This window comes from Stenotrophomonas maltophilia group sp. SKK55 (assembly GCF_057179845.1).
Genome location: NZ_JBXUHP010000002.1, coordinates 22991 through 79864, shown reverse-complemented (window position 1 = coordinate 79864; position 56874 = coordinate 22991). Strand labels below are relative to the sequence as shown.

The following is a 56874-nucleotide window of genomic DNA, read 5'->3' as shown; positions in this document are numbered from 1 at the left end:
TCGTAGGCCATGGCGCCGAAAGCTATCAGGTACGCGAAAAATTTTCTGGCGCGTGAGCCTTACGGTACATTAACAAATGGAATGAGAATCAGATCTGTTTTTTACTGTCATTGATTCAGTGGTTTACGCCTGATCGTGAGCCTTCTGGTACGCTTGATGTGAAGGACAGCCCAAACTTTAGCGGGGGCGAAGTGCGCAAAAGCCCAGCGGATTCGGTCATCGCGGACTCGAGATTTTCGCTTTCGCTACCAACTTGGGGGTCCGCTTGACCCTGCAGTCGATAGCACGCGGTCTATGGCTACCGAAGCGCGCTGGCAGTGAGTTGGCATGAGCAGATCGGAGACGACGCGCCTGCTACTGCGCATCCTTCGGCGAATCGTATCGGCTGGAACGACGTGTGCGTGCGGCGCTTCCACATTAGTTTCTGACGGCGCAGATAGGGGTGCCGTAGAAGGCCTGCAGCACCTCCACTGAGAGCGGCCTCTCGATTGCCGTCTCCGGCGTCTCCAAGACGAACCCTATGGAAGACCTACTTGAGGCTTGTTCGCATGGTGGTCCGTATCTGTTCCATTTTTGGAAGAGAACCATCCGTACATGTGTGCTCTTGCGAAGCGCCATCGAGACGACGCTGTCATTGAAGCTAGCCTTCGGTCCTGCGGGCCGGGTTGAATGCACTCTCCAGTTGCATGATGCGATCAGTCAGGCGTGCAGTTGCGATCTGCAACCCGTCGTCGTCCGCCGAGTACGGAGAGCCAAACAACGGTATCTCAACCCATAGGCTCTCTTGGCCGTCATGCACGTATGGGCCGTGGTCATCCAGCAGAAGGGCGTCGCCCAAGTGGGGGGAGACATAGGAGAGATCCTTTGTCTTTCCAGACCAATGGATGTAGCGAAGTCCGGAAAACCATACCGGTACACTGCCTTCCGTAGCCAGCAGTCCCGCAATGCTTCGGGCGAGTGCTTCGGGAACCGTGGTGAACAGCACAAGTTCCTCGAACTGAGATCGGACATCCTCAAGGAACCTATATAGGCCTGGGCGAGGGATCTGACTGACTGCGTTCGAGATGAGCGTACCTTCGAGGTCCAACGCCAGGATGGTTGGCTTCATAAGGAGTTCCTGTTGGGATCTTTCGACCCAGAGTAATCGTGTCGTTAGGTGACTGCCTACTGCGTAGAGCGAATTATGCTGGTTCGGTTTACGCATCCTGGAGCATTCCGCGACCACTCACTTCCGCTGGATTGCTTCTGAGACTTCTATAGCCCAACGAGAGGTGTGGATAATCCGGGCCTCCTGTAGCTGCTCTTGGAGGATCTGGCGCTTGGTGAGCTGAGACACCTCCTCCCATTCGTTCCTGAAGATGTAGGTGGCGTTGCCTGTCTCCGGGCTCTCGAACACGTACCGACTCTTTCGCGTGAACCCGAAGACGATGTACTCACTGAAACCGCCTAGTCCTACTGCCATAAAGTCTGGCTCGTGACGAGTGATGGTCCGGATGCGCTGTCTAGCGGCTGCGCGATCGCTTTCGGTAAGCTGCTCCAGATAGTTATCCAGCACCTGCATCGCTCGATCGAACGGGAACTTCCCAGGAGGAAGAATGCGCCAGTTGACCTTCTCGACCCTGACTGGCACCGCAAGGTTCGGGTCAACGATTTCAAAGTGTGGGAAGCATTCCAGGTAGAGGTTGAGGAGATTTGCAATGCTCTCTTCTGGCTCCGTCCGATCAATGATCCTCGTAGCCATTGCGATACCACCGTCTGTCTCCACGGCGGTGAGGAATTCACCAGGTGGTGCAATGTGTTCCCGGGGATAGGTTTCGTAAGATCTCGTCTGAGTGCCGTGGTGGGTTTGCCCGTGCCAGTCCTTCCACGACGTGTTGATCGATCGAGACTTGGTGATCATCGGAAGGTCCTTTCTGACGATCTCTTTGCCCCGGGCATTGAAGAACGTCGCGGGTCCTTCGGCGCTTGGCACAATGGAAGCACCCGCTAGCGGAACGCCGTCAAATCCCAGCATCGCCGCCTGGTCCTCTGTGAGTGGGCTGCTAAGGAGACGAAATTGTGGCAATCGCTCAATCGTACTTCGGTAGACTGATAAACCTCTCACTTGCTTGGGCATACGCTAGTCCTTGTCATGAGGAAGCGGGATAACCAAATACGTTTAGAGAGCCGTCTGAGCTTACTACGCAGGAAGGGCTAGTTCAGTTTCGGGGAGATGGTATCAGCACTCGGGAGCCTGTTACTCCTTGTCCCTGTAAGCACCGCTCCGACTGGATCCTTCGCTCGTAACTGCTGCTACCACGCTTTCCGTCTGGTTAGAAAAGTTGACCTTGTGGCGACTTCTCCTGGGGAGGTTGAAACAGATGAGTGGCTAGTGCAGGCAGCCTTGTGAAACCGAGCTCACGATACTTTTTTTCAAATCGCTTACGGATCAAGTCCGCCACCGGTCCAGTTCCGGACATTCTGGTGCCGAAGCTGGCGTCGTACTCCTTCCCGCCATGCATCTGTCGCATCAAGCTAAGCACGTGCGCGGCCCGATCAGGGTAGTGCAGCTCGAGCCATTCTCTCCAGATCTCTTTGATCTCGTTAGGTAACCGGAGAAGCACGTAGCCAGCGGCCCGGGCACCGTGTTCGTGAGCGGCCTGAAGGATAGCTTCTAGGTCATGGTCCGTGATCATGGGTATGACAGGCGCGATCAGAACCCCAACCGGGACCCCTGCATCGTGCAGCTGATTCATTGCTCGCAGCCTGGCGTGGGGAGCGGCAGCTCGCGGTTCCAGCTTTGCCGATAGCTTCCTGTCGAGCGTAGTGACCGAGAAGTAGACCGTAACCAACCTGTCCTTGGCCATCGACGCCAGCAGTTCGATGTCCTTGGTGATCAGCGCGCTCTTGGTGACGAAGCTCACCGGATGCTTGGCATCAGCAAGCACCTCAAGGCATTGGCGTGTAATTTGGTAGTTCCTTTCAATCGGCTGATAGCCGTCTGTGTTTATTCCCAGAGCAATTGGGGCGCACTTGTAGTTCGACTTGCTAATTTCCGCTCTGAGCCGCTCCGGGGCATTCGTCTTTGCAAATAGGCGCGTCTCGAAGTCCAAGCCCGGTGAAAGGCTCAAGTAGGAATGGGAGGGGCGGGCAAAGCAGTAAACGCACCCATGCTCGCAGCCGCGGTACGGATTTACCGACGCGCTGAAGCCAACGTCGGGGGATGTGTTGCGGCTGATCACCGTTCGCGCTCGCTCTTCCTGTACCTGAGTTCTCAACTGCGGCGCGTCTTCCATCTCCTGGTAGACCGATTCCCAGCCATCGTCGATTCCCACTGTTGCAGTGGTATCGAAACGGCTCGCGACACGCGATGCTGCCCCTCTACCTTTGAGGGGAACTTGGGCCTTTCGAGCATCCTGTTCCATGGCAACAACTTGGGAAGATTAGGTTGTTAGTATTATTGCTAACCACAACCACCGCAACACCCTGGAATTCAGCTAGCTGTAGGCCATTGGGTAATCTGGCGAGAAAGTTTTACCCAAACTTATCCACAACTTCGGCTTGTGCAGTCTTTGTCAGCTACGTTGGCCGTGGAGCGCTTTGGCTTCGGCCAAGAAGGTTTGCATCAATGCACGCGATCGACGTGTTGCTGCAGGCAGTTGAATACCCAACTGCGCGCAGAGCGAAGTCGCGTACGCCATCTGTGCACCCGTGGGTGGCTTGATGTCCCAATCTGTGAGTTGCGGGATGAGCTTTGACAGCTCTTCTGCCAAGCGGCATTCGAAGCCCCTGGCTTGCCCTTCCTCCTCCTGCATCCGACGCACCTGCATTGCAACTTGCTCCCTGCCCATGGGCGAGAAGGGAACCTCAAGCGTGAACTCCAGTTCCGGACATACGAGGTAAAAGTTCATGAGATGGGCAATTAGTACTTATAAGTAGACTACCTTTAGAGGCGTAGTCTTTAAAGTACCGGGACCACAAGCTGCTTCGTATGGTCGAGCATACGAATCAAGCGAAACTTGCAGATGTGATCCGCGCGCATCGTATTGCTCTGGGTGTCAGCCAGGAAGTCTTTGCTGACCACATCGAAATGCACCGCGCCTACTACAGCAAGATCGAACGTGGCGAAAAGAACGTCACTCTCGCTACCTTGGAGCGCGTGGCTGATGGTCTGGGCACGTCGATGTCAGCCTTGCTACGCGCCGCAGGTCTCTAACTTTCTTCGCAGCTAAAAAGCGAGGGCCAGCTCGTCCGAGAGGGGCGAGCTCGCCGTTGCTGCGCGCGCTCCTGCCAAGCCGATGTGTTTACTGATACTCCGCTAAACTATTGATCTATATCCATTTGTCTGGTGAACAATCAGGGGGTATTGATACCATGCTCACAACCGCGATACGGATTCACCGACTGGCTGAAGCCGACGTCTGGCGAAGTGTTGCGGGTGATGATGCTGCGCGCGGTCTCGGCGCGCACCTCGGTGCGCAGGCGCGGCGCGAGGAACTCCTCGCTCTCATCGACCGCCCAGCCGTCGTCCACCGCCTCGCTGACGGCGCTTTCGAAGCGCCCAGCAAGGTGGGACGTGGAACCTCGGCCCTTGATCGCAATACCCATTGCGGCAGCGTACGCCGGGGCTGTCTCAATGGCTGCGACGGCCGTCTGAAGGGTTCAGGGCAAGTCTGAGCCGAGCGTGGGCTCGGCTCTACAGTGGATACGGGTACCTTGTAGAGCCGAGCCCATGCTCGGCTGCATCCATCGGTCAGAGCAGGGCCAGATAGCCCCGCACGGTAGCATCCAGCCCGTCATACAGTGCCTCGCCGATCAGCGCGTGGCCAATCGACACCTCCAGCACGTCCGGCACCTGGGCCAGGAAGTCGCGGAGGTTGTCCTGTGACAGGTCATGGCCGGCATTCACTCCCAGCCCCACTGCCTGCGCCCGCCGCGCCGCAGTGGCGAACAGTTCGAGCATTGCCGCAGCGTCGCCCGCCGCATGCGCCTCTGCGTAGGGGCCGGTGTACAGCTCGATGCGGTCGGCACCGACCTCGGCGGCCTGCTCCAGCAACGGGTTGCCCGCATCAACGAACAGGCTGACCCGGCAGCCCATCGCCTTCAGTTCGGCAATCAACGGGCGCAAGCGCTCGGCGTCGCGTTCGAAGTCGAAACCGTGGTCGGAGGTGATCTGGCCATCGCCGTCGGGCACCAGGGTGGCCTGCGCCGGACGGGTCTGTTCGCACAGCGGCAGCAGCCCCGGGTACCCCTCGCGCGGCGGCGCAAATGGATTGCCCTCGATGTTGAATTCCACGCCACGTGCGCGGGTCAGTATGGACAGCGCAAGCACGTCCTCGGCGGTGATGTGGCGGCGGTCCGGCCGCGGATGCACGGTGATGCCATGCGCGCCGGCATCCAGGCAGGCCTGGGCGGCGCGCACCACGTCCGGTTCGGCACCGCCGCGCGAATTGCGCAGGACGGCGATCTTGTTGACGTTGACGCTGAGCTGGGTCATGGAACGGAACTACTTGGAATGAGGGGACGGATCGCTGCCGTTGGCGTCATCGTTGCGGCGCGCCTGGGCCTGCTCGCGCAGGCGGCGCAGTTCCTCGGCATCGATCAGGGTGGCCGGGTCGCGCTGCAGGTCGCCGAAACGGGCCACGTAACGACCGCGTACCCAGGCCAGCAGGAAGGCGAGCGCAGCCAGCAGGCACAGGGTCATCAACCCCGCGCTTGGGGTCTTCAGCGCGAAGGCAAAGCAGCCCAGCGCCAGCAGCAGGTACAACCAGTACATAGTCGGGCTCCCCGGATGATCGCCGCAGTGTAGCGCTGCGTCAGAGCAGCGGCGAGGCCAGCCGGGCGAAGGCCTCGGGCAGGCGGTGCAGCCACAGCGAGCGCCCGGCCTGGTCATGCACCCGCGTGGCGCGATCGAATTCACCCTGCAGCAGCTCGGCCAGGGCCGCCACGCGGTCCCGGTCGCTGATCATCATCGACAGCTCGAAGTTCAGGCGGAAGCTGCGGTGGTCGAAGTTGGCACTGCCGACAATGCAGACGTCGTCGTCGGCGATGAACGCCTTGGTGTGCAGCATGCGCGGGCCGTACTCGTAGATCTTCACGCCGGCATGCAACAGCTCGTCGAAGTACGAGCGCGCGGCCTGGGTGACGAACCACGAATCGCTCATTTTCGGTACCAGCAGGCGCACGTCCAGGCCGCCCAGCGCGGCCGAAGTCAGCGCCATCCGCGCCGCTTCACCCGGCACGAAATAGGGCGTCACCAGCCACACCCGCTCGTGCGCTTCCTGGATGGCGGCGACGTGCAGCCGGTGGATCGTCTCCCAGCCCGAATCCGGGCCGGACACCAGTACCTGCGCGTTGATCGCGCCATCCCCGCGCAGCGGCATATCGGCCGGCCACAAGCGGGCGATATCCATCCGCGAGGGTTCCTGGCCACTGGCGTAGAGCCAGTCCTCGGCGAACACCAGCTGCAGACTGCGCACCACATGACCGCGGATGCGCATGTGCAGGTCGCGATAGGCGTCGGGCCTGCGGCTTTCGTCTTCCTCGTCGGTGATGTTGATCCCGCCAGTGAAGGCCAGGCGGCCATCGACAATCACCAGCTTGCGGTGCGTGCGCAGGTTCAGCCACGGGCGCTTGAACGGTTTCAGCAGCTGCCGTGGGTGGAACCAGATCGCTTCACCGCCGGCCTCGAGCAGGGGCTGCAGGAAACGGCGGGGCAGGGCGGATGAGCCCACCGCATCCAGCAGCAGGCGCACCTGCACACCGGCACGTGCGCGCTCGACCAGGGCATCGCGCAGGGCGGTGCCTGCGTGATCCGGATTGAAGATGTAGTACTCCAGATGGATGTGATCGTGCGCCTGTGCAACGGCTTCCAGCAAGGCCGCGTAGGTCGCCGCACCGTCCACCAGCCAGGTCACTTCGGTGGCACTGCTTGGGGCCAGTCCGGTCGTGGCCTGGGCCACCTTGGCCAGTTCGGTGCAGTCCGAATCGGGCGGGCAGACATCGCTGTAGTGCTCCATGCCCGAGCGTGCACGGCCACGACGCAGCCGTTGCCGTTTCACCTTCTGCGGGCCCAGCAGGTAGTAGATGAAGAGCCCGAGATAGGGGAGCAGTGCCAGCGAAAGGATCCAGCTCAGCGTGGCCACCGGCTCGCGCTTCTGCAGCATGATCCAGCCCGCCAGCGCGAACAGGTACAGCAGGTAGGCCACCGCCAGGATCGTGCCGAGGTGGGCGATACCGTCGAGCCAATGGCGCAGGGAATCGAAGAGGGCAAGCATGCGCCGATCATAGCGGGCGCGTGCTCCCTGATGGGGTCAGATCCCTTTTCCTGCCAAATAAGGTTCTGACCCCGACTGCATCCCACAAAAAAAAAACGCCCCTGTCTCCAGGGGCGTCTGCAGTCGCGTCATGACTGTTGTGTTGCGGTGTCGCGTTTACTGCTGCACAAAACCGATCTTCTTCATCTGAGCGTTCTTCGCGGCGGCCAGAACCTTGGCCATCACGTCGTACTCGGAATCCGGGCTGGCGTCGATGCGCAGTTCCGGCTGGTTGGTCGGGTCACGCTGGACCTCCTGCTCCATCCGCTGCTGCAGCTCGCTGGTATTGATCGGGCTGTTGTTCCACGAGACCTGGTTGCTGGCGTCGATCTTCAGTTCGATCGGCGGCGGCGGTTCGACCAGCTGCGGCGGTGGGTTGAGCACGCGCTGCGGCAGGTCCACGGCGATCGGGTACGTCATGATCGGCGCGGTCACGATGAAGATGATCAGCAGAACCAGCATCACGTCCACGAGGGGCGTGACGTTGATGTCTGCCATGGGGCCCTTGCCACCACCACTACTGAATGCCATGGCTTATTGCCCCTTTTCTTTGGTCGCAACGAAGCCGACGTCCAGCATGCCCTGTTCCTGCGCGACCTTGGTCAGGTCGTTGATGACGCGCATCTTGGTGGTGCGGTCACCACGCAGGTTCAGCGGCGGCTGCGGGGTCTGCTGTGCGGCGGTCGCCAAGCGGGACTCGAGAGTCTGCTTGTTGATTTCTTCGTCGTTCCAGTAGATCGAGCCGTCTTCCTTGACTGCCAGCGTGATCGGGTTGGGACGCTTTTCAGCATCTTCCGGCTTCTGGATCAGGTTGGCTTCCGGCAGATCCACCTTGACCTTGTGGGACATCAGGGGCGCCGTGATGATGAAGATGATCAGCAGCACCAGCATCACGTCCACGAGGGGCGTAACGTTGATGTCGGCCATGGGGCCGCCGCTGTTACCACTACTGAAAGCCATAACGGGCTCCGTCTAGATCTTGGTGACTACTTACTTCGTCGCTGGGTGACGCGCGCCGCAATCAGCGGACGCGCGAACCGGTGGCGAAGAAGTCGTGCAGGTCGTGCGCGAAGGTATCGAACTTGCTGATGGTCGCGCTGTTGATCTTGCTGAAGAAGTTGAAGGCGAACACGGCCGGGATTGCGACGAACAGACCGATCGCGGTCATGATCAGCGCTTCACCCACCGGGCCGGCAACGGCGTCGATCGAAGCGGAGCCGGTGGCACCGATCTTGATCAGCGCGCCGTAGATGCCCCACACGGTACCCAGCAGACCGACGAACGGAGCGGTCGCGCCGACGGTAGCCAGCAGGGTCATGCCCGACTGCAGCTTGTTGCTTTCGCGGGTGACGGCCTGACGCAGAGCGCGGTCGACGAACTCCGAACGGCTCAGGTTCTCACCGACGCCGCCGGTAGCACCGCCTTCAGCGCGCTGGTGGTGGGCAGCTGCCTGGGCAGCGTCCAGGGCGATCTTCGAGAACGGCTCCGAAGCCGGCTGCTCTTCCATCGCACGGATGGCGTCCTGCGCGTTCGGGGTGTCCCAGAACAGGCTGACGACGCGATCAGCGGCGCTCTTCAGGCGGGTGGCACGGAAGATGTTGATGACGGTCCAGTACCAGGACATGGCCGACATGGCGATCAGGGTCAGCAGCACGACCCAGGAAACCGCGAAATCACCCGGCTTGGTGGTCATTTCGTGGATCAGGTGCTCGAAGCCCATCTGCGACAGGGCGTTGGACGGATTGCCCCCGGCAGCAGCGGCGATGAAAATTTCCTGCAGCATGACGCTTACCTTTGTTGTGTGTGGTGATAAAGGGTGTAGCTAAGCTAAACAATCGAACCGGGAGCGGGGGTGGCCAGGCGGCCACCCGGGCGCATCAGTTCAGCGCAAAGTTGACCGGGACGCGAACGCGACCTGCCGTCTTCTTACCGCCTGCTTCAGCGGCGTTGAAGCGCCACTTGCGAGCCGCTTCCATCGCAGCACGGTCCAGGTCGCGGTTACGGCTGGACTTTTCCACCGTGACATTGGTGACGTTGCCGCTGGCATCGACATCAATGATCAGGATCACTTCGCCCTGGATACCTGCGCGGAAGGCTGCCGGCGGGTAGCGCGGCGGATTCATGGCCTTCGACGAGATGTCCACGCTGGCCTCGATCGAGGTCGGCGGTGCCGGCGGCGCCGGAGGCGACGGCGGGGTGACGATATCGTTCGGGCGCGGCTCCGGCACGTCGACAACCGGCGCCTGCGGCGGCGGCGGTACGGGCGACGGCTTCGGCGGCGACAGATTCTTCACCGGCGGTGGCGGAGTATCCTGCGGCGGCGGCGGCGGCGGCGGCGGTGGGGGCGGCGGCGGCGCGTCGACGATGGTCACCATGACGTTGCGCTCCTTCTCCGCGACGGCCTTGGGAGCCACGGCGGGAATCAGGAGCATCATGAAGGCGGCCAGATGCAGGGCAATTACAAACGCGATGCCGACGATGCGAGGCCAGCTCAGCCCCTTGTCATCGGGTTGTTCGTACCGGTGAACGACTAGTTGTTCCGTCATGCGCCAAGAGCTCAATAGTGGGGCCGGAATCCCGGGGGCGGGATCCCTGATCAGCGGTGCATGACACCGCAGGAACCTCCAAGCTTATACCAATCCTGAGCGCCTGCGCATCAACTGAGCAGGCATTCAGGCGTTATTCCTACTTACTTCAGGTTGATGATTTTTTTGGCATCAGCCTGGTTCTTCACGCCCTTCGCCAGCGCCTGCTGGGCGGCCTGCTTGGCCTCGGGGACGCGACCTTCGGCATGCAGGACGCGTGCCAGGTTCAGGTAGGTCTCACCGTCCTTGGAGAGCGGGGCGGCCTTCTGCCACGCATCGATCGCCTGCGGCACCTGGTCGGAGTAGTAGTAGGACTGGGCCAGCGCCAGGTAGACCTGGTAATCCGGCTTCAGGATGCCCTTCTGCAACCCTTCGTTGATGACCGCGATGACGTCCTTTTCCTTGTTCTCGGTGTTGGCATAGATCGAGTACAGCTGCTTGTACTCGCGCTCTTCGGTGAGCTGGCCGCTGCTGCGCAGCTTGTCCATCACCGCGGCGGCCTTCGGCATCTGGTCAGCCTGCATGTACATGTTGGCCAGATTCAGCTGGGCCTTCTTGTCCGACGGGTTCTTGGCCGCCAGCGCTTCTGCGGCCTGCACGGCCTCACCGGTCTGGCCGGCTTCGGAAAGGGCCGCCATCAGCAGCTGGTTCCAGTTGTCCTTCGGCTCGGCAGCGCCCGCGATGGCCTGCTTCAGCACCGGGATCGCTTCCTGGTAGCGCTCCAGCTGGTACAGCGCCTGGCCCTTGGCAATCAGCTCTTCCGGCTTGGTCGACTTGCTCTCGGCGAAGTACTTGTCCAGGGTGGCCAGGCCTTCGGCAGTCTGGTCTTCCTGCAGCTGCAGCTGGCCCAGCATCAGCATCGACTGGAAGTGGCCGTTGTTGTCCAGGCCGTTGAACTGGATGACCTGCTTCAGGTAGGCGATGGCGGCCGGGGTGTCGTCGGTCTGGTAGGCGGCCTGCGAGGCCAGCTGCGCGGCCAGCGACTTGTCGTACTCGTTGGAGGCGCTGTCAGCCAGGATCGCGTCAGCCTGCGTGCGCGTCTCCGGGAACTTTTCCTTGTTGTAGCTGTCGATCATTTTCTGCAGCTTGCTGCCCATCTTGGCCGAGGCCTTGACGGTCGGCTCCTGGCGGGTCGCATTCGGGTACAGCGGTTCGGCCTTGGCCTGCTTGCTGCTGCCGCCGCGGCTGCCACGGTCGGAGGAACGCGAGGACTGCGCGAAGGCATCGGTGACCACGGCGCCGGTCAGGGCGGTCGCGACGAGGACGGAAAGCACAGCTTTGTGGTTACGGAAAATCATCGTTCACCTCGATCGAACCGCCGGATAGCGGCAAAGTCGGACTGTCAGAAAAATCTGAGCCGCCAAACGTATCAGAAACAGATGGCGTGAGAAATCGTTTTATGTGCTGCAATACAGCATAGAACTGCGCACTCATCCGCACTTTGGCCGCAGCCCGGCCGCCTGCGCCTGCTGATAGACCGGCGCCAGGCCCGGTGCGTCACGTCGCAGCTCCTGGATCCGGTTGGCCGGATCGGGGTGGGTGGACAGCCATTGCGGGCTTCGACCGCCGCTGGCGGCCATCATGTTCTGCCACAGATCCACGGCCTGGGCCGGGTTGAATCCGGCCTGGGCCATCAGTCGCTGGCCGATCACGTCGGCCTCGCTTTCCTGGGTGCGTGAACCGGGCAGCAGGAAGGCGGTCTGCGCGCCCATGCCACCAAGCTGGTTGACGGTGCTGGCAGCGCCTTCGCCGTAGGCCGCGCCGGCCAGCGCACCGAGCACGGCCAGGCCGGTCTGCGCGCCCATCTGCCGGGTAATGCGCTCCTCGTGGTGGCGGGCGATGACGTGGCCGATTTCATGGCCGATTACGGCAGCCAGCTGATCCTGGTTCCTGGCAACGGTGAAGATGCCAGTGTTCACGCCGACCTTGCCGCCGGGCAGGGCGAAGGCGTTGGGCTCCTTGTCGACGAACACCGCCGTCTCCCACCGTACGCCACGGTATTGAGGCGGCAACTGCGCGACCAGGGCATTGACCACGCACTGCACGTAGCCGTTCTGGCGGCCATCGGTGCTGATCTTCTCTTTCTGCATGGTCTCGGCAAACGCCTGCGCACCGAGCTGGTCAAGCTGCGCCTGCGACACGCCGCCCACCATCTGCCGTCGTCCGGTTGGCGAGGTGGTGGTCGCACAGGCACTGACCACGGTGGTGATGACTAGAGCCAGCAGCAGTTGTTTCATGGGTCCGCCCCCGTGTTCATGTGCGCAGTGTGTAGCGTACCTGCTTAATCTTTCGTCAAGCGGGCACGGCGTTACGTTGACCCCAGGAACACCATTGCGGCGAGCGCGACCGCGTTGTTCAGCGCATGCGCGGCGATCGCCGCCCACAGGGTGCCGGTGCGGCGGTACAGCCAGCAGAAGGCGGCGCCCATGCCACCGTACACCAGCCACAGCTGCGCCATGCCCAGCAGCGAGTTCTTGCTGACACCGGGCACTTCGTGGACCAGGGCGAACGCCAGGCTGCTGAGGATCAGGCCCAGCCAGGGGCGGCCGGCCTGCCACAGGCGCCCGAACAGGACGCGGCGGAACAGCAGCTCTTCGTAGGCGGGGGCGAGGACGACCGCAAACAGCACCAGGAACAGCGGGAAGCGAGCGATTGCGCTCTGCATCAGTTCCACGTTGGTGGGCACCGGCTCGATGCCGAACTGCTTGGAAAGGAAGGCGATGCCGTTGCTGCCGAGCACGATCAGCGTGGCCACCAGCAGGGTCCAGCCCCAGGTGGACGGCCGCAGCAACGCCTGTCGCGACGCCATGCGTTCGCCGGCGTTTGCCGGGCGTCGCCAGAAGTACAGCAGCAGCGCGGCGCCACCGGTGGCGATCAGGGCCATCAGGATCTGCGCCAGGGTACCGGGCTGGCCCACTGCCGCGCCGACGGCGTCAGGTGTCAGTCCACCGCCATTGGCCTCGGCGTTGGCGCGGCTGACCACGATTGCACGGTAGAAGCCCCAGAACAGGCCGGTGACCATGCTCAGGCCGACCAGGGTAACGGCGGCGATGCCCAGGTCGATGAAGAAGCCTGCCAACGGTGCCACGGCGCGCGGTGGGGCAGACACCGGCGGAACCGGGGGCGGGGCGGCGGAGACCGGGGTGGATGCGGACATCAGGTACCTGTGTTCAAGGGACGAAGGCCGGTGCAGCTCCCCGCGCACCGGCCAGGTCCCGATTGTGTCAGATATCCAGGTTGGCGACCTTCAGCGCATTGTCTTCGATGAAGTCGCGACGCGGCTCGACGACATCGCCCATCAGGGTGCTGAAGATCTGGTCGGCAGCGACCGCATCCTCGATGCGCACCTGCAGCAGGCGACGGGTTTCCGGGTTCACCGTGGTATCCCACAACTGCTCCGGATTCATTTCACCCAGACCCTTGAATCGCTGGATCTGGCGGCCGCGCTTGGCCTCCTCGAGCAGCCAGTTCTGCGCCTTCGCGAAGCTGTCGACTTCGATCGACTTGGCGCCGCGGGAAATCGTTGCACCTTCGCGCACCAGGCCGTGCAGCAGCTTGGAGGCCTGGTGGATCGCACGCAGTTCGCCACTCTCGAACGCCGACATCGGCAGCACCTGGATGTGCTCCTCGCCCATGTGGCGACGGGTCACCAGCACGGCGGCCGGGCGCTCGTCGTTGGCTTCCTGCAGTTCCAGGCTGAAACGCGGGCTGCCCAGGCTGCCCTGGTTGAGGCGCTTGGCCAGCGCATCCAAGCCTTCGCCTTCGCCGGCATTGCGCAGGCTGTCCATGTCCATCGGCACGAAATCGACCAGCGCTTCGAGCAGGTTGCGGTCATAACGGTGCGCGTTGCGTTCGATGGAATCGAGCGCGGCGGCGTAGGCCAGCAGCAGCTTCTCCAGCGCCAGGCCTTCGATGCCGGGCTCGCCGGTGGCCGGCACCAGTGAAGCGTTTTCCACTGCGCTGCTGGCCAGGTAGCTGTCCAGCGCCGGGTCATCCTTTAAGTACAGCTCCTGCTTGCCCTGCTTGATCTTGTACAGCGGCGGCAGGCCGATGTAGACGTAACCGCGCTCGATCAGCTCCGGCATCTGACGGTAGAAGAACGTCAGCAGCAGGGTGCGGATGTGGGCGCCGTCGACGTCGGCGTCGGTCATGATGATGATCTTGTGGTAGCGCAGCTTGTCCGGGTTGTACTCGTCGCGGCCGATGCCGGTACCCAGTGCGGTGATCAGCGTACCGACCTGGTCGGAGGACAGCATGCGGTCGAAGCGCGCGCGTTCCACGTTGAGAATCTTGCCGCGCAGCGGCAGCACCGCCTGGTTCTTGCGGTTGCGGCCCTGCTTGGCCGAGCCACCTGCCGAGTCACCCTCGACGATGAACAGTTCGGACAGCGCCGGGTCCTTTTCCTGGCAGTCGGCCAGCTTGCCCGGCAGGCCGGCGATGTCCAGCGCGCCCTTGCGGCGGGTCAGGTCGCGGGCCTTGCGCGCAGCTTCACGCGCACGCGCGGCATCGACGATCTTGCCGGCGATCGCCTTGGCTTCGTTCGGGTTTTCCTGCAGGAACTCTTCCAGGCGCGCACCGAAGGCGTTTTCCACCGCCGGACGCACGTCGGAGCTGACCAGCTTCTCCTTGGTCTGGCTGGAGAAGCTCGGGTCCGGCACCTTCACCGACAGCACCGCGATCATGCCTTCGCGCATGTCGTCGCCGGTCAGGTTGATCTTGGCCTGCTTGGCGATGCCGTTCTGCTCGATGTAGTTGTTGAGCACGCGGGTCAACGCACCGCGGAAACCGGCGAGGTGAGTACCGCCGTCCTTCTGCGGGATGTTGTTGGTGAAGCAGTACATCGTCTCCTGGTAGGAGTCGGTCCACTGCAGCGCCACCTCCACGACGATGCCGTTGTGCTCGCCGGTGACGGAGATGACATTCGGGTGCAGCGGGGTCTTCAGCTGGGCCAGATGCTCCACGAAGCTGCGGATGCCGCCTTCGTAGTGGAAGTCATCGCGACGGCCGTCGCCGCGCTCGTCGGCAAGGACGATCTTGACGCCGGAGTTCAGGAACGACAACTCGCGCAGACGGCGGGCCAGGATGTCGTAGTGGAATTCCACGTTGTCGTGGAAGGCGACGGTGGACGGCCAGAAGCGCACGGTGGTGCCACGCTTGGTGGTGGCTTCCAGCTTGGCGAGCGGGGTCACGGCCGCGCCGTTGCTGAATTCCTGCTGGTAGTGGGAGCCGTTCTGGAACACGTCCACCAGCAGCTTCTGCGACAGCGCGTTGACCACGCTGACGCCGACGCCGTGCAGGCCGCCGGAAACCTTGTAGCTGTTGTCGTCGAACTTGCCGCCTGCGTGCAGGACGGTCATGACGACTTCGGCGGCGGACACTTCGCGACCGAGCTTGGCGCTCATCTGCTCGTGCTTGCCGGTCGGGATGCCGCGACCGTTGTCGGACACCGAGACCGAACCGTCAGCGTGGATCGTCACCGCGACATGGTCGGCGTGGCCGGCCAGCGCTTCGTCGATCGAGTTGTCGACAACCTCGAACACCATGTGGTGCAGACCGGTGCCGTCATGCACGTCACCGATGTACATGCCGGGTCGCTTGCGGACAGCCTCCAGGCCTTCCAGGGCGGTAATGCTGTTGGCGTCGTAATTGCCGTTGTTTGCCGGGGTGTTCTGTTCGTCGCTCATTGCGCTTGCCGTAGGCTCCGCAGGTCGGACACCGCTTGGGGCGATGTGCCGAGAATGAAAGGATTCCAACCCGAATTATACCAGCCGGGGTCGAGTGGCCCTGATGTGCCCACTATGGCACAGCCACGATCTGTGCATGTTCCACGTGGAACCGGGCGATCTGGGTCAGGCCCTGCAGGGCCGCCGGAGGTTCAGTAGCGGTGACGAAGATCTGCGCCGGGCCGGTGAGCAGGCGCTCCAATACCCGCGCCTGGTGGGTACGATCCAGTTCGGAGGCCAGATCGTCCAGTGCGATCACCGGCCATTCGCCGCGCTGTTCTGCATAGTCCTCAGCCTGCGCCAGCAGGCACGCCAATGCGGTGAGCTTGGCCTGACCGCGTGACAGTGCATCGCGACCAGGAATGCTGTGGAAATCCACGCTCCAGTCCGCCCGGTGCGGCCCAACCGAGGTGTAGCCGGCCTGGCGGTCACGATCCCGGGCCAGAAGCAGAGCATCTGCCAGGGGAAGCTCATGCCGACGCCAGCCCGGACTGAGTTGCAGTGCCTGGATGCCGAGTTGCGGCGCCAAACTGGCAGCCAGCGCCACGGCACGCTGCTGCAGCCGCTCAAGGTAGTGCTGACGCCGGCTGGTAAGGGGCTCTCCGGCCTCAGCCAACTCGTGATCCCAGGTGTCCAGCATCCGCGACGGGCCGCCCTGCTTGAGCAGGGCATTGCGCTGCTTCAGCGCCCTTGAATAGCGGCGCCACAAGGACAGGAAATCAGGTTCCACGTGGAACAAGCCCCAATCCAGGAAGCGACGGCGGGGCTCGCCACCACCGCTGACCAGCGCATGGCTGCCGGGCTCGAACGTCACTACCGCCAGCGCTGCGCAGAGGTTGCCGAGCTGAGCCACATCTTCACCGTCCAATCGTCCCTTCCAGTCCTGGCCACTGTGGCGCAGGCCGGCCTTTCGGCGATGCGGCGCGTGGTCGGCGCGCTGCTCGTCCCATTCCACGAAGATCTCCAGCGCCTCCTGGCCCTGGCGTACCAGTCCATCGCGGACCCGGCCGCGGAAGCTGCGGCCATAGGCCATCAGATGCAGGGCCTCCAGCACGCTCGTCTTGCCGGCACCATTGTCGCCAGTGAGCAGGTTCAGCCCCGGCTGGGGCAAGAGATCCACCGCACTGAAGCGACGCAGTTGGTGCAAGGCGAGGCGGCGGATAAGCATGGGGCGCGAACGACCATCCGCTCGAGGCGGCAGAGGGGCAGGGAATCCATCAGCTTACTGCATCGGTCAAGCCGGACGTGCTGCACCCGCATCGATGCGGAGCAGAAGCTCCCGCGCACCAACTGATCGCGGGTTCCACGTGGCGCCGGTTCACCGGCATGCCCGTTTCCAGCTCCGGACGCAGCTGAAATTCCTTCAATTCTGCACAGGGTTGCGGGGCGTGGCCCGCCAGAATTCAAGGATTTCAGGACCACTGCCGCAGGTGTTTGCTGAACGCTTGCCCGGCCAGGTGAGCGGGCGGGGGCCCGGGTTCCTCCAAATCTGCGATCCGATGCCATGGGAGGTTCCACAGATTTCAAAGAATCCGGCCCATTCGTTTCACGCTGTCCACAGCGGGACTGTATGACTTATACACAAGGTATGGGCAATCTGTGGATAAAAAAGCCCTTTTGCTTGGGTCTGGAAACTATCCACAGGTTCCCCCCCAGCCTGAGGCGCCTCTATACAGGGGGTTTCACCCACATAAATTCCTTTTAAATCATGTAGATAACACATTTCTCCACGAAATCTGGCTCTACCATCACCACCATGCTTTAGATTTATACCCAGATTTAGAAGCTAGGCTTGGCTCGATCTGCCCCGAATGGATCCTGTGGACAGAGAGGATTTCAGAAACAGCGAGCACCGTCGCCGCAGCGTGGATGCGCTTCGGCATCCGACCAGGCCAGGTCCATAGCAACTGCGTTGAGACTCCAGGTACCGGCCCCCCCGATCAAACTTGATTCGGAAGCAGTCCCTGGCATCGACTCAAAGTCCCGTCGGTAGTTGGGAAGCAAAGCGCACGCAACCGGGTGCATCAAGGAAGATGCGTTCCGTCCGAAATACACGCTGGAAAGGGTCGGCCCGATGATCCACGTGGAACGTGCAAAAAAAAACGCCCGGGAGCTTCCCGGGCGTCGTTATGTTCCACGTGGAACCGGGCTGATGTCAGAGACGCAGCGGCATGACCACGTGGCGCGACTTCTCGCTGCTGGACTCACGCACCAGCGCCGAGGAGTTGGAGTCGCGCAGCTGGATGATGACTTCCTCATCGCGCAGGGCGGAGAGGGCATCCAGCAAGTAGTTCACGTTGAAGCCGATGGCGAGATCGCTGACCGTGGTATCGGCTTCGATCTCTTCCTGGGCTTCCTCCTGCTCCGGGTTGTGCGCGCTGATCTTCAGGTTGCCCGGCGACACTTCCACGCGGATGCCGCGGTACTTCTCGTTGGACAGGATCGCAGCGCGCTGCAGCGAGGCGCGCAGCGCTTCACGATCAACCTTCACCTCACGGTCGGCACCGATCGGAATCACCGCTTCGTAATCCGGGAAACGGCCGTCGATCAGCTTGGAGGTAAAGGTGACATCGTCGCGCTTGACGCGGACGTGGCTGCGGCCGACTTCCAGCTCGATCTCGCGATCACCGCTTTCCAGCAGGCGCTGCAGTTCGGTCACGCCCTTGCGCGGCACGATGATCTGGCGCTTGGAACCGCTCGGCTTGGCCAGGTCGGTTTCACACAGCGCCAGACGGTGGCCGTCGGTGGCAACGGTACGCAGGGCGTCGCCGCGCAGATCGAACAGCAGGCCATTGAGGTAATAGCGCACGTCCTGCTGCGCCATCGCGAACGCGGTGCGCTCGATGAGCTCCTTCAGGGTCGCTTCGCCGATGGCCACGCGCTCAGTGGCTTCCACTTCGTCAACCGACGGGAAGTCATTGGAGGGCAGGGTTGCCAGGGTGAAGCGGCTACGACCGGCCTGCACGGTGATCTTGTCTCCGGTCTGCGACACGGTGATCCGGCTGCCATCGGGCAGGGCGCGGATGATCTCGAACAGCTTGCGGGCGGGGATGGTGGTTTCGCCGTCCTGGGCATCTTCAACCGCGATCCGCGACACCATCTCCACTTCCAGGTCGGTACCGGTCAGCGACAGCTGGCCGTTCTGCACCTGGACCAGGAAATTGGCCAGAACCGGAAGGGTCTGGCGGCGTTCGACCACGTTGACGACCTGTGCCAACGGCTTGAGAAAGGCTTCGCGCTGCAGTGTGAAACGCATGTGGTTCCGTGCCCCTATGCTTTAAAAAATGTGGAATAAATCAAAAGCTTGGTGGTGCTGGTAGAGACAGAATCGCTGGAAAACAATGCTAAGTCTTTGTAAATAAAGGAGTTTCAGGCATCGAAACCCTCTGTATTACCGACCCCCAAGGGGTGGGGAAAGCTGTGGATAAATTCGACGGGATTTCAGACGCCATTTTTATCCACAACGTGTCCCGCGCTTGCTACCGGATTCTGCACCGTTTTGTGCGATGACGCCTCATCGGCATCCGTGCATCATTCGCTCAGCTTCCGGATCAGCTTGTCCCAGTCTTCGCGGAGCTTGCCGTCGGTTTCCATCAGGGTCCGGATCTGGCGGCAGGCATGCAGCACCGTGGTGTGATCGCGACCGGCAAAGGCGTCGCCGATCTCGGGCAGGCTGTGCTCGGTCAGTTCCTTGGTCAGGGCCATGGCGACCTGGCGGGGGCGAGCGAGCGAGCGGGTCCGACGCTTCGACAGCAGATCCTTGATCTGCAGGCCGTAGTAGTCGGCAACGGTTTTCTGGATGTTGGGAATGCTGATCGCCTGCTGCTGGGCGCGCAGCAGGTCGCGCAGGGTTTCCTGAGCGAATTCGGTGGTGATCGCGCGGCCGGTGAAGTTGGCGCGGGCGGTCAGGGTATTGAGCGCGCCCTCGAGGTCGCGCACGTTGGAGCGCATCTTCTTGGCGATCAGGAACGCAACATCATCGGGAATCTCGGCACCGCGTTCGCGCGCCTTGGCCAGCACGATCGCGGCGCGGGTCTCGAAGTCCGGCGGTTCGATCGCGACCGACAGGCCCCAGGCAAGCCGCGACTTCAGGCGCGCTTCCAGGCCTTCGACCTCCCGCGGATAGCGGTCACAGGTCAGGATGATCTGCTGCTTGCCATCGAACAACGCGTTGAAGGTGTGGAAGAACTCTTCCTGCGTGCGGTCCTTGCCGGCGAAGAACTGGATGTCATCGATCAACAGCGCGTCCACCTGCTGGAACTGGCGCTTGAACTGATCCATGGTCTTTTCCTGCAGGGCCCGGATCATGGCGCTGAAGAACTGTTCCGAACGCAGGTACAGCACCTTCGCGACTGGATTGGCCTGGCGCATCGCGTTGCCGGCGGCGAACATCAGGTGGGTCTTGCCCAGGCCGGTGCCTCCGTACAGCAGCAGCGGGTTGTGGGCCCGGTCGCCCGGCTTCTGCGCTGCCTGGAAGGCAGCGGCCAGGCCCAGCTGGTTACTGCGCCCTTCGACGAAGTTGGCGAAGGTGTAGTGATTGTCCAGATTGCCGGCAAACGGCACCTGCGGTTCGCTGGACACAGGCGCCGACGACGTGGAAACCGGCGCGTTCTGCGCCTCCACGGGGCGCGGGCGCGAGCCGATTTCAAGAAAAACGTCGCTGAAACCGGCGAAGTGAGCCAGCAGTTCGCGGATCCGGGCCAGGTACAACTCGCGGACCTGGTCGACGATGAAGGCATTCGGTGCATACAGCACCAGGCTGTCCACGCGCAGATCGGCCTGCAGCGGCTTCAACCAGGTATGAACGTCTTCCGGCGGGAACTCCGCTTCGAGGCGCTCGAGACTACGGGACCAGGCATCCATCAGCAATAATCGTCCGGTGGCCGGGGCATGGACGCGACAAGGCGCCCAAACACAGGCCGGAAAGGGGGGAAATGGATGGCTCAGACTACCACCGAGCGCCCGCCTTCGGAATGCTTGTCCCCTACTTATTCACAAAAACATCCACAGCAATTGCACAGCCCGGTGAATTCGCGTAGTCCCCAGGGGTTGACGTGAGGGGGGAGACCTCTCTAGAATTTCCGGTTCTTTCCGTCCCATTCATACGAGAGGCCCCCAATGGCCACGAAGCGCACCTACCAGCCCAGCAACCTCAAGCGTAAGCGCGACCACGGCTTCCGTGCCCGTATGAAGACCGCTGACGGCCGCAAGATCCTGTCGCGTCGCCGCGCCAAGGGCCGCAAAGTCCTGAGCGCCTGATTGCCATGCCGCACCCTGCGGCAGACGCAATCCCTTCGACAGTGAATACTGCAGACCCGCGCAAGCGATTCCCTCGCTCTGCGCGGGTTCGCACGCGTGCCGAATACTCAACGGTCTTCAACGGCGCCCGCCGTGTGTCCGATCCGCTGATGACCCTGCACTGGCTGCCGGCTGACCGGCCGGCCAGGCTGGGTCTGGCGGTTTCCCGCAAGGTCGATCCGAACGCCGTTGGGCGTAACCGGATCAAGCGCGTCCTGCGCGACATCCTGCGTCAGACACGTACCGATATCCAGCCAGGCGACTTCGTCGTCGTGGCCCGTAGTGCTGCGCGTTCCGCCAGCAACGACGAGATCCGCCAGGCCTTCCTGCGCCTGCTGCGTCGCCTGCGTGCATTGCCCGCGCCGGGCGTGGACGGCACAATGCCGCCGCCTGATGGCATCGCAACTCCTTCTTTGACCGAGCCGGCATCGCGTCCCGGCCCCGCCGAGCCTGTCCGCTGATGAACCAGACCCGCGTATTCCTCATTTTTGCCTGGCTGATGGTGGCCGTGCTGCTGTGGATGGAGTGGAGCCGTGAAAAGGCTGCTCCGACCCCGGCACCGACTACCACGTCCGCCCCGGCTGCCGCACAGAGTGTTCCGGGCGCTGCCTCGGGCGGCATTCCCAGTGCACAGGTCCCGGGCGCCCCGGGCCAGGCCGCTGTGCAGGCGCAGGCCAGTGCCACCCCGGCCAGCCAGCGCGTGACCGTCACCACCGACGTGCTGCGCCTGGTGCTTGATGGTGGCCGCGTGCTCGACGCCGAGCTGCTGCAGTTCCCGCAGACCAAGGACGAAGGCAGCCCGCCGGTTCGCCTGCTGACCGAAGACCCCGCGCATCCGTACAGCGCGATCAGTGGCTGGGCCAGCGAAGACAAGAACACCCCGGTTCCCGGCGCCGACGGCTTCAAGCTGGTCGGTGACACCAAGGACTTCGTGCTGGCCAAGGGCCAGAACGAGCTGCAGATCCCGTTCGTGTGGACGGCCGACAACGGCGTGACCATCAAGCGCACCCTGACCGTCTCGCGCAACGAGTATGCCGTGCGCTTCAAGGACGAAGTCAGCAATACCGGCGCCGCGCCGTGGAACGGCTACGTCTACCGCACCCTGGACCGCACCCCGACCATCCTGTCGCGGAGCATGACCAACCCGGACTCCTTCAGCTTCAACGGTGCCACCTGGTACGACAACGACAAGAAGTACCAGCGTCGTGCGTTCAAGGACTACCTGGAAGACGGCACGCTCAACCAGAACATCACCGGCGGCTGGCTGGCGATGCTGCAGCACCACTTCTTCACCGCCTGGATCCCGCAGAAGGACCAGACCGCACACTACGTGCTGTCGCAGGTGGCCGGTCGTGACCTGATCGAAGCGCGTGGCCCGGCCTTCACCGTGGCGCCGGGCCAGTCCACCAGCACCGAAGCCCGCCTGTGGGTCGGCCCGAAGCTGGTCAACCTGATTGCCAAGGAAGACGTGCCGGGCCTGGACCGCGTGGTCGACTACAGCCGCTTCTCGATGATGGCGGTGATCGGCCAGGGCCTGTTCTGGGTGCTGAACCAGGTGCACAAGCTGGTCGGCAACTGGGGCTGGGCGATCGTCGGCCTGGTGGTGCTGCTGAAGCTGGTGCTGTACCCGCTGTCGGCGACCCAGTACAAGAGCGGTGCCAAGATGCGTCGCTTCCAGCCGCGCATCGCGCAGCTGAAGGAACGCTATGGCGACGACCGCCAGAAGTTCCAGACCGCGATGATGGAGCTGTACAAGAAGGAAAAGATCAATCCGATGGGCGGCTGCCTGCCGATCCTCATCCAGATGCCGATCTTCTTCGCCCTGTACTGGGTGCTGGTGGAATCGGTCGAACTGCGCCAAGCGCCCTGGTTCGGCTGGATCCAGGACCTCACTGCACGCGACCCGTACTTCATCCTGCCGGTGATCAACGTGGCGGTGATGTGGTTCACCCAGAAGCTGACCCCGGCACCGGGCATGGACCCGATGCAGCAGAAGATGATGCAGTTCATGCCGCTGGTGTTCGGCGTCATGATGGCCTTCATGCCGTCCGGCCTGGTCCTGTACTGGGTGGTCAACGGCGGCCTGGGCCTGCTGCAGCAGTGGTGGATGACCAAGCGCCATGGCGGCGAGCCGGTCCCGGCCACCACCGCTCCGGCTCCGGTCAAGAAGAAGTAATCGGCAGAGCCGGCCACTGGCCGGCCGACCCCAGCAGAAGCCCGCCGCAAGGCGGGCTTTTCGCATGCGGCGTTAGAATCGCCTGCACACCGTTCCTCCCATCTTCGAGTCCGCCATGCGTGCGTCGTCGTTCCGCCTGTTCCTGCCCTCGCTGCTGTTGACCCTGGCCGTAGCGGGCTGTGGCGACAAGGACGCGAAGGTGCCGGCGAGCACGGTCACCCAGCCCAGCGCGCAGGCCGCCGCCGCTGCCGATCCGGCCGCCGCGCCGTTGCTGGCCGCGCTGCAGAAGCAACTCGATGGCTACCGCCGGATCATCGTGCTGCTGGCCGACGAGGAGCAGCAGTCGACCGCCGACCGCGGCACCTCCACGCGTGTGGGCCAACAGCTGTTCCACGATGGCCTGGAACAGCGCACGACCATCGCCGCGCAGTTCGACACCCTGCTGCGCGATTCCAGCCCGCAGCGCTTTGCCACCCTCGGCACGGTGCTGGACTACATCGAGTCTGCGCCGGAACTGTTCGACGCCGATCGCCTGGCCTTCCGTGAAGTGCTGCGTGACCTGCATGAGCGGGTCGGCACCGATTCCTCGCTGCCGGCGGTGAAGCTGCACCAGCGCATCGGTGAGGATCTGGAAGCGCTCGATGAGATCGAGCGCAACTACAACCAGGAACTGACCCGCATCTTCAGCCGCTTCGAGCGCACCCGCGCCATCGAACTGAAGCGCGAGAAGTGGGACGACTACATCGCCCACCTGCACAAGGACTACAGCCGTGAAGCGATCCTGCGCGACTACGGGGTGATCGAGCCGTATCCGATGTCGATGAAGGACAGCGACCGTGAGATCTTCGGCCGCGACCTGCCGGCCAAGACGGTGGTGCTGACCTTCGACGATGGCCCGCACAAGGCCTACACCGATGAAGTGGTGGCCATCCTCAAGCGCTACGACGTGCCGGGCGTGTTCTTCGAGGTGGGCCGCAACCTGGGCAAGGTCGAGGCCGATGGCAAGGTCAGCCTCGGCCCGATGGCGAAGATCAGCCGCAACCTGATGGAAGAAGGCTATGCGGTCGGCAACCACAGCCTGACCCACGCCCAGCTGTCGCGCACCACCGGCGACGCCCTGCGCCAGCAGGTGCTGGACACCGACACGCTGCTGAAGGATGTCGACAGCAAGCGCGCGCCGCTGTTCCGCTTCCCGTATGGTGCGCGCAATGCCGAAGGCCTGCAGCTTCTCAACGAGGCCGGGCTGAAGTCGATCATGTGGAACATCGACTCGATGGACTGGGCCGACCCGGTGCCAGAGTCGATCGTGCAGCGCGTGCTGGACCAGGTGAACAAGGAACAGCGCGGCATCATCCTGTTCCACGATATCCACGATCGTGCAGTGAAGGCACTGCCGCAGATCCTCGACCGGCTGATCGCCGATGGCTACCAGTTCGCCGGCTGGAACGGCCGCGACTTCACTGTCGCCCGTGCGCGCAAGGGCGATACCGGTGCCGCGACCGTCACCACCGGCTACGAGAAGTCGTGGGCGATCGTGGTCGGCATCGACAACTACGCCAAATGGCCGAAGCTGGAATACGCCAGCCATGATGCGCAGGCGGTGGCCGATACCCTCACCGGGCAGTTCGGCTTCCCGTCCTCGCAGGTGATCGTGCTGAAGAACGAGCAGGCCACGCGCAACAACATCCTGGCCGCTTTCCACGACCGCCTGGCCGACGACCGCACCGGCAAGAACGACCGCGTGTTCGTGTTCTTCGCCGGCCACGGCGCGACCCGCCAGCTCGCCTCCGGGCGCGACCTCGGCTACATCATCCCGGTCGATTCGGATCCGAAGGAATTCGCCACCGACGCGATCGCGATGACCGACATCCAGAACATCGCCGAAAGCATGCAGGCCAAGCATGTGATGTTCGTGATGGATGCCTGCTACAGCGGCCTCGGCCTGACCCGTGGCGGCCCGTCGTCGTCGTCGTTCCTGCGCGAGAACGCGCGTCGCAGCGCGCGGCAGATGCTGACCGCCGGCGGTGCCGACCAGCAGGTGGCCGATGCCGGCCCGAACGGCCATTCGGTGTTTACCTGGGTGTTGCTGCAGGCGTTGGCCGGCAAGGGCGACCTCAACGGCGACGGCCTGATCACCGGTACCGAGCTGGCCGCCTACGTGGCGCCGGCGGTCTCGGCGGTCTCGCACCAGACCCCGGCCTTCGGCAGCCTGCCCGGTTCGCAGGGCGGCGAGTTCGTGTTCCAGGTGCCGGACAGCCAGGAATTCCTCAACGCCGATACGCGCCAGCTGACTGCCGATGCGATCGCGCTGAACAACAAGGTGGATGCCGCCAGCGAGGCCAAGGGTGCCCAGGCACCGGTGACCGTGGCTGACCTGCAGGGCGGCAAGGCCAAGCTGGTGGTGCCCACCGCCGGTCCGGCTTCAGACCGCCAGCGCGCACAGCAGGCCAATGACCGCGGCCTGCAGTTGTATCGCGAGAAACAGTACGACGAGGCGGCTGCGCAGTTCACCGAGGCACTGAAGCTGCGCCCGGACTTCGCCCAGGCCGCCAACAACCTCGGCTTCGTCTACTACCGTCAGCAGCGCTACGCCGAAGCCGCACGCTGGCTGGAGAACACGCTGAAGATCGATCCGTCGCGTGCGGTGGCCTATCTCAACCTGGGCGATGCCTACTTCAACGCAGGCGACAAGGCGAAGGCGAAGCAGGCCTACACCACCTACCTGGCGCTGCAGCCGCAGGGCAGTGGTGCCGCGCAGGCACGCGCGCAGCTGGAGAAACTCTGAACCATGAACGACGCGATCCGCACCGACACCATCGTGGCCATCGCCAGCGCTCCGGGCGCTGGCGGTGTCGGCCTGCTGCGCCTGTCCGGTCCGCGCGCAGCGGCCATCGCCAACGCGTTGGGTGTGCCTGAACTGCGACCGCGCCATGCGCACTATGCGCGCCTGCGCGACGCCGATGGCGACGTCATCGACGATGGCATCGTGCTGTGGTTCCCGGCACCGAACAGCTTCACCGGCGAAGAGGTGGTGGAACTGCAGGGCCACGGCAGTCCGGTCCTGCTGCAGCAACTGGTCGCGCGCTGCATCGCGCTCGGTGCGCGCCAGGCGCGGCCGGGCGAGTTCAGCGAACGCGCGTTCCTCAACGGCAAGCTCGACCTGGCCCAGGCCGAAGCCATCGCCGACCTGATCGCGGCCGGCGACAATCGCGCCGCGCGCGCCGCGCGACGTTCGCTGGATGGTGTGTTCTCGCGGCGCATCGACGCCGTGGTCGAGCAACTGGTGCTGCTGCGCATCCACGTGGAAGCGGCCATCGACTTCGCCGACGAACCGCTGGATACCCTTGGTGGCGAGCAGGTGCGGCGTGGGCTGGAACAGGCGCGCAGTGATCTGGCCCTGCTGCGCCGCGACGCCGAACGCGGCCGTCGCCTGCGCGACGGCCTGCATGCGGTGCTGATCGGTCCGCCGAACGCGGGCAAGAGTTCATTGCTGAACGCGCTGGCCGGCAGCGAGCGCGCCATCGTCACCGACATCGCCGGCACCACCCGCGACACGCTGCGCGAGACCATCCGCCTGGACGGCCTGGAGCTGACCCTGGTCGACACTGCTGGCCTGCGCGACGGCGGCGACGCCATCGAACGCGAAGGCATGCGCCGCGCGCACGTGGAAATCGAGCGCACCGACCTGGCGCTGATCGTGCTGGATGCGCGCGATCCGGCTGCCGGGCAGGCGGCGCTGGGTGATGCCGTGGCAGCGGTGCCGCACAAGGTCTATATCCACAACAAGTCGGACCTGCTGGCGGCGCTGCCGACGCTGGATGATCCGGGCCGCGTCTTCGTTTCGGCTGCGACCGGCGCCGGGCTCGAAAATCTGCACGCGCGTTTGCGCTCGATTGCTTCGGCCGGGGCAGGGGAGCAGGTGGACGGTGAGTTCTCCGCGCGCACGCGCCATGTGCATGCCATCGAGCGAGCGCAGGAACACGCGCAGCGCGCCGATGGCGAGCTGGCGAATGAGCACCTGGAACTGGCCGCCGAGGAATTGCGGCTGGCCCATGACGCACTGGGCGAGATCACCGGGCAGATGAGTGCCGATGATCTGCTGGGAAGGATCTTCTCCAGTTTCTGCATCGGCAAGTAACTGTAGAGCCGAGCCCGTGCTCGGCTGTTCTACCGGTCAGCCGAGCATGGGCTCGGCTCTACAGGTGCAGGCTTCCCCCACCTGTCACATTGCCGCCGCATACTGACGGCCATCACATACCGCTTGGGGAAGTCGCAGTGAAGTCGTGGGGTTGTGCGTTGCTGTTGTCGCTGGCCGTGGCACCATCGGTGGCCATGAGTGCTGAATCCTCCACCCCGGCCGCACCCAAGGTGTCGGTCTACGGCCACCGCGGGGCAAGCGCACTGCTGCCCGAGCACACCCTGGCGGCCTATGCGCAGGCGATCGCCGATGGCGCCGACTACATCGAACCGGACCTGGTGATGACCAGGGACGGGGTGATGGTGGCCCGCCACGAGAACGAGATCAGTGGCACCACCGACGTCGCCTCGCATCCGGAGTTCGCCAGCCGCCGCACGAGCAAGGTGATCGACGGTCAGAAGGTCGACGGCTGGTTCACCGAAGACTTCACCCTGGCCGAGCTGAAGACCCTGTACGCGCGTGAGCGCCTGCCGGAGCTGCGCAGTACTGCCTACGACGGCCAGTTCCGCATCGCCAGCCTGGACGAGATCCTGGCCTTCCTGGTGCAGCAGGCCGGGCGTGCCAACCGCGGCATCGGCCTGGTGCCGGAGATCAAGCACCCGACCTACTTCCAGTCCATCGGCCTGCCGATGGAGGACAAGTTGCTGGCTGCGCTGCGTGGCAACGCGTACACCAATGTCGGGCCGGTCACCATCCAGTCGTTCGAGACCGCCAACCTGCGCTACCTGCGCGGCAGGATCGGCCAGGGCAGCAACATCCGGCTGCTGCAGCTGCTGTGGAAGGGCGATACCCAGCCGGCCGACATCGTCAAGGCCGGCGGCGCGCTGACCTATGCGCAGATGATGACCCCGGCCGGCCTGAAGGACATTGCCGGCTACGCCGATGGTATCGGCCCCGAGCTGCGTTCGATCATTCCACTGGATGCCAAGGGGGCGCTGGGCACGCCGACCTCGCTGGTACGTGATGCGCACGCCGCTGGCCTGATGGTGATTCCGTACACCTTCCGCCCGGAAAACCACTTCCAGCCCAGCAACCTGCGCAAGGGTGCCGACAGCGCGCGCAATGCCGAGGGATCGATTGCCGAGATGCGGGCTTACCTGGCGACGGGCATCGATGCGTTCTTCACCGATGACCCGGCGCTCGGCCGGCAGGCGGTGGATGGGATGGGCGCGGCGGGGAACTGATTCTCCTGGTAGTGCCGGCCGCTGGCCGGCAACGCAAGGACTGCCAACGAAGGTTCATGAGATTGCCGGCCAGCGGCCGGCACTACCCTCACCTCAACCGCGCGGTTCGTCCGGGCGGCGGAACGGGATCACCACGTAGTCCTGGCCCTCGCGCGGCTGCCACAGTACCGGAACGCGCTGCGGTGACGGCGGCTCCAGTTCGTCGTCGGACAGCGGCTCCACCTCATCCTCTTCATCTTCCCAGCTGTAGCGCGGGCGCGGTGGCAGTGGGTCGGCGTTGCGGAACAGCAGCGCGGCGATGATGCCGGCGAAGGCGCCGCCCATGTGCGACTGCCAGGACACACCATCGGCGTGCGGCAGGATGGTCATCAGCATGCCGCCGTAGAACAGCATGCCGATCAGACCGGTGGCGATTGCCGCACGGTCGCGGCGCAGCAGGCCGAGGCTGGCCAGCAGGAACATCAGGCCGTGGGTCACGCCACTGGCGCCCAGGTGCACGCTGCCGGGATTGCCCAGCATCCACGCGCCGAGGCCCGAACCCAGCCACAGCAGGGGCAGCGCGCGTACGGTGGCCTTCGGATACACGCTGCCGGCGAGGGTGCCGAGGATCAGGATCGCGATGCTGTTGGCGGCGATGTGCTCGACCGAGGCATGCAGCATCGGGCCGCCGATCAGGCCGATCAGGCCCTTGGCTTCCAGCGGTGCGACCGCCCACGGTCGCCAGTCGAACGTGCCCTGCAGGGCGAACACGGCCACCAGCACCAGCACGGCGGCAAGGCTGACATTGAACGCCCGCAGGATGCGCGAGCGATCATTGCGGGGGGCCGGCACGTCGCCGGCGGGCAGGGGCGCGTTGTTGTCCATACCTCAGCAATGGCGGTGACTGGCGCGAAACCAAGGCCACCGTAACGGGAGAGTGGAGGCGGCCGGCGGGACAATCCCACCGGCCGCGCCGTTCAACGGGTCAGGCTCAGGCCTGGCCTTCGCCTTCCTTCGGCGGGTACTTCAGGCTCAGCACCACGGTGGCGGCGATGATCACCGCCACCACGCCCAGCGAGACCGGGGTCGGGATCTTGAACAGGTCGATGATCATCATCTTGATGCCGATGAAGCCCAACACCAGTGCCAGGCCGTACGGCAGCAGGTGGAAGCGGTCGGCCATGCCGGCCAGCAGGAAGAACATCGCGCGCAGGCCCAGCACCGCGAACACGTTGGAGGTGAGCACAATGAACGGGTCGGTGGTGATCGCGAAGATCGCCGGGATGCTGTCCACGGCGAAGATCACGTCGGTGACCGCAATCAGGATCAGCACCGCGAACAGCGGGGTGAACCAGCGCACGCCATCACGCTTCACGCTCAGCGCGTTGCCGGCGTAGTCCGGCAGCAGGCGCAGGTGCTTGCGCATCCAGCGCAGGGCCGGATTGGTCTCCAGGTCCGGCTCCTGGCCGGCGGCGAACCACATCTTCCAGCCGGTGAACAGCAGGAAGGCACCGAACACGTAAAGCAGCCAATGGAACTGGCTGATCAGCACGCTGCCGGCAAAGATCATGATCGTACGCAGTACGATCGCACCCAGGATGCCGATGATCAGCACCTTCTGGCGTTGCTCCTCCGGCACCGCGAAGTAGCTCATGATCATCAGGAAGACAAAGATGTTGTCGACCGCCAGCGCCTTCTCGACCAGGTAGCCGGTCAGGAACTCTAGGCCGACCTTGTTGGCCACGACCTGGCCGGCGGTCTCATTCAGGTAGTACCAGAGGCCGGCGTTGAACAGCAGGGCCAGCGCGACCCAGCCGATGGACCACCACAGGGCCTCCTTGAAGGTGACCTTGTGCGGTCCACCATGGCGCATCAACACGAGGTCGACCAGCAGGGCGATGACCACCACCGCTGCGAAGCCGCCCCACAACCACACGTTACCGATCGTCTGCATTGGGAATGTCCGTTGGAAAGATGAATGCCAGGCCGGACGGCGAGGATCTGCAACGGAGGATCGGGAGGGGATCCAGGGACAGAGCTTCGCCGGTACGGCGAAGGTCTCGCTCGCAGTTCCAGTCGGCTGGAACTGCCGTTGCACCGGAGCCTGCGGGCTCGAAATGACGGCGACAACGTCTGGGAGCTACTCCCCTTCTGGCGCCGATTCTGCGGCCTGGCCGGGCCGCCGTCAAATGCCCCTGCATTGGGGTCGAATCCCCAACGGGGCTCCGCGCCCCCGCTCTGGTAGATGCCCACCTTGGTTGGGATGCCGGCCCGGGTCAGAGCCCCTGCGGGAATCTGACCCCGGCGCCCGGTTTACAATGGGTGGATGAATACCCCCCTTCCGATTGTCCGCCTCAAGAATGCGTGGCGCTCCAGCCACCCGTGGATCTTCCAGAAACTGGTCGAGAAGCCGACCGTCCGGCCCAAGCCCGGTTCCATCGTCGACGTGGTCGGCATCGATGGCGAGTTCATTGGCCGCGGGTTCTACAACGGGCACTCGCGCATTGCCGTGCGCATCCTTGAAACCGACCAGAACGTACCGGTGGATGCCGGCTGGTTCTCGCGCAAGATCGCCCAGGCAGTGTCGCTGCGCCGTGAGGTGCTCAAGCTCGACGCGGTGTCCGACGCCTGGCGTGTCGTGCACAGCGAAGGTGACGGCCTGTCCGGCCTGGTCGTGGACCGCTACGGCGACCTGGTGGTGGTCGAGTTCTTCGCCGCCGGCATGTTCCGCCACCGCGAATGGATCTACGATGCGCTGCGCGAGCAGTTCCCCGGCTGCCGCTTCCACAGCTTCGCCGACGAGCACGTGCAGAAGCAGGAAAGCTTCGACTTCCACGGCAACACCACCACTGAAGCGTCGGTGATCACCGAGTACGGCATCAAGTTCCGCGCCGACCCGGCCGGTGCGCACAAGACCGGTTTCTTCGCCGACCAGCGCGAGAACCGTGAATGGCTGAGCCAGCAGGTGGAAGGCAAGAGTGTGCTCGACCTGTGCTGCAACACCGGCGGTTTTGCCGTATACGCGGCGGCGCGTGGTGCTTCGGAAGTGATCGGGATCGACATCGACGAGGACGTGATCCAGATCGCCAAGGGCAATTCGCGCCTGAACAACGTGCGCCCGAAGTTCATCCAGTCCGATATCTTCCCGTGGCTGCGCGACGCCGCCAACCGCGGTGAGCAGTACGACGTGGTGATCCTGGACCCGGCGAAGATGACCCGCGACCGCGACCAGGTCATCACCGCGCTGAAGAAGTACCTGGACATGAACAAGCTGGCGCTGGGCGTGGTCAAGCCGGGCGGCCTGTTCGCCACCTTCTCCTGCACCGGCCTGGTGGCCGAGGACCAGTTCCTCGACATGCTGCGCCGGGCGGCGTACTTCTCCGGCCGCACGATCCAGATCCTGAAGGTGGCCGGCGCTGGTCCGGACCATCCGTTCATGGCCCACGTGCAGGAATCGCGTTACCTGAAGGCCGTGTTCTGCCGCGTGGTGGATTGACCGCGGGACCGCCGATCTCTGTAGAGCCGAGCCCACGCTCGGCTGATCGGCCTGGCAGCCGAGCATGGGCTCGGCTCTACACAACCAAGACCGACCATGCGCAAAGCCGACCGCCTGTTCCAGCTGGTCAACCTGATCCGCGTGCGCCAGCCGGTGACCGCCGCCGTGCTGGCGGCGGAACTGGGCCTGTCGGTGCGCAGCATCTACCGCTACGTCGATGATCTGTCCGTGGCCGGCATCCCGCTCTATGGCGAGGCCGGTATCGGCTATCGCCTTGATCCCGGTTTCGAACTGCCGCCCCTGAGCCTGGATGCGGCAGAAGCCGAGGCACTGCAGCTGGCCGTGGAGATGCTGGCCTGCAGTGGCGCGGGCGACCTGCAACCTGCGGCGCGTTCGCTGCTGCACAAACTGCAGGCGGCCATGCCCACGCGTGCGACCAGCCCACGCACTGCCCGCGCGCTGCGTGCCATACCCGTTTCGCTGCCGTGCTGGCAGCCACTGCATACGGCTATCGCCGACGGCCGCAGTGTGCAGCTACGATATCGCACGTTGCAGGGCGCATCGAGCGAGCGGACCGTGCACCCGCTTGGCCTGTTCCACTGGGGCCAGCACTGGACACTGGGCAGCTGGTGCGCGCTGCGCCAGGACTACCGCGATTTCCGCCTGGACCAGATCGAAGCCCTCGCTGAAGCAGAGGGGCTGGACCTGCCGGCGCAGGTCGGTCTGGAAGCCTATCTGCGCCACCAACAGCGGGCCTGGGCGCTGCGCGGCCACTGACACCCCGCTGGCAGCAGGGGCTGCGCAGACTGCGCGCTCCTCCCACAAAGGGCATCTCCATGCACCCTGCTTCTTCCGTCCTCGAACTGGCCGTGTTCACCGTCAAACCGCACGCCCGTGCCGACATGCCGATGCTGCGTGAGCGGCTGCGCGCGGCCATCGCGCAGTTTCCCGGTCTGATCGACTACCAGCCGTTCTCGCCGATGGACGGCGACGACCGCTTCGTCGACATCGCGCACTGGCAGGACCTGGCCAGCGCGCAGGCGGCGGCACAGGCGTTCGCCGGTGGTGATGCGCGCTTTGCACCGTACATGGCCGCCATCGATGAGCTGCAGCTGATGCAGCACTTCCTGCCGGGTTGATCGACGCCTGGCACCCGTCTGTCAGTGCCGGGCTCATGCCCGGCCCTACAAAAAGGCCCGGCGCAGCGCTATGGTCGGGCTCTTCCCATTGCCGGTGAGAGCCCATGCCATCATTGCGCCACCTGTCCGTCGTGCTTGCCCTGGCGCTATGCGCGCCGCTGTCGGCTCATGCCATCGAGTTCAGCGCACAGGAACTGGCCCGCGCCAAGGCCCTGCAGCAGCGCCTGGTCACCCTCGACAGCCATCTGGATACGCCGGCAAATTTCGGCCGCAGCGGCTTCGACATCGAGCAGCGCCACGACCGCAACGCGCTCTCGCAGGTGGACTACCCGCGCATGGTCGAAGGCGCGCTGGACGGCGGTTTCTGGGCGATCTACACCGACCAGGGCGACCGCACCGCCGCCGCCCATCTGGCCGAGCGTGACCACGGCCTGCAGCGGCTGCTGGAGATCCGCGAGATGCTGGCGGCCAATCCCGAGCGCTTCGCACTGGCGCTGACCGCCGATGACGCGGCGCGGATCAAGGCTGCCGGCAAGCGCGTGGTCTACATCAGCATGGAAAATGCCAGCCCGCTGGTGGCCGACCCCAGCCTGCTTTCGTTCTACCACCGCGCCGGCCTGCGCCTGCTCAGCACCGTGCACTTCGCCAACAACGAGTTCGCCGATTCGGCCACCGATCCCAAGGGGGCCGAGTGGAAGGGCCTGAGCCCGGCCGGCAAGGAGCTGGTGCGGCAGGCGGTGAAGCTGGGCATCGTGATCGACCAGTCACATGCATCGGATGCGGTGTTCGACGATCTGCTGGCAATGATGCCGGTACCGTTCGTGCTGTCGCACAGCTCGGCCAAGGCGGTCTACGACCATCCGCGCAATCTTGATGACGCGCGGCTGCGCAGGCTGGCCAAGGCCGGCGGCGTGATCCAGGTGAACGCCTATGGCGGCTACCTGATTGACACCGCAAAGACGCCCGAGCGCAAGCAGGCCGAGGAAGCGCTGAGCAAGCAGCTGGGCGGCTGGGAAGGCATGGGCATCGAACAGGGCGTTGCCCTGCTGAAGGCCGAACAGGCGCTGGACCATGAGCATCCGGTGCGCCACGCCAGCCTGGACGACTTCTTCGCCCACTTCGAGCACATCCTCAAGGTGGTCGGGCCCGAGCACGTGGGCATTGGCCTGGACTGGGATGGCGGCGGTGGCCTGAGTGACCTGCCCGATGTCAGCCAGCTGCCGAAGATCACCGCGTGGCTGCTGCGCAAGGGCTATACCGAGAAGCAGATTGCCGGCATCTGGGGCGGCAACCTGCTGCGGGTGATGCGCCAGGCGCAGGATTACGCCGCAAAGCAGGGCGGTTGAAGCGCCCTGCGGTAGTGCCGGCCGCTGGCCGGCATTGCCCCTGTCAGGAGGATGCGGGTCGCCGGCCAGCGGCCGGCACTACCGGTGATCCGTCTACTTCGCGATCAGTGCGTGGCGGCGGCTGTACAGGAAGTACAACACCAGGCCGGCCACGTTCCACAGCAGGAAGTACAGCTGAGTGGTGTGCGGCAGGCTGATGAACAGGTAGATGCAGCCCAGTGCGGCCAGCGGGCCGACCACGAAAGCCACCGGCGTGCGGAAGGTGCGCTCGCGGTTCGGCTCGCGCAGGCGCAGCACCACCAGGCAGACACCCACTGCAGTGAACGCGGCCAGGGTGCCGGCATTGGCCAGCGCCGCGATCTCGTCCAGGCGCGCCACGCCGGCCAGCGCCGACACCACCACCGCGGTGAACAGCGTGGTCGCCACTGGCGTGCCGGTACGTGCGTTGACCTTGGACAGGCCACGCGGCAGCAGGCCATCGCGGCTCATCACGAAGAAGATGCGGCTCTGGCCGTACAGGAAGGCCAGCAGCACGGTCGGCAGCGCGATGATCGCGATCACGCCGATCACCATCGCTGCGGTCGATTGGCCCAGCTGGCGCATGATCAGCGCCAGCGGCTCGGCGCTGTGGCCGAACACCGCGTAGCTCATCGCACCCACCGCAGCCAGCGCCACCAGCACGTAGACGATGGTGCAGCCGATCATCGAACCGATGATGCCGATCGACAGGTCGCGGCCCGGGTTCTTGGTCTCCTCGGCGGCGGTGGAGATCGCATCGAAGCCGTAGAAGGCGAAGAAGATGATCGCTGCCGCCGCCATCACGCCGTGCTCGACGCCATCGGGGCCCATCGACTTGGCAAAGCCGTACGGCATGAACGGCTGCAGGTTGGCGCTGTCGAAGGCGGGCAGGGCCACGGCCACGAAGATGGCCAGCGCGATCAGCTTGAACACCACCAGGATGGCATTGAGGGTGGCGCTCTCCTTGGTGCCGGCCATCAGCATGCCGGCCACCAGCCAGGTGATGATGATCGCCGGCAGGTTGATCATGCCGCCTTCCACGTGCGGGCCGGCCGCCAGCCAGGCCGGCAGGTGCACGTTCCAGCCGAACTGGGTGTGCACCCATTCGAGGAAACCGACGAAGTAGCCGGACCAGCCCACCGCCACCGTGCTCACCACCAGCGAGTACTCCAGGATCAGGCTCCAGCCCACCACCCAGGCAAACACCTCGCCCAGCGCGCTGTAGCTGTAGGTGTAGGCACTGCCGGCGGCCGGCATCATCGTCGACAGCTCGGCGTAGGACAGCGCCGCACAGGCACAGACCGCACCGGCGATGGCGAAGGAGATCAGCACGGCGGGGCCGGCCAGGTTGGCACCCACGCCGATCAGCGTATAGATGCCGGTACCGACGATGGCACCGATGCCCAGCGCGATCAGGTGCGGCCAGCTGAGCGTCGGGATCAGACGCCTGCCGGCTTCGTGGACGGTGACGGAATCTAGGGACTTGCGCCGGAACAGGGACATGCAGGCCTCGGAAGGGGTGACTGGAAACGACAAGTTCCCGAGTGTGACCGAACGCAGCGCAGCATTACCACTGACGGGGGTCATGCATGGCGGGGCGCGCGCTGCGCCCCGGCCAGGCTGCCGGAATCGGCATAAAGGGCCGTCGGCCCGGTGCCGCCTCAGGGAGTGCTGGGCCAGTGGCAGCCGTCTTCCTGCCAGGCCTCGGGGTCATCGTGGAAGGCGGTGGTGCGGCCGTCGCGGGCGCGTTCGTAGCTCAGGTCCAGCACCAGCGCGCCCTGGGTGCTCAGCCGGTAGCGGCCGTTGACCCGTCCGTCGATGCGCTCTTCCCAGACGCTGTCGAACTGGTAGGGGCGATCCTCGGCCAGCACCGTGGTTTCCAGCGAAACCCGGCGCAACCGCAGGCGTTCGCGATGTCCGGCGTAGCGCACGTCGGACTGCCCGTCCTCCAGCCAGCGCCATTCCAGGTGGATGCTGCCGTTGCGACCGCCGGTCAGGCAGCGATGGTCCTGTACGGTGGCGCCAGAGGCGGTGCCGGCGAACAGCAGGGCCAGGCCGAGCAGCGGCAGCCGCCCGTTCATCCGTTCAGCCCCAACCGGATGCCGAACCCCACCAGGAACAGGCCGGCCACGCGGCGCAGCGCGTCGCTGATCCGCGGGTGCTGGATCAGCCGGCGACGGGCCAGGTTGCCCACGCCGATCAGCATCGAGCAGTAGGCGATGCTGACCACCAGGATGATGCCGGCCAGCGCCGCGAAGGTGGCGATGCCCTGATGTGCCTTGGGATCGATGAACAACGGCAGGAAGGCCATGTAGAACAGGATTGCCTTCGGGTTGAGCAGGCTGACCAGGATCGCCTGCTGGAAGTAGCGGCCCGGCTGCATGCGGATCGGGCCGGCATCACCGCCCTCGTGTTTCGGTGTGCGCAGCAGGCCGATGCCGACCCACACCAGGTAGGCCGCACCCAGGTACTGCACGGCGTGGAACACCAGCGGGTTGGCCTTGAGCAGCGCGGCCACGCCGGCCAGCGCGAGCCACATCAGGATCTGGTCGCCGACCAGCAGGCCGGCCAGTGCGGTGTAACCGCCGCGCACGCCACCACGGCCGGTGGCGGTCAGCAGGGTGAAGGTACCGGGGCCGGGCAGCGCGAGAAACACCAGCACGGCGACCAGAAACGTCCACAGGTCCTGGATGCCCATCCACGGCATGGCGGCGTTCTCTCTTACGGGGGGCCGCCATTGTCGGCCAGCGCCGGGACTGGCGACAGGGGGCCGGCAGGACCCTCGGGCATGCCAGACAGCAGAGGTTGCAGGTGCTGGCGCAGCTGCGCGTGCAGCTGCCGCACCGCCGGCGAGAACTGTTTGCGGTGCGGGCAGACCAGCTGCAACGGTATGTGGCTGCCGATGCCGTCGAGCAGCAGCTGCAGGCGTCCTGCGAGCACATCCTCGCGCAGGTCCAGCCAGGATTTGTAGGTGATGCCTTCGCCGGCCACCGCCCAGCGCCGCACCACATCGGCGTCATCGCAGACCAGCGGGCCGCGCACCGGAATCACGCTGCGGCGCCCGTCGACCTCGAACGACCAGCGATCATAGGCGCGGCCACTGAGCTGGTAGACCAGGCAATCATGCTCGCGCAGATCCTCCAGGCGCGTGGGCGTGCCGCGCTGCTGCAGATAGTCGGGTGACGCCGCGAGTACGCGCCGATTGCCTTCCAGCAGGGGCAGGGCCACGTAGTTGGCGTCGTCGAAGTGGCCGATGCGGATGGCCACGTCGACCGGGTCGCGGAACACGTCGGCCACTTCGTCGGACAGGCGCAGGTGCAGGCGCAGCCGGGGGTGCGCGGCGCGAAAGGCGCTCAGCCAGGGCAGCAGCAGATTTCGACCGAAGTCCGACGGCGCCGACAGCTGCAGGGTGCCGTGCAGTTCGGTGTCTTCGCCCTGCACGCGCGCCTGGCCCTCGCGCAGGGTGGCCAGCACCTCCTGCGCATACGGCAGGTACAGCGCCCCCTCGCCGGTCAGGCGCAGGCTGCGCGTGGTGCGCACGAACAGGCGCAGGTCCAGCTCGCGTTCCAGCCGCGCCACCGCCGCAGCAACCTGCCCCGGCAGCAGGTCGGCTTCGCGGGCCGCCTGCGAGAAGCTGCCCAGTGCGGCAGTACGGACGAACAGCTGCAGATCGTCGAAGCGGATCATCTTCATCGCCAGAGTGAAAGTGCTGCCCGATTCTGCGCCTTTCCGAGGGACCGCGTGCGGCGCAACCTGTCGCCTCCTTCCCCACTGGACCGCTGCCATGCGCGCCATTGCCTACACCCAAGCCGGCCTGCCGATCGATGACGCCCAGGCCCTGATCGACATTGAACTGGAACTGCCGCAGCCCGGCCCGCGTGACCTGCGGGTGGCGGTACGCGCGGTGGCGGTGAACCCGGTCGACACCAAGGTCCGCCGTGGCGTGGCCACCGACGGCCCGCGCGTGCTGGGCTGGGATGCGGTCGGCATTGTTGATGCGGTGGGCAGCGAGGTGACCCTGTTCCAGCCCGGCGACGCGGTCTACTATGCCGGCGTCATCGACCGCCCGGGCAGCAATGCGCAGTACCAGCTGGTGGACGAGCGCAGCGTCGGGCGCAAGCCGGCCAGTCTCGACGATGCCGCCGCCGCAGCGTTGCCACTGACTGCAATCACCGCCTGGGAGCTGCTGTTCGACCGCCTGCGCATCCCGCAGGGTGGTGGCGAAGGCCAGACCCTGCTGGTGATCGGTGCTGCCGGTGGTGTTGGTTCGATCCTGGTGCAGCTGGCACGGAAGCTGACCAGGCTGACCGTGATCGGCACCGCCTCGCGCCCGGATACCCAGGACTGGGCGTACGCAATGGGGGCACACCACGTGATCGACCACAGCCTGCCGCTGGCCGAGGGACTGGCGCGGCTCGGCATCAGCGAGGTGCAGCATGTCGCCAGCCTGACCCACTCCGACCAGTACTACGCGCAGATCGTCGAACTGCTGGCACCGCAGGGCCAACTGGGGCTGATCGATGACCCGGGCCAGATGGACGTGATGGCGCTCAAGCGCAAGGCACTGTCACTGCACTGGGAGTCGATGTTCACCCGGCCGCTGTACCGCACCGCCGACATGCAGCGCCAGCACGACCTGTTGAACCGTGTGGCCGAGCTGATCGATACGGGCGTGCTGCACACCACCCTGGGCGAGCACTTCGGGCGCATCGACGCGGCCAACCTGCGGCGTGCCCACGCGCTGCTGGAAAGCCAGCGCGCCAAGGGCAAGATCGTGCTGGAAGGCTGGTAACACCCGGTTTTTCCTGTAGAGCCGAGCCCACGCTCGGCTGCCGTCAGCGCACGCCGCTCAGCCGAGCATGGGCTCGGCTCTACAGAGATTCATCCACGAATGGCATGGATCCACCGTGTCGACCCAGGTCGACACCTGCTAACAGCGGCCGGCACCTCCCCTCAGGCCACACCGTTGTCGACGTGGGTGGCGAAACCGGGCTGCTCGCGCAGGCGTTCGAACCATGCTGCGAGGTGTGGCAGCGCCGGTTTACTGCCCGGCGTGCTGCGCCAGCGTTGGGCCGACAGCCCCAGCACGACATCAGCGAGGGTGAAGGCGTTGCCCGCCACGTAGCCGTTGGTGGCGGCCAGCTGTGCATCAAGCACAGCCATCAGCCGGTTCCACTGCGCCAGGCTGGCCTCGGCGCGGGCATCGTCCGGGTAGTCCGGATGCTGGCGCACGCGCGCCATGAACACGTGCCGCCAGGCGTTGTTGAGGTCGCTGGCCTGCCAGTCCATCCACTGCTCGACCTGGGCGCGGCCCTGCGCCGTACCGGGCAGCAGGTCATCACGGCCAGCACGTACGGCCAGGTAGCGGCAGATGCTGTTCGATTCCCACAGCACGAAGCCGCCATCGCGCAGGACCGGCACCTGCCGGTTCGGATTCAACGTGGCCAGCAGGTCCGCCGGTGGTTCTGGCTCGTGCTGGAGTGGCAGGTCGAGGCCGGCGCACAGCCACAGCACCTTGCGCACGTTGATGGAGGTCGGCTTTCCGTACAGAGCGAGCATGGTCCTGACGCAGCAGCTGAGACTCGGCCAGCCTACACTTGCCCCATGCAAACCGAATACCTGCTCATTGCCGGCCTTCTATTGGCCGTGCTCATCCTGCAGCTGGTCGCCCTGCTGCGCCGCCCGCCGCATGACCGCCTGGAACAGGCCGTGCGCGAGGAGGCGCGCGCCGGGCGCAGCGAACTGCGCGAACAGCTCGATGGCTTCGCCCGCGCGCTGACCGATCTGTCCACCCGCACCGATCAGCGCCTGGACCTGCTGCGCGAAGCGCTGGGCGAAGATGCCCGCAAAGCGCGCGCTGAAGTGGCCGACAGCCAGCAGCGCGGCGCAGCACTGATGGGGCAGCGGCTGCAGGAACTGCGCGGCCAGCTGGAGACCTTCGGCCAGCAGCAGGAGGCACGCATCCATGCGTTTGGCCAGCAGCTGCAGGAGCTCACTGCGCGCACCGATACCCAGCTCGGGGCGCTGCGCCAGACCCTGGTGGACGATGCACGCAAGGGCCGCGAGGAGGGCGCGCTGTCGCAGCAGCGCCTGACCGACAGTCTGGGCCTGCGCCTGCAGGAGCTGACCCAGCGCAACGAGCAGCGCATCGCCGAGATGCGTGCCACGCTGGAGGAACAGCTGCGCGCGCTGCAGAACGACAATGCGCAGAAGCTGGAGCAGATGCGCCACACCGTGGACGAGAAGCTGCAGTCGACGCTGGAAACGCGGCTGGGCAACTCCTTCAAGCTGGTTTCCGAGCGCCTGGAGCAGGTCCAGCGTGGCCTCGGCGAGATGCAGCAGCTGGCCACCGGCGTCGGCGACCTCAAGCGCGTGCTGACCAACGTCAAGAACCGCGGCAGCTGGGGCGAAGTGCAGCTGGAGAATATCCTCGAGCAGACACTCACCCAGGAGCAGTACGCGCGTGCGGTGAGGGTGCGTCCGGAGAGTGGCGAGATGGTCGATATCGCCGTGCGCCTGCCGGGCCGCAGCAGCGACGATACGCCGGTATGGCTGCCGATCGACTCCAAGTTCCCGCGCGAGGACTACGAGCGCCTGCTGGACGCACAGGAACAGGGCGATGCCGAAGGCGTGCGCCTGCAGGGCATCCAGCTGGAGCGCGCGGTGCGCGTGCAGGCCAAGTCGATCTGCGACAAGTACATCGTGCCACCGCACACCACGGACTTCGCGGTGATGTTCCTGCCCACCGAAGGCCTGTATGCCGAGGTGATCCGGCGCCCGGGCCTGGTTGACCTGCTGCAGCGCGAGCACCGTGTGGTGGTGGCCGGACCGACCACGGTCACTGCGTTGCTCAACAGCCTGCAGATGGGCTTTCGCACGCTGGCCATTGAAAAGCGATCCAGCGAAGTGTGGAGCCTGCTGGGTGCGGTCAAGAGCGAGTTCGGGAAGTTCGCCGGCATCCTGGAAAAGGCCGAGAAGCAGATCACTACCGTTGGCCGCAGCATCGGCGAGGCCAGCCGCAAGACCCGCACCATCGAACGCCGCCTGCGTGGCGTGGAGTCGCTGGCGTCCGAACAGGCGCAGTCGCTGCTCGGCGACCTGGCCGAGGGTGATGCGGTGGCCGAGGAGGAAGGCAGTGACGGCGAGGGCGATGAGGCCTGAGCCACGCTGACACGCCGCCTGCATCGCCGATGGGTATGCTGGCGGCCTGTCCGCTTCGACCAGGTACCGCCATGCGCCTGCCCCGCTTCACCAGCCTTGTCCTGACCGCGCTGCTCGCCGCCTGCGGCAGCGCGCCAACGACCGTGGGCACGACCACGCAGGCCGCCTCCAGCACCCCCGAAGCGGTCGAGGCCTACCGCGAAGCACGCGACGTCGACTGCCAGGCCGCCGGTGGCACCCTGCAGCGGCTCGGCCGGCTGCAGCGCGAGCAATGCGTGATTCCCTATGCCGACGCCGGCAAGGCCTGCAGCCGCAAAAGCGACTGCACGGGCCAGTGCCTGGCCGCAGGCGAGGCACTGGCCGGCGATGCGGCGTCCGGTACCTGCCAGCGTGATGCCAGCCAGAACTTCGGTTGCCGCCAGCGTATCGAGGACGGCAAGGCGCAGGGCATGATCTGCGTGGATTGAATCCTGCCTGTAGAGCCGAGCCCACGCTCGGCTGATGCCACAGCAGCCGAGCGTAGGCTCGGCTCTACAACTGCGCGCGCGGCGCTATGCTGGTGGGCCATTCCCGCCGTAGCCGGAGCCCCGCGTGAGCACCCCGATCCAGGACATTCCCCTCACCACCATCGACGGCCAGCCGTCCTCGCTTGCCGACTACCAGGGCAAGGTGCTGCTGCTGGTCAACGTCGCCTCCAAGTGCGGCCTGACCCCGCAGTACGAAGGCCTGCAGGCGCTGTATGCGGAAAAGCATGCGCAGGGCCTGGAAGTGCTGGGCTTCCCCGCCAACAACTTCCTTGGCCAGGAGCCGGGCAGCGAGGCCGAGATCCAGCAGTTCTGCCAGCTCACCTACGATGTCAGTTTCCCGATGTTCTCCAAGATCAGCGTGGCTGGCGAGGACACCCACCCGCTGTACCAGCAGCTGACCGCCGCGCAGCCGCAGTCGATCGGCGAAGGCCCGCTGCGCGAGCGCCTGGCCAGCAAGGAGATCCCGATCCATCCGGCACCGGCGGTGCTGTGGAACTTCGAGAAGTTCCTGGTCGGCCGTGATGGCAAGGTGATTGCACGCTTTGCCCCGGACGTGGCGGCCGATGACGTGCGCCTGCGCGACGCCATCGAGGCCGCGCTGGTGGCCTGAGCAAAGCGTGCCAATCCGGGTTGGCACCTGCCGGAAAAGAAAAACCCCGCCGAGGCGGGGTTTTTTCATGCACGGGTTGCAGCGATCAGTTGCTCCAGTTCGGCATCGGCATCGCATCCACGGGGATCGGCGAATTGGCATCGTCATGGCCGCGGTCGCGCTTGCTGCGCAGGTCGTTCTCGATCTGGTAGTTGCGGCGCTGCATCCACGCGTCGCGCACCAGCGAGTACTCGTCCACGGCGGTGTCGCGCAGATCGTCGATCGCCAGCAGCTGCGCGCGGGTGTCGACCAGCTGCAGGCCCTGCAGGCCGATGCGGACCTTGTCTTCCTCGATGCGGCGGATCGGCGACAACGGGATGTCACCGGCCAGGCCGAACACATCGCGCACGGTACGCGGGCCGAAGAACGGCAGTTCCACGTAGCGCGAACGACGCCAGCCCCAGGCACCCAGGGTCTGGCCGAAATCTTCATTGCGACGCGGCACCATCGCTTTGCTGGCCGGATCGAACAGGCCACCGATGCCCAGCGTGCTGTTCATCAGGAAGCGGCCGAGGCTGTCCCACGCATCGGCACCGCGGCCCTGCAGCAGCTGGTTGGTGATGGTCACCGGTGCGCGCAGGTTGCTGAAGAAGTTGCTGACGCCGGTACGCGCGAAGCGCGGCACCACGTGGGTGTAGGCCGTGGCCAGCGGGCGGGCGATGCCACGGTCGACCGCGTTGTTGAACTTGTGCACCTTGCGGTTGAACGGTTCCCACGGGTCATAGGCGGCCGCACTGCCGGTGTTGCTGGCACCACCGTACAGGGCATCGAAATCATCATCACCGCCCGGTGCAGTGGCCGCGGCGGTCTTGGCCGCATCGGCATCGGCACTGGTTGCGGGCGGGGTCGGCGCCGCAGCGGTGGCGATCGGCGGGCTGTCCACCGGGGCCACCTCGGTCACGCCGGTGTCGGCGGGCGCCGCTTCGGCGGGAGCGCCGGCCGCGACCACGGTGCTGGCGACCGGTGCGTCGCTGCGCGCGGGCTTGCCGGCACAGGCGGTCAGGGCGATGGCCAGGAGGATCAGGGGGAAAGTGCGTACGACGTTCATGTCAGCTCGCAGCAGAAGTAGCGTTGAAGTCCAGGTCGGGCGACAGCCGGTAGGCCGCGCTCAGCTCGTTGAAGCCGGCCGGCGCGCCGGAAATGGCCAGCGCATGGCCCGCCTTGCGTGCCCGGGAGGCCAGTTCGGCCAGCAGGGCCAGGCCGGCGCTGTCCACGCGCTCGACCTCGCCCAGCTCCAGCCGCGCCAGCTTGGCTGGCAGGGCCTGCAGTTGCGGCCACAGTGCAATCACCGCGGCACGGTCGAGCACCCCGCGCAGGCGCAGGGTGTCGCCTTCCAGCAGCGCCAGTGCGTTACTTGCCATTGCCCGCCGGCCCGGCCTGCATGCTGCCGCTGTGCAGCTCGCTGGCCACCTGCTTGATGCCCTTCTGGCGCAAGGGCGTATCGAACTGGTTGCGGAAGGTCTGCACGTAGGAAATGCCTTCGATGTTGACGTCGAAGATCTTCCACTGGCCGTTCACGTTGCGCATCCAGTACTCGACCGGGGTCGGTTCGTTGCCGGCGCGCACCAGTTCGGTGCTGACGCGCACGCCACGGTTGCCCGGCAGCGGGCTTTCACCCTTCAGGCGGAAGCTCGGCTTGCCCTGGATGTTGAGCAGGGTCGAACCGTAGCGCTGCATCAGGCTGTCGGCCATCGCATCGGCGAACAGTTTGATGTCGGCGTCGGAGGCGCCGCGGGCGTGCGGGCCCAGCACCAGGCGTGCCGCATAGTCGCGGTCAAAGGTGCGGTTCAGTTCGCTGTCGATGTAGCTGCGCAGGCTGGCCGGGTTGCTGCTGAACTCGCTGCGGCGCTGCTGCAGCGTGGTGAGAATGCGCGTGCTGGCATCGATCACCACCTTGCCGGCCTGGCCCTGCGCTGCGGCAGCGGCGGGGGCGGCGGCCTGGGCCTGGGCAAGGAACGGGGTGGCCATCAGCAGCGCCGAGGCGAGCAGGGCGGGGATCAGTTTCATTTTCATGGTTGCGGTTCCGTTGCAGGCGCCTGCGCGCCATCGTTGGGCTTCTGAGCAGCGCCGCCACCGGCGCCGCCACTGAACATGTACTTGCCGACCAGCTGGATCAGGTCCACCGCCGGCTGGGTGAAGACGATCTCGTCACCGGCCTTCAGCACGTCCGGGTCACCGCCCGGCTGCAGACCGATATAGCTCTCGCCGAGCAAACCACTGGTGAAGATGCCCGCCGAGGTGTCCGCCGGCAGGTCCTTGACCTTGCTGTCCATGCGCAGGGTCACAATGGATTCGAACTTCACCGGATCCAGGTCGATCGAGGCGACCTGGCCGACGGTGACGCCGCCGATCTTCACCGGCGCCTGCTTGCGCAGCTGGCCGACCTGGGAGAAGCGCGCCTTCAGCTCGTAGCCCTGGCTGCCCCAGCTCCAGCGCTGGTTGGTCGAGGCCACGGCCAGCACCATCAGCGAGGCCAGGGCCAGCAGCAGGAATGCGCCAACAGAGAATTCGAGTCTGGGACCGCGGATGGCCATGTGGATTACCTGATCGAGTCGTGGTGGCCGCGCGCGCCTGCGCACCGCCGGTGGAGGGGTTAGGTGAACAACATTGCCGACAGCACGAAGTTGAACATCAGCACCAGCAGCGAGGCATTGACCACCGCGCGGGTGGTCGCCACCGAGGTGCCCTCGATGGTCGGCTCGGCGTGGAAACCAACATAGGCGGCGACCAGCGCTGCGGTGCCGCCGAAGATCGCCGACTTCAGCATCGCCACGCCGAAGTCATCCCAGAAATCGACGCTGTTGCGCAGTGCCGACCAGAACACGCCATTGTCCAGGCCCAGCACATGCACCGCTTCGAAGTAGCTGGCGCTGATCGCCAGCGAGCAGAAGATGCCGGTCAGCAGTGGCACGGTCAGCACCGCCGCCCAGAAGCGCGGTGCGACGGCTTTGGCCACCGGGTCGATCGCCATCAGCTCCAGTGCCTTGATCTGGTCGGTGGCGCGCATCAGGCCCAGTTCGGCGGCGATCGAGCTGCCGGCGCGGCCGATGAACAGCAGCGCGGTCAGCACCGGCGCCAGTTCCCGGTACAGCGACAGGCCGAGCAGGGTCGACAGCGCGTCGGCCGCACCGAAGGTGGTCAGCGTGCGGTAGCCCTGCAGGGTCAGCACCAGGCCGACGAAGGCACCACCGACGGCGATGATCGGCAGCGAGCGTGCGCCGATCTTGTAGATCTCGCGGGTCAGCTCGGCCAGGAAATCACGGGTCGGCAGCGAACCACGCAGCACGGTCAGCGAGAACAGGCCGGCGCGACCCAGCGAGCGGGTGGCTTGGACGAACGGCATCAGGCGACCCTCGCGCGCGGCGCGGCATCGAACGGAATGGGGCCATCGGGCTGGCCGTGCAGGAACTGCCGCAGCAGCGGGTCCTGGCTGGACTGCAGCGCCTCGGGCGTGCCCTGGAACACGATGCCGCCATTGGCGATGGCGATCACCTGGTCGCAGATCGGCAGGGTCTCGTGCACGTGGTGGCTGACAATGATGCTGGTCAGGCCCAGGCTGTGGTTGAGGCGCTGGATCAGGCTCATGATCACGCCGGAGGCGATCGGGTCCAGCCCGGTCAGCGGCTCGTCGTAGATCATCAGTGGCGGATCCAGTGCCAGCGCGCGGGCCAGCGCGACGCGGCGCGCCATGCCGCCGGACAGTTCGCGCGGCCAGGCATCGGCAGCGGCCAGCAGACCCACGGCATGCAGCTTCATTTCCACCAGGCGGCGCAGCACGGCGGTCGGCAGGCGGGTATGCGCGCGCAGCGGCAGCGCGACGTTTTCGGCGACGGTCAGATCGGTCAGCAGGCCGTTGCCCTGCAGCAGAACACCCACGCTCTTGCGCATTTCCAGCAGCGCGCCGCTGTCATGCGGGATCGGCTTGCCGAACAGGGTGACCTCGCCGGCGACCGGACGCAGTTCGCCGGTCAGTGCCGCCAGCAGGGTGGACTTGCCACTGCCGGACGGGCCCAGCACGGCCGTGATGCTGCCCTTGGGCACCTGCAGCGACACGTCGCGCAGGATCGTGCGCCCGCTCCGGTCGATGCGGACGTTGGATAACTGCACCAGACTGGAGGTGGAAGCCGACATGGGCACCATTAACGTTTTTTAGACATCGAAGGATCGGGCCCATCGGCTGAACATAAGCAGACTGGACGGTCCAGTATTGTGGCACGGCATGACCCTTGCCAGGCCGGGACAATCGGCTGGCAGCGCGGAACAATCCGTACCGGCGATGGGCGGGCCATTGAATACTGCCTGCCGTGCTGCACACTGTGCACGATGAGTGACCCGGGCAGCGATTTCCGCCTCTACCATTCCAACTCCCTGGACGTGCTGGCTGCGCTGCTGGCGCGCAACGTGCGTGAGCCTGTTCCGGGCCAGCCGTTGCTCGCGCCGGAGGTGGTGCTGATCCCGCAGGTGGCGATGCGGCGTTGGCTGCAAGCGACACTCGCTGCCGAATATGGCGTGGCCGCCAACCTCGAGTTCCTGACCCCGGGCGAGTTCGTTGCCCGTGCACTCAATGCCAATGTGCCGGGCGAACGCGACGACCTGGACGCGGCGGGCCTGCACTGGAAGCTGTACCACGCACTGCGCGACCCGGCGCTGCTGGCGCAGCCACCGATGCGCGCGCTGCAGTCCTATCTTGCCGGCGGCGACGCCCTGAAGCCGTGGGCACTGGCCGGTGAACTGGCGTCGGTGTTCGAGAAGTACCAGGCCTGGCGCCGCGACTGGTTGCTGCGCTGGGAGGCCGGCGCCGACCCGGCTGACCCGCAGGCGATCCTCTGGCGCACCATCGCCCATGGCCGCGACTACCGCGCGCGCCGCATCCAGGCGTACCTGGATCGCTTCGAGGGCGCCGGCCAGCCGCTGCCACAGGGCCTGCCACCGCGCATGTCCGCGTTCGCGACGCTCAACATCTCGCCCGACGTGCTGCGGGTGATGGCCACCCAGGCGCGGGTGGGCGAGCTGCACTTCTATATGCCCACTCCGGTGCAGTCGTACTGGGGTGACCTGCAGACGCTGGCCGAGCGCCTGCGCAGCGGCGCACCCGATCCCTTCGGTGAAGCGGCTGGTGAGAACCGCCTGCTGGAAGCCTGGGGTGCGGCCGGCCGCGACTTCATGGCGGTGCTGGGCAGCTACGAGGTGGTGCACCCGGCCGGCGAGATTGCCGCGTACTCGGATCCGGAAGAAGACACCCGGCCGACCCTTGACGAAGGCGGCCTGTCCGACAGCCTGCTGCATCGCCTGCAGCGCGATCTGTTCCACCGCCGCGCACTGCCCTCGGGCGAGCTGCGCGATGGGCTGCGCAGCGACGACCCCAGCCTGCAGGTGCATGCCTGCCACACCCGGCTGCGCGAGCTGCAGGTGCTGCACGACCAGTTGCGCAGCCTGCTGCAGGACCCGCGCTTCGACCCGCCGCTGCAGGCGCGCGAGATCGCGGTGCTGGCGCCGGACATCGATCCCTATGTGCCGTACCTGGAGGCGGTGTTCGGCGGCCGCGGCGGCGAGGAGGAGCATATTCCCTACGCGCTGGCCGACAGCAGCCCACTGGCAGGAGAGCCGCTGGCCGATGTGTTCGTGCACCTGCTGGGCCTGCCGGTCTCGCGTTTCGGCCTGAACGAGGTGCTGGACCTGCTCGCCAGCGCGCCGCTGGCCGAAGCGGCCGGGCTGGAAGCAGTGGACTTCGATCGCCTGCATGGCTGGCTGCAGCAGGCCGGCGCACGCTGGGGCCTGGATGCGAAGCACCGCAACCAGCACCAGGCGCCGGCCGACGACGCCTACACCTGGCAGTTCGCACTGGACCGCCTGGTGCTCGGTCACGCCACCGGCAGCGAGGCGGACCTGGCCGGCGTGGCGCCGTGGATCGAGCTGGAAGGCGGCGCGCTGGAAGCACTGGACCGGCTGCTGCGGCTGCTGCGCGTGCTGGCGGTCTACCAGCGTCGCCTCGGCGAGCTGCTGACCCCGGCGCAGTGGCGGCAACGGCTGCTGTCGCTGCTGGACGCGCTGCTGCCGACCGCGCCCAGCTCGCCCAACAGCCAGCGTGCCCTCGAGCGCCTGCGCAAGCTGCTGAATCAGTTCGCCGACGATGCCGCCAAGGCCGGGTTCGAAGACGGCGTGCCGCCTGAGGTGGTGCGTTCGCACTTCGCCGGTGTACTGGGTGAGGCCGATACGCGCGCGCCGCTGCTGACCGGTGGCATCAGTTTCGGCCGCATGGTGCCGATGCGCCTGCTGCCGTTCCGGGTGATCTGCGTGCTCGGTCTCAATGATGGCGATTTCCCGCGTCGTGACCCGGCCGCGGGCCTCAACCAGCTCACCGCCGAGCTGGACACGCCACGCCGCCGCCCGGGCGATCGCTCCACCCGCGAAGACGACCGCTTCCTGTTCCTGCAGCTGTTCGCCGCCGCGCAGGAGGTGTTCTACCTCAGCTACCTCGGCGCCGATCCACGCGATGGCAGCGTGCGTGAGCCGTCGGTGCTGGTCAGTGAACTGATCGATGCCGCCGCCGCGTATCACCTCGATCCGCCTGCGGCGGTCCGCGACTTTACCGTGCGCCATGCACTGCAGCCGTTCTCACCGGCGGCGTTCGGAGAGGGGGATCCACGCCGCTTCAGCTATCGGCGGCAATGGCATCCCGCTGCCGGCCGCCTCACCGGCCAGCGTGGGGGCCTGCAGCCGTGGTTCGATGCCCCGCTGCCGCCGCCGCCCGACGATGCCGTGGAAGACGAGCTCGCGCTCGACACCCTGCGCCGCTTCCTGTGCGACCCGGCCGGGCAGTTCCTCGCACAGTCGATGGGCCTGCGCCTGGCCGACGATGCCGGGGAAGTTGATGACCTGGAACCGCTGGTGCTGTCATCGCGCGGCCCGGAAAAGCGCAGCGTGCAGGCGGCGGTGGTGCGCGCCACGCTCAGTGGCGATACCGAACCGTTGTACCCGCGGCTGCGCGCGCGTGGCCTGCTGCCGTCCGGTCCATTGGGCCAGCGCCAGTTCGAGGTGGAGCAGTTGAAGACTCGCCCGTATGCCAGTGCGTTGCTGGGCTGGATGCAGGGCGAGCCGCTGGAAAGCCGTCGCTACGAAGTGGACATCGATGGCGTGCGCCTGCACGGCCGCGTGGCCGATCGGCATCCCGAAGGCCTGGTGCGGCTGCGTGCTGGCACGCTCAATGGCAATGTAGTGATCCGCCAGGGCCTGGACTGGCTGCTGGCCAACGCCGCCGGCGACGCACTGCCCCTTGTGCAGTTCCACGATGGCGGCGACGCCGGTCCCGGCCCGCATGTACTGCCGGCACTGAGCGCGCCTGCTGCACGCGCGGCGCTGCGCGCGCTGCTGCAGTTGCGCCAGCGCGGCCTGCGTGAGCCGCTGCGCTTTGCCCCGTATACGGGCTGGGCGCTGTACAACGCGCCGGCAGAGAAACAGCGCAGCGAGGGCTGGAAGCAGTGGCACGGCAGCGACCGCAGCTGGGGTGAATCCAGCAGCGACGCCTGGCAGCTGCTGCTGCGGGGTGCCGACCCGTTCGCCTCCGATGCCAGTTATGCCGACCTGCTGCGCAACAGCCAGGTGGTCTTCAGCGCGGTGCGCGAAGGCCGCACCCTCGGCGCCGCAACGCGCCAGGAGGGCAGCGCATGAGCCCCGCCTTCATCGATGAGCGAGCCCAGTGCATGGCGGTCGATCCCTATCTGGCCCTGCCGCTGGATGGCATCCGCCTGATCGAAGCCAGCGCCGGTACCGGCAAGACCTTCACCCTGGCTACGCTGTTTACCCGCCTGGTGGTAGAGCAGGGCCTGCGCATCGGACAGATCCTGGCGGTGACCTTCACCGATGCGGCTACCCAGGAACTGCGCAAGCGCATCCGCGAGCGCCTGGCGCTGGCGGCGCGACTGGTCGATCTGGAAGCGGTCGAAGGCGAAGCACCGGACGTGCGGCTGACCCGCGAGGTGCTGCAGCGCCATCTGCAGGGAGGTACCGAGCGCGCCGCCGCACTGAAGCGCCGCCTGCAGGTCGCCGCCGATGAGATCGACCTTGCGTCCATCTTCACCATCCATGGCTTCTGCACCCGCGTGCTGCGCGAGCATGCGCTGGAGAGCGGCCACACCTTTGATCCGCCGGAGCTGCTGGCCAGCGACCGTGAGTTGCTGGAAGCGCTCGCGGCCGACCTGTGGCGGGTACATGCCAATGACCCGGCCACGCTGGAACCGCTGACCTGGCTGTGGTCCACCCCGGACGCACTGGCCGCCGATCTGCGCGCGCTGCTGGCCGCGCCGCCGCTGCACCCGTTGCCACAGGCGGTGGCGCTGCCCGATCCGCAGGCCGCCCTGCAGGGTGTTGCCGAAGAGCTGTCCGCAAGCGTGCGCGAGCATGGCGAGCAGTTCTTCATCGACCTCTGCGATGCGGTCGACAACAAATGGATCAACGGCGTGTCGTACAAGCTGGGCTGGCTGCACCCGCTGGGCCGGCAACTGCTGGGCTGGGCCGAGCGCGCCGACCCGCGCGAGCTGCTGACCAGCGAGCGCCTGCCGGCACTGCTGCCGGAGGCGCTGGCAGCCAAGACCAACAAGAAATTCGCCGAGCGCACGCCATCGTCGCCATTGCAGGCGCCGTTGGCCCGCTATGTCGCGCTTCTGGCCGAACGCGATGCCTGGCTGCGTGCCACCGCGTTGAACTTCCTGCACGTGCTTCGCGACGAAGCCAGACAGCGCCTGCAGGCGCTGAAGCGCACCCGCCGGGTGCAGACCTACGACGATCTGATCGATGGCGTGGCACTGGCCCTGGAAGGCCCGCAGCGGCTGGCATTGGTCAAGCAGCTGCGCGCGCAGTACCGCATCGCGCTGGTCGATGAGTTCCAGGATACCGACGACCGTCAGTGGGGCATTTTCCACACCGTGTTCGGCGATTCACCGGAAGTGCGCGAGCTCGGCCTGGCACCGGCGCTGTTCCTGATCGGCGATCCCAAGCAGGCGATCTACGGTTTCCGTGGCGGTGATATCCACACTTACCTGAAGGCCAAGCGGGCGGCGCAACAGGCGCCGGTGCTTGACCAGAACTTCCGCTCGCGACCGGCCGTGCTGCGCGCGCTGCAGGCGCTGTACGACAACGGTGGCGAAGACGCCTTCCTCGAGCGTGACATCCAGTTCGAGCCGGTGCGGCCCGGTGGCGTGCGCAGCGATGCGGACTACCAGCGCGACGGCCATGCCGCCCCGGCACTCACCCTGCGCGTGCTGCGAAGTGGCGGTGACAAGGCGATGAGTGCCGATGCCTCGCGCGAAGCAGCGACCCAGGCCTGTGTGGCGGCGATCCACCAGATCCTGGTCGCGGCGCGCGCCGGCAATGCGGTGCTGCGTGGGCGCCCGGTACAGCCGGGTGACATCGCGGTGCTGGTGCGCTCGCATCGTGAGGCCACGCTGGTGCAGCGCGCGCTGGCCGCGGTCGGCATTCCTGCCGTGGCAGCGGGCAAGCAGAGTCTGTTCGCCACCAGCGAAGCGCGTGATCTGCGTGCACTGCTGCTGGCGCTGCTGCAGCCGGCTGACGAGGGCCGCCTGCGCGCGGCGCTGGCCACGGTGCTGCTCGGCCAGCGCGCCAGTGCGATCGCGGCGATGGAGCACGAGGGCGACCTGCAACGCGGGTTCCAGGCGCAGCTCCTGCATTGGCGCGAGCGCTGGCAGCGCGGCGGCCCGTTCGCGGTGATCGCCGACGTCTGCGCCGCGCAGGGCGAACGCCTGCTGGCCCTGATCGATGGCGAGCGCCGCCTGACCAACTACCTGCAGCTGGGCGAACTGCTGCAGGAGGCCTCGGCGCAGGCGCTGGGCATGCACGGCCTGCTGGACTGGCTGCAGGGCCAGATGGCCAGCGCCGACCAGGATGACGAGCAGCAGCTGCTGCGCCTGGAATCGGATGCGCGCCGCGTGCAGATCATCACCCTGCACAAGAGCAAGGGCCTGGAGTACCCGCTGGTGTTCCTGCCCTTCGTGGGCATCGACGGCGGTGCGCCCAACACCGCCTCGCACTGCACGGTGCATGTGGGCGGCCAGCGCCAGCTGCACTGGAAGCTGGGCAAGGACGAGGCCTGGGAAGCGGCCACTGCGCAGCGCGAGCGCGAGCAGCGTGCCGAGGATGCGCGCCTGCTGTATGTCGGCCTGACCCGCGCCGAGCACGCGCTGTGGATCGCCGTGGGTGATCTGGCCGGGCTCGGCAGGACGCGGCTGGCACCGCTGCTGGGTGACCTGCAGGCGCTGCGCGCGCATGCCGATGTGTGCATCGATGACAGTGAGGTACCGGCTGCGCTGCCGCAGCTGGCGGCCGAAGTGGAAGGGGATCTTCCGGCGGTGCGTGCACTGACCCGGCGCGTTCCGCACGACTGGTGGGTGTACAGCTTCACCCAGCTGGCCCACGCCGATGCCGGCGCGGGCAGTGACATCGAAGCCGCTGCCACCGCGCTGCCGGCGCCGGCAGCCGACGAACCCACCGGCCCGGAGCTGCCGCTGGAACCGGCACTGCCGGAAGCCGCCGCGGTGGCCGAGGACAGCGCGCCGCTCGACTCGCGTTTCATGGGCAGCCGCTTCGGCAACGTGCTGCACGAGGCAATGGAAAACGTCGACTTCGCCGCATGGGCTGACTGGCAACCAGGCCGGGAAGCTCCCGAGGGCCAGGTCGAGGTGCTGCGCAAGGCGCTGCACGATGAGGGCTATGCCGACGTCGATCTGGACGATGGCGTAGCGGTGCTGGTGCCGCTGGTGGGCCACACGCTGACCGTACCGCTGCCCGAAGGCGGTGCGCTGTACAGCCTCGGTGAAGGCGAGCGCCGCGCCGAAATCGACTTCCATTTCGCCATCGAGGCGACCACCGTGCCGGCGCTGCTGCAGGTGCTGCATGCGCACGGTGTTTCCAGTGGCCGCCGCGGCTTCGGCCAGCGCCGCCGCCTGGAGGGGCTGATGACCGGCATGATCGACCTGACCTACGTGCGTGATGGCCGGTGGTACGTGCTCGACTACAAGTCCAACCGCCTGCCCGGCTACAGCCCGGACCTGCTGGCCATTGCCATGCGCCACAGCGAATACGATCTGCAGGCGCTGATCTACACCGTGGCCCTGCATCGCTGGCTGCGCTTCCGCCTGGGCGCCGCCTACGACTACGAGCGCGACATGGGCGGCATCCGTTACCTGTTCTGCCGCGGCCTGGATGGCACGGGCAATGGCGTGCACGTGGATCGTTTCCCGTTCGCGCTGGTGGATGCACTCGACGCGCTGTTCGCCGGCGGCGAGCAGGCCCAGGCCCAGCTCGCCGCGCGTGCCCGAGGAGCCAGCGCATGAACCTGCTGAAGGAACTGCACCAGAAGGGCCTGCTGCGCACCCTCGACCATGCATTGGCGACCAGCCTGCAGCGGCTGCGCGACGACACGCCCGACAGTGTGGCACTGGCGGCGGCGCTGGCTTCGCTGGCGGTGTCGCAGGGCCACGCCGCGTTCGATCCGGCACAACCGCAGCGGTTGCTGGAAGGCGTGCCCGAGTGGCCCGCCGCGCAGGCCTGGCTGGCGCAGCTGCGCGCATCGCCCTGGGTGGCGACGCCGGAGCAGGCTGACGCCATCGCCGGGGATGCCCCCTTGGTGCTGGAGAACGGCCTGCTCTACCTGCGCCGCTACCGCGAGTACGAGCGCCAGTTGGCCACCGGTCTGCAGCGCATCGGCCGGCATCCGCTGCCGGCGCCGGACATGGCAGCGTTGGCGCCGTTGTTCGCGCAGCTGTTCGCGCACGCATCGCGCGGTGAAGATCACCAGGCACGCGCAGCCGGCGTGACGCTGCGCCATCCGCTGGCGCTGGTCACCGGCGGCCCCGGCACAGGCAAGACCACCACCATCGCACGCCTGTTGCTGCTGCTGGCCGCGCAGGCCCGGCACGCCGGCCAGCCGCTGCCCGAGGTGGCGTTGGCCGCGCCGACCGGTCGCGCTGCCGAGCGCATGGCCGAGAGCCTTCGCGTAGCCGTGCAACGTCTGCAGGAACAAGGAGTGGATGCGACGCTGTGCGCGGCATTGCCCAGTACCGGCACCACCCTCCATCGCCTGCTCGGCGTGATTCCCGATTCACCGCGCTTCCGCCACCACGCTGATAATCCACTGCCGGTGGATGTGGTGGTGGTCGACGAAGCGTCGATGATCGATCTGCCGATGATGGCCAAGCTGGTCGATGCGATTGCCAGCGGCACCCGCCTGATCCTGCTCGGCGACCCCGATCAGTTGCCGTCGGTCGAAGCCGGTGATGTGCTCAGCGCGATCCTGCGCGCCAGCGGTGATGGCATCGGCACCCGCGCCGACGATGCGCTGGCGCTGCATGGCCTGCTGGCACCGGCCACCTTGCAGCCGCAGGCCGCACCACGCGCCTTCGCCGGCCGTCGCGTACAGCTGCAACGCGGCTACCGGCAGAGTGATGCGCTGGACCTGGCACCGCTGGCGCATGCCGTGCGTGAAGGCGACAGCGGCACCGCGCTGCAGCTGCTGCGCAGTGGTGAACTGGCCGGCGTGCACTTCCACGAAGGCGAAGCCGATCCATTGCGCGGTCAGCGCGAGCATCTGCTCGGCCACTGGCGCGCGCTGGCCGAGGCCGCTGATCCGGTAAGTGCCCTGCAGCAGGCCGGGCGCCTGCGCGTGCTGACCGCGCTACGCGAAGGCCCGCAAGGTGCGCGTGGGCTCAACAGCCGCATCGAACAGCTGCTGGCCGGCAACACCCCGGGCTACTTCCAGGGCCGCCTGCTGCTGGTCACCGAGAACAGCTACCGGCACCGCCTGTTCAACGGTGATATCGGCATCTGCCTGCGCGATGGCAGCGGCGCGATGGTGGCCTGGTTCCCCGGCGATACCGTCGAGCAGCCACGCGCCTTCCACCCGGCCGCGTTGCCCACGCACGAAAGCGCGTTCGCGATGACCGTACACAAGGCACAGGGCTCGGAGTTCGACGAAGTGTGGTTGCAGCTGCCACGCCAGGACAGCCGCGTGCTGTCACGCGAACTGGTCTACACCGGCCTGACCCGCGCCCGCCAGGTACTGCATGTGGCCTGCAGCGCCGACGTGCTGCAGGCCGCACTGAAGCGGCACGCCAGCCGCTTGGGCGGCCTGGCCTGGCGGTTGGGTGCGGAAGACGTGGTTGAAGCACCAACGCGTGTCGAACAGCCCACGGTGCAGGGCACCTTGTTCTGAATCGGGGTCGGATCCCGTTCCCATCGGGAAAGGGCTCTGACCCCATCGCCCCGATGTCGCATTTGCCGTTTGATGACGCCGTTGGCGCTACCTATCCTGCGTTGCTATTCCACGACACAGGAACCGGCACATGGCCCTTATGGCTCTGGATGACCCACGATGGGCCGAACTGCAGCATGCCTATGGCGCTGCGGATGACATTCCGGAGCTGCTGGCCAATCTCAGTATCCCGAAAAACGAAAGATCCGAAGACGATCCGATCGAGGACACCTGGCACGAGTTGTGGAGCAGCCTGTGCCATCAAGGGGACGTCTACAGCGCTTCGTTTGCGGCGGTGCCGCATATTGTTGATGCGCTTCTGCAGCAGCCAGAGCTCCTGATGTTCGACTTCGTTGGGCTGCCGATCACAATCGAGATCGAGCGAAGGGAAGCTGATATCGAGCTCCCTGAATTTCTGGAGCCGCACTACTCAGAATCGCTTCAGTGCCTCGCGCGCTTTGCTGCCAGCGTAATCCTGGACACGCATGACAGAAGCATGAGTTCAGCGTTGCTGACAACGCTTGCGCTGGCCCACGGCAATACCGGCGTCGCACGCATGCTTGGGCAGATAACCGCTTACGAAGCGGATGAAGCGGTTGATCTGTTCCTCAATCGCTAGCCAGAAGCAGTCGAGCATGGCTCGACTCTACAAAAGCGTACTTCGATCATTCCGACGTTCATCCACGCATGGCGTGGATCTACCGTGTCGACCAAGGTCGACACCCACAAGAGCAGAACGCCGTGCCGACAGATCGCAGGAAACTGTCGAAGGCGGGGTGGGTCCGGTTGCGGGGGCGTGAGCCGCATGGGCCCGAGGCATGCCTCGGGCGGGTTGGGCA

Annotated in this window: 51 protein-coding genes and 1 pseudogene (1 of these 52 running past the window's edge); 19 read left to right on the top strand and 33 right to left on the bottom strand. The window is 65.8% G+C overall.

Annotated elements, in window-relative coordinates; all coding sequences use genetic code 11:
- From AC2A1N_RS01400 to AC2A1N_RS01380, 5 genes are all read right to left on the bottom strand, one after another.
- On the bottom strand, window positions 1-11 hold the 5' portion of the coding sequence (locus AC2A1N_RS01400; protein WP_100441009.1) for a tyrosine-type recombinase/integrase. 1300 nt of this gene lie to the left of the window's left edge; the window shows 11 of its 1311 coding nt (coding positions 1-11); it begins with the start codon at window positions 9-11; its stop codon lies beyond the left edge, outside the window.
- A gap of 629 nt (window positions 12-640) precedes the next feature.
- Window positions 641-1108, bottom strand: a complete 468-nt coding sequence (locus tag AC2A1N_RS01395) for an NIF family HAD-type phosphatase (RefSeq protein ID WP_100441008.1) — start codon at window positions 1106-1108, stop codon at window positions 641-643.
- Between the two features lie 117 nt (window positions 1109-1225).
- Complete coding sequence (locus tag AC2A1N_RS01390) at window positions 1226-2014, bottom strand: hypothetical protein (protein ID WP_239502809.1); 789 nt, start codon at window positions 2012-2014, stop codon at window positions 1226-1228.
- A 298-nt stretch (window positions 2015-2312) separates the two neighbouring features.
- Window positions 2313-3404 carry a PA0069 family radical SAM protein gene (locus tag AC2A1N_RS01385; RefSeq protein ID WP_100441006.1) on the bottom strand — a complete coding sequence of 364 codons (1092 nt, stop codon included), beginning with the start codon at window positions 3402-3404 and terminating at the stop codon, window positions 2313-2315.
- A gap of 150 nt (window positions 3405-3554) precedes the next feature.
- Window positions 3555-3890, bottom strand: a complete 336-nt coding sequence (locus AC2A1N_RS01380) for a hypothetical protein (protein WP_049412845.1) — start codon at window positions 3888-3890, stop codon at window positions 3555-3557.
- A gap of 80 nt (window positions 3891-3970) precedes the next feature.
- Here AC2A1N_RS01380 and AC2A1N_RS01375 point away from each other — a divergent pair, with 80 nt between their 5' ends.
- Window positions 3971-4195: a helix-turn-helix domain-containing protein gene (locus tag AC2A1N_RS01375; RefSeq protein WP_049412847.1), complete on the top strand. Its 225-nt coding sequence runs from the start codon at window positions 3971-3973 to the stop codon at window positions 4193-4195.
- A 155-nt stretch (window positions 4196-4350) separates the two neighbouring features.
- Here the strand turns inward: AC2A1N_RS01375 and AC2A1N_RS01370 are convergent.
- The 15 genes and pseudogenes from AC2A1N_RS01370 to dnaA all read right to left on the bottom strand — a co-directional run.
- Window positions 4351-4587, bottom strand: a pseudogene (locus tag AC2A1N_RS01370) (radical SAM protein); the annotation flags it as partial.
- Between the two features lie 145 nt (window positions 4588-4732).
- Entirely contained in the window at window positions 4733-5476 is a 744-nt protein-coding gene (locus tag AC2A1N_RS01365) for a pyridoxine 5'-phosphate synthase (protein ID WP_484371312.1), read from the bottom strand.
- 9 nt (window positions 5477-5485) lie between these two features.
- Window positions 5486-5755 (bottom strand): hypothetical protein, encoded by a 270-nt coding sequence (locus tag AC2A1N_RS01360; protein ID WP_061480714.1) that lies wholly within the window; start codon window positions 5753-5755, stop codon window positions 5486-5488.
- Between the two features lie 40 nt (window positions 5756-5795).
- Entirely contained in the window at window positions 5796-7256 is a 1461-nt protein-coding gene (gene cls / locus AC2A1N_RS01355) for a cardiolipin synthase (protein ID WP_049413411.1), read from the bottom strand.
- Window positions 7257-7412: 156 nt separating this feature from the next.
- Window positions 7413-7826, bottom strand: coding sequence for an ExbD/TolR family protein (locus AC2A1N_RS01350; protein ID WP_005411740.1), 414 nt, complete (start codon window positions 7824-7826; stop codon window positions 7413-7415).
- Window positions 7827-7829: 3 nt separating this feature from the next.
- Entirely contained in the window at window positions 7830-8255 is a 426-nt protein-coding gene (locus AC2A1N_RS01345) for an ExbD/TolR family protein (protein ID WP_005421196.1), read from the bottom strand.
- 61 nt (window positions 8256-8316) lie between these two features.
- Window positions 8317-9078, bottom strand: a complete 762-nt coding sequence (gene exbB / locus AC2A1N_RS01340) for a TonB-system energizer ExbB (protein WP_005411738.1) — start codon at window positions 9076-9078, stop codon at window positions 8317-8319.
- Window positions 9079-9172: 94 nt separating this feature from the next.
- Entirely contained in the window at window positions 9173-9841 is a 669-nt protein-coding gene (locus tag AC2A1N_RS01335; RefSeq protein ID WP_005421199.1) for an energy transducer TonB, read from the bottom strand.
- Between the two features lie 143 nt (window positions 9842-9984).
- Window positions 9985-11178 (bottom strand): tetratricopeptide repeat protein, encoded by a 1194-nt coding sequence (locus AC2A1N_RS01330; RefSeq protein WP_061480436.1) that lies wholly within the window; start codon window positions 11176-11178, stop codon window positions 9985-9987.
- A 132-nt stretch (window positions 11179-11310) separates the two neighbouring features.
- Window positions 11311-12117, bottom strand: coding sequence for a M48 family metallopeptidase (locus AC2A1N_RS01325; RefSeq protein ID WP_484371309.1), 807 nt, complete (start codon window positions 12115-12117; stop codon window positions 11311-11313).
- Window positions 12118-12188: 71 nt separating this feature from the next.
- Window positions 12189-13037 (bottom strand): lysostaphin resistance A-like protein, encoded by an 849-nt coding sequence (locus tag AC2A1N_RS01320; RefSeq protein WP_484371307.1) that lies wholly within the window; start codon window positions 13035-13037, stop codon window positions 12189-12191.
- 67 nt (window positions 13038-13104) lie between these two features.
- Window positions 13105-15564, bottom strand: a complete 2460-nt coding sequence (gyrB, locus tag AC2A1N_RS01315; protein ID WP_061480434.1) for a DNA topoisomerase (ATP-hydrolyzing) subunit B — start codon at window positions 15562-15564, stop codon at window positions 13105-13107.
- A gap of 112 nt (window positions 15565-15676) precedes the next feature.
- Window positions 15677-16771: a DNA replication/repair protein RecF gene (gene recF, locus AC2A1N_RS01310; RefSeq protein ID WP_061480433.1), complete on the bottom strand. Its 1095-nt coding sequence runs from the start codon at window positions 16769-16771 to the stop codon at window positions 15677-15679.
- A 987-nt stretch (window positions 16772-17758) separates the two neighbouring features.
- Window positions 17759-18859 carry a DNA polymerase III subunit beta gene (dnaN, locus tag AC2A1N_RS01305; protein ID WP_005411731.1) on the bottom strand — a complete coding sequence of 367 codons (1101 nt, stop codon included), beginning with the start codon at window positions 18857-18859 and terminating at the stop codon, window positions 17759-17761.
- 275 nt (window positions 18860-19134) lie between these two features.
- Window positions 19135-20466 (bottom strand): chromosomal replication initiator protein DnaA, encoded by a 1332-nt coding sequence (gene dnaA / locus AC2A1N_RS01300; RefSeq protein ID WP_061480432.1) that lies wholly within the window; start codon window positions 20464-20466, stop codon window positions 19135-19137.
- A 255-nt stretch (window positions 20467-20721) separates the two neighbouring features.
- On the opposite strand from dnaA, the gene rpmH reads away from it, so the two are divergent.
- The 6 genes from rpmH (at window position 20722) to AC2A1N_RS01270 (ending at window position 28459) form a co-directional block, all read left to right on the top strand.
- Window positions 20722-20862, top strand: coding sequence for a 50S ribosomal protein L34 (rpmH, locus tag AC2A1N_RS01295; RefSeq protein ID WP_005411729.1), 141 nt, complete (start codon window positions 20722-20724; stop codon window positions 20860-20862).
- A 5-nt stretch (window positions 20863-20867) separates the two neighbouring features.
- Window positions 20868-21362 (top strand): ribonuclease P protein component, encoded by a 495-nt coding sequence (gene rnpA, locus AC2A1N_RS01290; protein ID WP_072168770.1) that lies wholly within the window; start codon window positions 20868-20870, stop codon window positions 21360-21362.
- Entirely contained in the window at window positions 21362-23077 is a 1716-nt protein-coding gene (gene yidC, locus AC2A1N_RS01285) for a membrane protein insertase YidC (RefSeq protein ID WP_061480431.1), read from the top strand. The genes rnpA and yidC overlap by 1 nt, the downstream gene beginning before the upstream one ends.
- A 115-nt stretch (window positions 23078-23192) precedes the next feature.
- Complete coding sequence (locus AC2A1N_RS01280) at window positions 23193-25862, top strand: polysaccharide deacetylase family protein (protein WP_484371303.1); 2670 nt, start codon at window positions 23193-23195, stop codon at window positions 25860-25862.
- Window positions 25863-25865: 3 nt separating this feature from the next.
- Window positions 25866-27215, top strand: a complete 1350-nt coding sequence (gene mnmE / locus AC2A1N_RS01275) for a tRNA uridine-5-carboxymethylaminomethyl(34) synthesis GTPase MnmE (RefSeq protein WP_242890278.1) — start codon at window positions 25866-25868, stop codon at window positions 27213-27215.
- A gap of 137 nt (window positions 27216-27352) precedes the next feature.
- The gene (locus tag AC2A1N_RS01270) at window positions 27353-28459 is read left to right on the top strand and encodes a glycerophosphodiester phosphodiesterase (RefSeq protein ID WP_061480428.1); all 1107 of its coding nucleotides are present in this window, start codon (window positions 27353-27355) and stop codon (window positions 28457-28459) included.
- A gap of 93 nt (window positions 28460-28552) precedes the next feature.
- On the opposite strand, the gene AC2A1N_RS01265 is transcribed toward AC2A1N_RS01270, so the two are convergent.
- Complete coding sequence (locus AC2A1N_RS01265; RefSeq protein ID WP_154351677.1) at window positions 28553-29323, bottom strand: rhomboid family intramembrane serine protease; 771 nt, start codon at window positions 29321-29323, stop codon at window positions 28553-28555.
- 106 nt (window positions 29324-29429) lie between these two features.
- Window positions 29430-30392, bottom strand: coding sequence for a TerC family protein (locus AC2A1N_RS01260; RefSeq protein WP_010487446.1), 963 nt, complete (start codon window positions 30390-30392; stop codon window positions 29430-29432).
- A 372-nt stretch (window positions 30393-30764) separates the two neighbouring features.
- Here AC2A1N_RS01260 and AC2A1N_RS01255 point away from each other — a divergent pair, with 372 nt between their 5' ends.
- From AC2A1N_RS01255 to AC2A1N_RS01240, 4 genes are all read left to right on the top strand, one after another.
- Entirely contained in the window at window positions 30765-31934 is a 1170-nt protein-coding gene (locus tag AC2A1N_RS01255; RefSeq protein ID WP_049417152.1) for a class I SAM-dependent rRNA methyltransferase, read from the top strand.
- A gap of 96 nt (window positions 31935-32030) precedes the next feature.
- Window positions 32031-32711: a helix-turn-helix transcriptional regulator gene (locus AC2A1N_RS01250; protein ID WP_061480426.1), complete on the top strand. Its 681-nt coding sequence runs from the start codon at window positions 32031-32033 to the stop codon at window positions 32709-32711.
- A gap of 59 nt (window positions 32712-32770) precedes the next feature.
- Window positions 32771-33073 carry an antibiotic biosynthesis monooxygenase gene (locus AC2A1N_RS01245; RefSeq protein ID WP_061480425.1) on the top strand — a complete coding sequence of 101 codons (303 nt, stop codon included), beginning with the start codon at window positions 32771-32773 and terminating at the stop codon, window positions 33071-33073.
- Between the two features lie 104 nt (window positions 33074-33177).
- Window positions 33178-34419: a dipeptidase gene (locus AC2A1N_RS01240; RefSeq protein WP_242890275.1), complete on the top strand. Its 1242-nt coding sequence runs from the start codon at window positions 33178-33180 to the stop codon at window positions 34417-34419.
- Between the two features lie 93 nt (window positions 34420-34512).
- Here the strand turns inward: AC2A1N_RS01240 and AC2A1N_RS01235 are convergent, their stop codons facing one another.
- The 4 genes from AC2A1N_RS01235 to AC2A1N_RS01220 form a co-directional block, all read right to left on the bottom strand.
- Window positions 34513-35940, bottom strand: coding sequence for an amino acid permease (locus AC2A1N_RS01235; RefSeq protein WP_242890272.1), 1428 nt, complete (start codon window positions 35938-35940; stop codon window positions 34513-34515).
- Window positions 35941-36098: 158 nt separating this feature from the next.
- Window positions 36099-36518: a hypothetical protein gene (locus tag AC2A1N_RS01230; protein WP_154351675.1), complete on the bottom strand. Its 420-nt coding sequence runs from the start codon at window positions 36516-36518 to the stop codon at window positions 36099-36101.
- The gene (gene leuE / locus AC2A1N_RS01225; RefSeq protein WP_049417162.1) at window positions 36515-37144 is read right to left on the bottom strand and encodes a leucine efflux protein LeuE; all 630 of its coding nucleotides are present in this window, start codon (window positions 37142-37144) and stop codon (window positions 36515-36517) included. Before leuE ends, AC2A1N_RS01230 begins: the two co-directional genes overlap by 4 nt.
- 14 nt (window positions 37145-37158) lie before the next feature.
- A complete protein-coding gene (locus AC2A1N_RS01220; protein WP_082783374.1) occupies window positions 37159-38130 on the bottom strand; it encodes a LysR family transcriptional regulator in 972 nt (323 codons plus the stop codon).
- A gap of 91 nt (window positions 38131-38221) precedes the next feature.
- On the opposite strand from AC2A1N_RS01220, the gene AC2A1N_RS01215 reads away from it, so the two are divergent.
- A complete protein-coding gene (locus AC2A1N_RS01215) occupies window positions 38222-39229 on the top strand; it encodes a zinc-binding alcohol dehydrogenase family protein (protein WP_061480421.1) in 1008 nt (335 codons plus the stop codon).
- Window positions 39230-39390: 161 nt separating this feature from the next.
- Here AC2A1N_RS01215 and AC2A1N_RS01210 read toward each other — a convergent pair whose 3' ends face one another.
- Window positions 39391-39996: a glutathione S-transferase family protein gene (locus AC2A1N_RS01210; RefSeq protein ID WP_061480420.1), complete on the bottom strand. Its 606-nt coding sequence runs from the start codon at window positions 39994-39996 to the stop codon at window positions 39391-39393.
- A 45-nt stretch (window positions 39997-40041) separates the two neighbouring features.
- On the opposite strand from AC2A1N_RS01210, the gene AC2A1N_RS01205 reads away from it, so the two are divergent.
- The 3 genes from AC2A1N_RS01205 to AC2A1N_RS01195 all read left to right on the top strand — a co-directional run bounded on the left by AC2A1N_RS01205 (window position 40042) and on the right by AC2A1N_RS01195 (window position 42735).
- Window positions 40042-41598 carry a DNA recombination protein RmuC gene (locus AC2A1N_RS01205; RefSeq protein ID WP_061480419.1) on the top strand — a complete coding sequence of 519 codons (1557 nt, stop codon included), beginning with the start codon at window positions 40042-40044 and terminating at the stop codon, window positions 41596-41598.
- 71 nt (window positions 41599-41669) lie between these two features.
- On the top strand, window positions 41670-42065 hold the full coding sequence (locus AC2A1N_RS01200) for a hypothetical protein (protein ID WP_061480418.1): 396 nt from the start codon (window positions 41670-41672) through the stop codon (window positions 42063-42065).
- A gap of 124 nt (window positions 42066-42189) precedes the next feature.
- Complete coding sequence (locus tag AC2A1N_RS01195) at window positions 42190-42735, top strand: glutathione peroxidase (RefSeq protein WP_061480417.1); 546 nt, start codon at window positions 42190-42192, stop codon at window positions 42733-42735.
- A gap of 85 nt (window positions 42736-42820) precedes the next feature.
- Here AC2A1N_RS01195 and AC2A1N_RS01190 read toward each other — a convergent pair whose 3' ends face one another.
- The 6 genes from AC2A1N_RS01190 to AC2A1N_RS01165 are packed head-to-tail and all read right to left on the bottom strand — an operon-like array spanning window position 42821 to window position 46905.
- Complete coding sequence (locus tag AC2A1N_RS01190; RefSeq protein ID WP_154351674.1) at window positions 42821-43822, bottom strand: MlaA family lipoprotein; 1002 nt, start codon at window positions 43820-43822, stop codon at window positions 42821-42823.
- A gap of 1 nt (window position 43823) precedes the next feature.
- A complete protein-coding gene (locus AC2A1N_RS01185; RefSeq protein ID WP_049417176.1) occupies window positions 43824-44135 on the bottom strand; it encodes an STAS domain-containing protein in 312 nt (103 codons plus the stop codon).
- Window positions 44125-44787: an MlaC/ttg2D family ABC transporter substrate-binding protein gene (locus AC2A1N_RS01180; protein WP_061480753.1), complete on the bottom strand. Its 663-nt coding sequence runs from the start codon at window positions 44785-44787 to the stop codon at window positions 44125-44127. The genes AC2A1N_RS01185 and AC2A1N_RS01180 overlap by 11 nt, the downstream gene beginning before the upstream one ends.
- Window positions 44784-45308, bottom strand: coding sequence for an outer membrane lipid asymmetry maintenance protein MlaD (mlaD, locus tag AC2A1N_RS01175; protein ID WP_005411706.1), 525 nt, complete (start codon window positions 45306-45308; stop codon window positions 44784-44786). The genes AC2A1N_RS01180 and mlaD overlap by 4 nt, the downstream gene beginning before the upstream one ends.
- 59 nt (window positions 45309-45367) lie before the next feature.
- Complete coding sequence (locus tag AC2A1N_RS01170) at window positions 45368-46117, bottom strand: MlaE family lipid ABC transporter permease subunit (RefSeq protein WP_005414955.1); 750 nt, start codon at window positions 46115-46117, stop codon at window positions 45368-45370.
- On the bottom strand, window positions 46117-46905 hold the full coding sequence (locus AC2A1N_RS01165; RefSeq protein WP_061480752.1) for an ABC transporter ATP-binding protein: 789 nt from the start codon (window positions 46903-46905) through the stop codon (window positions 46117-46119). Before AC2A1N_RS01165 ends, AC2A1N_RS01170 begins: the two co-directional genes overlap by 1 nt.
- Window positions 46906-47097: 192 nt before the next feature.
- Between AC2A1N_RS01165 and recC the strand changes: the two genes are divergently transcribed.
- The 4 genes from recC to AC2A1N_RS01145 all read left to right on the top strand — a co-directional run bounded on the left by recC (window position 47098) and on the right by AC2A1N_RS01145 (window position 56654).
- On the top strand, window positions 47098-50442 hold the full coding sequence (gene recC / locus AC2A1N_RS01160; protein WP_484371294.1) for an exodeoxyribonuclease V subunit gamma: 3345 nt from the start codon (window positions 47098-47100) through the stop codon (window positions 50440-50442).
- Window positions 50439-54119 carry an exodeoxyribonuclease V subunit beta gene (gene recB / locus AC2A1N_RS01155; RefSeq protein ID WP_231352415.1) on the top strand — a complete coding sequence of 1227 codons (3681 nt, stop codon included), beginning with the start codon at window positions 50439-50441 and terminating at the stop codon, window positions 54117-54119. The genes recC and recB overlap by 4 nt, the downstream gene beginning before the upstream one ends.
- Window positions 54116-55996 (top strand): exodeoxyribonuclease V subunit alpha, encoded by a 1881-nt coding sequence (gene recD, locus AC2A1N_RS01150; RefSeq protein ID WP_242890269.1) that lies wholly within the window; start codon window positions 54116-54118, stop codon window positions 55994-55996. The genes recB and recD overlap by 4 nt, the downstream gene beginning before the upstream one ends.
- Window positions 55997-56126: 130 nt before the next feature.
- The gene (locus AC2A1N_RS01145; RefSeq protein ID WP_061480708.1) at window positions 56127-56654 is read left to right on the top strand and encodes a hypothetical protein; all 528 of its coding nucleotides are present in this window, start codon (window positions 56127-56129) and stop codon (window positions 56652-56654) included.
- Window positions 56655-56874: the final 220 nt, after the last annotated feature.

Bases quoted from the DNA above. Each gene is read 5' to 3' on its own strand.
- AC2A1N_RS01395 (WP_100441008.1), bottom strand. From the start codon at position 1,108: ATGAAGCCAACCATCCTGGCGTTGGACCTCGAAGGTACGCTCATCTCG.
- AC2A1N_RS01390 (WP_239502809.1), bottom strand. From the start codon at position 2,014: ATGCTGGGATTTGACGGCGTTCCGCTAGCGGGTGCTTCCATTGTGCCA.
- AC2A1N_RS01385 (WP_100441006.1), bottom strand. From the start codon at position 3,404: ATGGAACAGGATGCTCGAAAGGCCCAAGTTCCCCTCAAAGGTAGAGGG.
- AC2A1N_RS01380 (WP_049412845.1), bottom strand. From the start codon at position 3,890: ATGAACTTTTACCTCGTATGTCCGGAACTGGAGTTCACGCTTGAGGTT.
- AC2A1N_RS01375 (WP_049412847.1), top strand. From the start codon at position 3,971: ATGGTCGAGCATACGAATCAAGCGAAACTTGCAGATGTGATCCGCGCG.
- AC2A1N_RS01365 (WP_484371312.1), bottom strand. From the start codon at position 5,476: ATGACCCAGCTCAGCGTCAACGTCAACAAGATCGCCGTCCTGCGCAAT.
- AC2A1N_RS01360 (WP_061480714.1), bottom strand. From the start codon at position 5,755: ATGTACTGGTTGTACCTGCTGCTGGCGCTGGGCTGCTTTGCCTTCGCG.
- cls (WP_049413411.1), bottom strand. From the start codon at position 7,256: ATGCTTGCCCTCTTCGATTCCCTGCGCCATTGGCTCGACGGTATCGCC.
- AC2A1N_RS01350 (WP_005411740.1), bottom strand. From the start codon at position 7,826: ATGGCATTCAGTAGTGGTGGTGGCAAGGGCCCCATGGCAGACATCAAC.
- AC2A1N_RS01345 (WP_005421196.1), bottom strand. From the start codon at position 8,255: ATGGCTTTCAGTAGTGGTAACAGCGGCGGCCCCATGGCCGACATCAAC.
- exbB (WP_005411738.1), bottom strand. From the start codon at position 9,078: ATGCTGCAGGAAATTTTCATCGCCGCTGCTGCCGGGGGCAATCCGTCC.
- AC2A1N_RS01335 (WP_005421199.1), bottom strand. From the start codon at position 9,841: ATGACGGAACAACTAGTCGTTCACCGGTACGAACAACCCGATGACAAG.
- AC2A1N_RS01330 (WP_061480436.1), bottom strand. From the start codon at position 11,178: ATGATTTTCCGTAACCACAAAGCTGTGCTTTCCGTCCTCGTCGCGACC.
- AC2A1N_RS01325 (WP_484371309.1), bottom strand. From the start codon at position 12,117: ATGAAACAACTGCTGCTGGCTCTAGTCATCACCACCGTGGTCAGTGCC.
- AC2A1N_RS01320 (WP_484371307.1), bottom strand. From the start codon at position 13,037: ATGTCCGCATCCACCCCGGTCTCCGCCGCCCCGCCCCCGGTTCCGCCG.
- gyrB (WP_061480434.1), bottom strand. From the start codon at position 15,564: ATGAGCGACGAACAGAACACCCCGGCAAACAACGGCAATTACGACGCC.
- recF (WP_061480433.1), bottom strand. From the start codon at position 16,771: ATGCTTATCCGCCGCCTCGCCTTGCACCAACTGCGTCGCTTCAGTGCG.
- dnaN (WP_005411731.1), bottom strand. From the start codon at position 18,859: ATGCGTTTCACACTGCAGCGCGAAGCCTTTCTCAAGCCGTTGGCACAG.
- dnaA (WP_061480432.1), bottom strand. From the start codon at position 20,466: ATGGATGCCTGGTCCCGTAGTCTCGAGCGCCTCGAAGCGGAGTTCCCG.
- rpmH (WP_005411729.1), top strand. From the start codon at position 20,722: ATGGCCACGAAGCGCACCTACCAGCCCAGCAACCTCAAGCGTAAGCGC.
- rnpA (WP_072168770.1), top strand. From the start codon at position 20,868: ATGCCGCACCCTGCGGCAGACGCAATCCCTTCGACAGTGAATACTGCA.
- yidC (WP_061480431.1), top strand. From the start codon at position 21,362: ATGAACCAGACCCGCGTATTCCTCATTTTTGCCTGGCTGATGGTGGCC.
- AC2A1N_RS01280 (WP_484371303.1), top strand. From the start codon at position 23,193: ATGCGTGCGTCGTCGTTCCGCCTGTTCCTGCCCTCGCTGCTGTTGACC.
- mnmE (WP_242890278.1), top strand. From the start codon at position 25,866: ATGAACGACGCGATCCGCACCGACACCATCGTGGCCATCGCCAGCGCT.
- AC2A1N_RS01265 (WP_154351677.1), bottom strand. From the start codon at position 29,323: ATGGACAACAACGCGCCCCTGCCCGCCGGCGACGTGCCGGCCCCCCGC.
- AC2A1N_RS01260 (WP_010487446.1), bottom strand. From the start codon at position 30,392: ATGCAGACGATCGGTAACGTGTGGTTGTGGGGCGGCTTCGCAGCGGTG.
- AC2A1N_RS01255 (WP_049417152.1), top strand. From the start codon at position 30,765: ATGAATACCCCCCTTCCGATTGTCCGCCTCAAGAATGCGTGGCGCTCC.
- AC2A1N_RS01250 (WP_061480426.1), top strand. From the start codon at position 32,031: ATGCGCAAAGCCGACCGCCTGTTCCAGCTGGTCAACCTGATCCGCGTG.
- AC2A1N_RS01245 (WP_061480425.1), top strand. From the start codon at position 32,771: ATGCACCCTGCTTCTTCCGTCCTCGAACTGGCCGTGTTCACCGTCAAA.
- AC2A1N_RS01240 (WP_242890275.1), top strand. From the start codon at position 33,178: ATGCCATCATTGCGCCACCTGTCCGTCGTGCTTGCCCTGGCGCTATGC.
- AC2A1N_RS01235 (WP_242890272.1), bottom strand. From the start codon at position 35,940: ATGTCCCTGTTCCGGCGCAAGTCCCTAGATTCCGTCACCGTCCACGAA.
- AC2A1N_RS01230 (WP_154351675.1), bottom strand. From the start codon at position 36,518: ATGAACGGGCGGCTGCCGCTGCTCGGCCTGGCCCTGCTGTTCGCCGGC.
- leuE (WP_049417162.1), bottom strand. From the start codon at position 37,144: ATGCCGTGGATGGGCATCCAGGACCTGTGGACGTTTCTGGTCGCCGTG.
- AC2A1N_RS01220 (WP_082783374.1), bottom strand. From the start codon at position 38,130: ATGAAGATGATCCGCTTCGACGATCTGCAGCTGTTCGTCCGTACTGCC.
- AC2A1N_RS01215 (WP_061480421.1), top strand. From the start codon at position 38,222: ATGCGCGCCATTGCCTACACCCAAGCCGGCCTGCCGATCGATGACGCC.
- AC2A1N_RS01210 (WP_061480420.1), bottom strand. From the start codon at position 39,996: ATGCTCGCTCTGTACGGAAAGCCGACCTCCATCAACGTGCGCAAGGTG.
- AC2A1N_RS01205 (WP_061480419.1), top strand. From the start codon at position 40,042: ATGCAAACCGAATACCTGCTCATTGCCGGCCTTCTATTGGCCGTGCTC.
- AC2A1N_RS01200 (WP_061480418.1), top strand. From the start codon at position 41,670: ATGCGCCTGCCCCGCTTCACCAGCCTTGTCCTGACCGCGCTGCTCGCC.
- AC2A1N_RS01190 (WP_154351674.1), bottom strand. From the start codon at position 43,822: ATGAACGTCGTACGCACTTTCCCCCTGATCCTCCTGGCCATCGCCCTG.
- AC2A1N_RS01185 (WP_049417176.1), bottom strand. From the start codon at position 44,135: ATGGCAAGTAACGCACTGGCGCTGCTGGAAGGCGACACCCTGCGCCTG.
- AC2A1N_RS01180 (WP_061480753.1), bottom strand. From the start codon at position 44,787: ATGAAAATGAAACTGATCCCCGCCCTGCTCGCCTCGGCGCTGCTGATG.
- mlaD (WP_005411706.1), bottom strand. From the start codon at position 45,308: ATGGCCATCCGCGGTCCCAGACTCGAATTCTCTGTTGGCGCATTCCTG.
- AC2A1N_RS01170 (WP_005414955.1), bottom strand. From the start codon at position 46,117: ATGCCGTTCGTCCAAGCCACCCGCTCGCTGGGTCGCGCCGGCCTGTTC.
- AC2A1N_RS01165 (WP_061480752.1), bottom strand. From the start codon at position 46,905: ATGTCGGCTTCCACCTCCAGTCTGGTGCAGTTATCCAACGTCCGCATC.
- recC (WP_484371294.1), top strand. From the start codon at position 47,098: ATGAGTGACCCGGGCAGCGATTTCCGCCTCTACCATTCCAACTCCCTG.
- recB (WP_231352415.1), top strand. From the start codon at position 50,439: ATGAGCCCCGCCTTCATCGATGAGCGAGCCCAGTGCATGGCGGTCGAT.
- recD (WP_242890269.1), top strand. From the start codon at position 54,116: ATGAACCTGCTGAAGGAACTGCACCAGAAGGGCCTGCTGCGCACCCTC.
- AC2A1N_RS01145 (WP_061480708.1), top strand. From the start codon at position 56,127: ATGGCCCTTATGGCTCTGGATGACCCACGATGGGCCGAACTGCAGCAT.